Below are 51,208 nucleotides of genomic sequence, written 5' to 3'. Positions count from 1 at the left end.
GTCGCATCCCTCACCCTGTCCCTCTCCCGCACGGGAGAGGGGACCTGCGCCTCATTCGGTGCCGGGTGAAGACCGGAGCCCACGGAGGGGGGCGGAAGAGGCGTCGAGGGCCAGATCAACGCCGTGGTCTCGGCCAGATCGTCGACGTAGTTGTGCGACAGGCGGAACAGCACGGGGTCGATGCGCGCTTCCACCAGGCCGCGGATGAACGCCGGCTTGGCTTCGCGAAAATTCAGCGTGCCGGTCATGGCTGAATAAGAAAGATCAGCGAGCTCGTCCCATCAAGGGAAGGGGCTCTATAGGACTTCGGGTGGTCTCACCCTCGACCTCATCCTGAGGTGCCCGCGTCAGCGGGCCTCGAAGGAGCCCTCCAGGGATCGCTGAGATGTCTGAGGGCTCCTTCGAGGCCGAACGATCTGCGATCGCCCGGCACCTCAGGATGAGGGGGAGATCTGGATCCTTGTAGCCTCAGGCTTTCTTGTTCTTCGCCCGCTCAATCGCTTCCTCGATCAGCCGGTGGGCCTCTTCCTTGTCGCCCCAGCGGACGAACTTGACCCACTTTCCGGGCTCCAGATCCTTGTAGTGCTCGAAGAAGTGCTGGATCTGCTGGATCGTGATGTCGGGCAGGTCGGTGTAGTTCTCGACCCGGTCGTAGCGCTTGGTCAGGTGGCGGGAGGGAACCGCGATGACCTTCTCGTCCTCGCCGCCCTCGTCCTGCATCACCATCACGCCGACGGGGCGCGCGCTGATGATCGCGCCGGGCAGCACCGCGCGGGTGTTGGCCACCAGCACGTCGCAGGGATCGCCGTCGCCCGACAGGGTGTGCGGGATGAAGCCGTAATTCCCGGGGTAGAACATCGGCGTATAGAGGAACCGGTCGACGACCAGCGCGCCCGATTCCTTGTCCATCTCGTACTTGATTGGTTCGCCACCGAGCGGCACCTCGATGATGACGTTGACGTCGTGCGGGGGCTTCTTGCCGAGCGGGATGGCGTCGATGTTCATGGCGTATCGCTTCCGGGATGCGGCTTGCACCGCTTCCCCGACCTCTTAGATGCCTGGCTCCACGATGCAAATCAGTATCGGCGCGAGGCCGGCAACGAGTCCCAAGAAACGTTAGCTGAACAGGTAACCGACCTTGGGCAGCGCGACCCCCGCCACCCGGTCCAGCACCCGCGGCCCGGCCTGGCCGCCCAGCCCCTCGTAGAACGCGCCGGCCCGGGCATTGTCCTCCAGGCTCCAGACGCCGAGCTGGGTGAGGCCATGATCGGCGAGATCGTTGCGGACCGCCTTGAACAGGCGGCGTCCGAGGCCGACCCCCTGGTATTCCGGCAGCAGGTAGAGCTCGTCGATCTCCGCCTCGGTGCCGAGCGCCCGGCTGCGGGTGCGCCCGTAGGCGGCGTAGCCGACCACCCGCTCGCCGGTCTCGACCAGGGCGATCGGCCGGCCCCGGCGCAGGGCGCTGCGCCACCAGGCACGGTCGCGCCCGGCGATCAGCCGCTCCAGAGCCACCCCGGGGATGATGCCGCGATAGGCCTCGCGCCACGAGGCATCGAACACCGTCGACAGGCTGCCGAGATCGGCCTCGCGAGCCCGGCGGATGCTCGTGGTGCGCGTGCTCATGGGTTTCCGGCCTTCCCCCGTCGACCGTCGGATAACCCGCGCGGCCCGCCCAGGTTCGATCCCGATCCAGGCAGAGTGAAGGCAAGATCGGCGCCGGTTTTTTTGGAACGTTTTCGTGGTCCGTGGGAAAAGGGCGTGACCGGCCGGTCCGACAGGCGAATTGCCGGGCTTCCGGGGGGCTGTTAGAGCCGGCTCCCGATTCCTCGGCAGCCCCCATCGTGTTCAACCGCTTCCTCAAGCCCGAGACGCGCTACGCGCGCCGCATGGCCCGGATCGCCCGCTTCGAGCGGCCGATCGCCGGGCCCGGCGACCGGCTGAAGGCCTGGGCGAACATGCTGCTGATCGATCACGGCGTGTTCCGGCTGGCCTATCTCAACCGTCACCGGGTCGGCACCGGCCGGCTCTGGCGCTCGGCCCAGCCCGGGCCGCACCAGCTCGCGCGCTTCCGCGCCGAGGGCGTCCGCACGGTCATCTCCCTGCGCGGCGGGCGCGAGCACGGCTCCTGGCCGCTGCAGCGGGAGGCGTGCGAGCGGCACGGGCTCACCCTGGTCGAGTTCGTGCTGCGTTCCCGCGAGGCTCCCGACCGCGCCACCCTGCTCGCCGCGAAGGATTTCTTCGCCGGCATCCAGTACCCGGCGGTGATGCACTGCAAGTCGGGCGCCGACCGGGCCGGGCTCGCCTCGGCCCTCTACCTGATCCTGCACGAGAACCGCCCGGTGGCCGAGGCCGCCCGCCAGCTCTCGGCCCGCTACGGCCATCTCCGCTTCGCCAAGACCGGCATCCTCGACGCGTTCTTCGCGCGCTACCGCGTGGAGGGCGAGGCCAAGGGGATCGATTTCCTGACCTGGGTCGAGACCATCTATGACCCGGAGGCGCTCAAGCGGGATTTTCGGCCGGGGTTCTGGTCGGATCTAGCTGTGGACCGGGTGCTGCGGCGGGAGTGATCGGAGGCGTCGTTCCTGGCCGACCTCAACGTTGCCGAGCCAAACTGACGGCACAGCCTCGTTCAATCCGTCACGGCGTCATTCCGGGGCCGCGCTGCGGAGCCTGGAATCCATAACCACAGGCAGGAGCAGGTTTTGCACCGTCGGCGGCTCTGGATTCCGGGTTCGCCTACGGCGCCCCGGAATGACAGCGTGGTCAACACGTCCGCCGTCCGTACCCCGCCGGTCCTGGCCCTACTCCGCCGCCGGCCGCGCTGCCTCGCGAAACGGGTGCGCCGGGTAGGTGCCGACCACCCTGAGCTCGCGCGAAAAATAGCCGAGCTCGTCGAGCGCCCGGGCGAGGCCCGGGTCGTCGGGATGGCCGTCCACCTCGGCGTAGAACTGCGTGGCGGTGAACTCGCCGTCCATCATGTAGCTCTCGAGCTTCGACATGTTGACGCCGTTGGTCGCGAAGCCGCCGAGCGCCTTGTAGAGGGCAGCCGGGATGTTGCGCACGCGGAACACGAAGCTGGTCACGCACGGGCCGGTCCCGGCCGCCACCGGTTCGGGATCGGGGGAGAACACCACGAACCGGGTGGTGTTGTGCGCCTCGTCCTCGACGTCGCGCTCCAGGATGTCGAGGCCGTAGACCTCGGCGGCCAGCGCCGGCGCCAGGGCGGCCCGGCTCGGATCGCCGATCTCCGCGACCTCGCGAGCGGCGCCTGCGGTGTCGCCGGCGACCACGGCCTTCAGGCCGAGCCGGCGGACGATCCGCCGGCACTGGCCCAGCGCGTGGACGTGGCTGTGCACGGTCCGCACGGTCTCCAATGCGGTGCCCGGCAGGACCATCAGCTGAAAATGGATCGGTAGAAAATGTTCGGCCACGATGTGCAGCGGCGAGGTCGGGATCAGGTGGTGGATGTCGGCCACCCGGCCGGCGATCGAGTTCTCGATCGGGATCATCGCCCGCTGCGCCCGGCCCTCCGTGACCGCCGCGAAGGCGTCCTCGAAGGTGGCGCAGGGCAGCGGAACCCAGTCCGGAAACGCCTCGGCGCAGATGATGTGCGAGTTGGCCCCGGGCTCACCCTGGTAGGCGATGGTGCGGTCGGTCATCGGGAATGCGGTTCAGTTCAGGCGGCGGGCCTGGAGCAGGGCGCGGGCGCGCTCCAGGTCAGCGGGGGTGTCGACGCCCAGCGGCAGGTCGTCGACGATGACGGCATCGATGCGCATGCCGGCCTCCAGCGCCCGCAGCTGCTCCAGCTTCTCCCGGGTCTCCAGCTCCCCGGGGGGCAGGGCGACGAAGCGGGTCAGCGCGGTGCGGCGATAGGCGTAGAGGCCGATATGGTGCCAGAGCGGACCCTCGCCCCAGGGGGCGCGGGCGCGGGTGAAGTAGAGCGCCCGCAGGCGGCCCGGGCCGACCTGATGGCCGACCAGCTTGACCACGTTGGGATTGTCGGCCTCGTGCGGGTCGGTGATCGGCGCGCAGAGCGTGACGATGTCCACGGTCCGGTCCGAGAGCGGGCCGATCGAGGCGCCGATGATCGCGGGATCGATGGTCGGCAGGTCGCCCTGGACGTTGACCACCACGTCGTGGCGCCCCTCCGGGTCGACGCTCTCCAGCGCCTCGGCGAGGCGGTCCGAGCCGGACGGGTGGTCGGCCCGGGTCATCACGGCGATGCCACCGGCCGCCTCGACGACGCGGACGATCTCCGCGGTGTCGGTGGCCACCACCACGGGGCCGATCCCGGCCTCCATGGCCCGGCGCCAGACATGGACGATCATCGCCTCGCCGGCGATCTCGGCCAGCGGCTTGTTCGGCAGGCGCGTCGCGGCGAGGCGGGCCGGAATCAGGACGAGGGGATCGGACATGAAAGATCGGGGATCAGGGGCTCGCAGCGGAGCGCGGCTGCTTAACAGGCCTGTTCCCGGTTGTCGTCCCTGGCGCCGACGTGGGTCTCCCTCTCGCGATCCGGCAAAATGATGCCGCCGGGTGACAAGCTCGGCGATTTGGCACGGGGGTTTTGGCCCGCGACGGCACGGATCCCTCGACCACCATTGTCAAGATCGTGCCGGAACGGCTAAGCACCCTTGAAATCTTCCAAGGTCCTGTGTCCCGGCGTGCCTGCCTGTGACGGCATGGGCAGATCGAGAGAAGAGCATGAACTCATTCGAGGTGAACAAAGTGCTCGGTGCCGTGCTCGGCGCCCTGTTGTTCGCGGCCGGATCGGGGTTCGTCGCCGAGCTGATCTACCATCCGAGACCTGCCGGAAAAGCCGGTTACGACTTGCCCGAGCCGGAGCCGCAGGCCGCCGCCGCGGCCCCGGAGGCCAAGGTCGAGCCGATCGCGGTGCGGCTCGCCAGCGCCAACGCCGAGAAGGGCGAGGCCGGCACCAAGGCCTGCCGGGCCTGCCACAATTTCGAGAAGGGCGGCCCGAACAAGGTCGGCCCGGACCTGTACGAGGTGGTCGAGCGGCCGAAGGGCGGCCATGCCGGCTTCGAATACTCGGCGGCCCTGAAGGGCAAGGGCGGGGCCTGGACCTACGACGACCTGGACGCCTTCCTGACCAGCCCGAAGGGCTACGCGCCGGGCACCAAGATGGCGTTTGCCGGAATCGCCTCGCCACAGGAGCGCGCCAACGTCATCGCCTACCTGCGCGCCAACGCCGACAGCCCCAAGCCGCTGCCGGCCGTCGAGAAGAGCGACGCCAAGCCGGAGGCAGCCCCCGCCGCCGCCAAGTCCGAGGACAAGCCCGCGCCCGCGCCTGAAAAGCCGTCTGCCGACAAGCCGGCCGCCGGCAAGGCCTCCGAGGGCAAGGACAGCCCGGCCAAGCCCGCCGATACCAGCACGGCCAAGCCGGTCGAGGAGAAATCCGCGGGCAGCCCGCGCGCGCCGAGCGAATCGAGCGACCGCAATGCCCCGGCTCCGCCGGCCGGCGCCCATGACGGCGACCAGCAGGGCACGCCGTCGAGCCTGATCCCCGCCGAGCCGACCGCGCCATCCGCCCCGGCCGCCAAGGAGCCCCCGGCCCAGGCCAATCCCGAGGCGGTGGACCGGGCCAAGAACCTCGAGGTCGACGGCCCGACCAAGGACCTCAACGCGCCGCTGCCAACGCCGAAGGAGTAGGGACGAGGGAGCCGGTCGGGCTCAGGCCCGGCCTTTGCCTTGAGGCGGCCGCGACCCGATGTCAGTTCGGGTCAGACACCGCGAAGGAATTCTCTTGCCCGATCGAAGCGCCGATCCGGCGGGGCGCCGGGCGCCCCTGCCGTTGCTGGTCGCCGTGACCATGACCGGCACGGTGGCGCTGCACATCTTCGTGCCCGCGCTCGCCACCGCCGCCGCCGACCTCGGCACCACCACGGCCGCCGCGCAGCTCACCATCACGGTCTACCTGATCGGGCTTGCGGGCGGCCAACTCCTGTACGGCCCGCTCTCCGACCGGTACGGCCGTCGGCCGATCCTGATCGGCGGGCTGGGCCTCTACCTGGCCGGATTGCTGCTCGCGATCCCGGCCCAGAACATCGGCACTCTGCTGGTGGCGCGGGTGCTGCAATCGCTCGGGGCCTGCGGCTCCCTGGTGATCGGCCGGGCGATGGTGCGGGACGTCTCGACCCGCGAGGACGCGGCCAAAAAGCTCGCGATCCTGACCACCGCCATGACCCTCACCCCCGCCCTGGCCCCGGCGATCGGCGGAGTGGTGAACGAGGCGTTCGGCTGGCGCGCCGTGTTCGTGGTGCTCGCCGGGATCGTGGCTCTGCTCGGCGCCCTGGTGGTGTTCACCCTGCCGGAAACCAACCGGCACAAGGTGGCGCTGCCCGGTTTCGTCGCGGTCCTGGCGGGCTATCTGCGGCTCGTGAAGATCCCAGTGTTCCGCGCCTACCTGGTGGCGGGGGCCTGCGGCGGAACCAGCCTCTACGCCTTCCTGGCGGTGGCGCCGTTCCTACTCGTCGACCGGCTCGGGCGCTCATCGCAGGAGGTGGGGTTCGATTGCCTGATCGTGGTGTTCGGCATGGTCGGGGGCGCCGTAATGGCGAGCCGGCTCGCGACCCGGGTGCCGATCCGCAAGGCGGCGCGCAGCGGCAACCTCCTGTGCATCGCGTCGGCCCTGGCGCTGCTGCTGGTCGACCGGACGGGAATGCTCGGCGTCGTCAGCCTGATCGTGCCGCTGTTTGCTTACGCGGTCGGGGTCGGCCTGCTCAGCCCCAATGCGGTGGCCGGCCTGATGAACGTCGATCCGCATGCGGCGGGCTCCGCCTCCAGTCTCTACGGCTTCACGCAGATGACCTTCGGGGCTCTGTTCACGGCCGCGGCCTCGGCTTGGCCCGCGACGTCGGCGACCCCCGTGGCCCTGGCGCTGCTCACGGCCGGCCTGGTCGCAGCCCTGGCGCTGCGACGCGCGTGATCTCCCCATGCAGCGCCTGATCGTCCTCATGCTGCGAGGATGACAGGTTCCGCGCGATCTCCTTGCCGACAATGTGCAGCAGAACCCGGCTCAGCATCTTCATCTGCGGCGTGCCGTGTTCCGCGATGACGGCATGGGCGGCGATACACGCATCTGCTATGGCATCAAGGTCAGAGGCCCGCTTCATTGCATATCCAATTTGTAAGATGCTCGAATTTGGCTTTCGGAATGTAAGAATTTTACATTCAGATCTCCGCATTCTGAAGTATTGTATTTTAATTACCGTTTTGCAACTCGATTTACAGTGATAAGACGCTTTCGTCGCCATTGCGACGTGATTTATCGATCGAGATCCCGAAATGGATATGAAAACCCCGAACGCCTTGAATGCGCTGGCCCCCGCTCGGACGTCGGGGAGGCTCGATGATCTGGCGGCGGTGCTCGGCTGTTCGACGGATCTGTTCTTCGAGGCACCCGATGGCCCTTCGGTCGGCCACACGGCTCAGCTTCTGCAGATGTGGCTCGCGATCCGAGCCCCCGAGGATCGACGGGCTGTCTTCGCGTGTGTCCAAGAAATCCTGAAGGCACAATCCGATAATTTCGGCCGAAAATAGATAAAAAATATCCGACGGGCGTTATCGATCGGCTCGAATGTGGGAAATATTCTCGGATGGGTCCTGTAAAACTCACACGCCATTTCGGCAACACTTGCGGTAACGAGGGAAAAAACCATATCGAGACGATCGCCGGCCATGATTCGGGCGCTGGTGATTGAGGGACGCTGTGTGCTCTTGCCCGTAGCAGGCGAGCAATATGGCTTCCCCTCACCAATCGGACGTGCGCAACCGCCTCCTCCGGGTGCTTCTCCCGGAGGATTTCGCGGCGCTGCAGCCGGCGCTGCATCTCCAGGAGATGCGTCTGCGCCACGTGCTGATCTCCTCTCATACGACGATTGAGGCGGTCCACTTCCCGGAGGTGGGCTTCGTCTCGATCACCAACGACGAGCCCAGCGGCCGGGTCGAGATCGGTCTGATTGGCCGGGAGGGTCTGGTTGGCGCCGCCCCGATCCTGCTCGACGACGACCGCAGCCCGCATACCCACTTCGTGCAGATGGCCGGGCACATGCTGAGCCTCGACGTGGCGGTGCTGCGGACCGAGGTGGCCCTGCGCCCGGCCCTGCGCCGGCTGCTGCATCGCTTCATCCAAGCGCAGTTCGTCCAGACGGCCCAGACAGCCTTCGCTAACGCGCGCGGCAACACGGCGACCCGCCTCGCCCGGTGGTTGCTGATGTGCCACGACCGGGTCGACGGCGACCAGATCACGGTCACGCAGGATTTCATGTCGTTCATGCTGGGCGTCGAGCGCCCGGGCGTGACGGCGGCCCTGCGGACGCTGGAGAAGGACGGTTTCGTGCGGAAGCGCCGCGGCAGCGTCGAAGTCACCGATCGCGACGGGCTGCTCGACTGCGCCGGGGACGGCTACGGCACGGCGGAAACCGAGTACGCGCGCCTGATCGAAGGACGCGTCGAGCCGCAGGTCTAGAACGGGGACGAAGCCGGGGATTCCAAAGGGCTCAGCCCATTGGCGAGGTTTGGGGCGGAGCCCCGATGAACCAGGGAACCGCCCTGGACCCGCAAAAGGGCCTGCCCTTTTGAAACCATGACGTTCTGTGAGTCGCGCGTCGCGCGAGAGTTCAGGTTCGTACCGCCTTGACCAAGCCAGACACGCCCGCGCCGAAGCCGCTCGTCAGTTCCAGCCACAGGAGCCGGGTCGGGTCCACCGGTCCCGGCAGGGTCAGGCGGCCCGGCGGGACCGGGGTGAAGCCGAAGCGGCTGTAATAGGGCGCATCCCCCACCAGGATTACCAAGCCTTCGCCAGCCTGCCGGGCGGCCTCGACGCCCGCGCGGGTCAGGGTGCCGCCGATGCCGCGGCCGGCGAAGCTCGGATCCACGGCCAGGGGGCCGAGCATGACGAAGGGCACAGCCCCAGTCCGCACCGGCCCCATCCGCACCGAGCCCACCAGAAAACTGCCGACCGAGGCGGTGACGCCGAGATCGATCCGCTCGGCCGCACCTTCGCGCAACCGGTAGGCGGTGCGCGCGAACCGTCCGGGACCAAAGGCCCGGGCCTGGAGCCGCTCGATCGCGGGGGCGTCCTCCGGCCGCTCGGGCCGGATCACGAGGGAGAGTGTGGTCAAGGGCGGGCTCGCGGCTCGGAACCATCGCCGCGTAGCAGCGCCGGCCCGGGGCGGCAAACCGCGCCGCGGGAGGTGACGATGGTGCGGATCCCCGATCCACGACGGGCCGAGATGCGATGTGGGCAGCCGACGGAGCGAGGCTTCCCAATGGTCCGAAAAGCATTCCATCTTCGGGAAAAATGACAACACGCTGTCAATTTGACAGCTCGTTGCGATTGTCTATGGTCGCGAGCATGACGCAAGCGGATCCCTCGTCAGCCAAGCCGGCTGTCCGGCGCCGAGATGCGCTGACGGACCTCGTCATCGACGTGTTCCGGCTCAACGGCGCCCTGCTCGCCTCCGGCGACGCTTTGGTTGCGGATCTTGGATTGACCAGTGCCCGCTGGCAGGTGCTGGGCGCCATCGCGTTCGCGTCGGTCCCGCTCCCGGTGGCGCACATCGCCCGCAACATGGGCCTGACCCGCCAGGCGGTTCAGCGCTCCGTCGACGACATGCGCGCGGACGGTCTCGTCCGCCTGGATCCGAACCCGCACCATCGGCGCGCCATGCTGGTCAGCATGACCGAGCAGGGCGAGGCCGCCTATCAAGCCGCGAGCCGGCGCCAGGAATCCTGGGCCGAGGCTCTGGCCGCCGACCTTCCGCTCGAGCGCATCGAGGCCGCCCGTGATCTGCTGCGCCTGTTGCAGCGTCGCCTCGACAATCCCCCCGCCTCAACCCCCACCGCGCAGAGATCGAAGGAGACTTGCTGAGATGCCGAACCTTATCGAGATGGACCGCACCGTCACGCTGGCCGAGCAGCTCAAGGATGCGGATGCCGGCGGGCCGGTGGTCCTCGTCAACACGTTCGTCGTGCCCCCCGCGGATGCCGAGCGCCTGCTCGCCGCCTGGAGCGCCGACGCCGCGATCATGAAGCGCCAGCCGGGCTTCATCTCGACCCAGCTGCATCGCGGCATCGCCGGCAGCGGTGCGTTCCTGAACTACGCCGTCTGGGAGTCGGTCGCGCAGTTCCGGGCGGCGTTCGCCGACCCGGAATTTCAGGCCCGCCTCGCCGATTACCCGGACAGCGCGACGGCCAGTCCGCATCTGTTCCGGCCGGTCGCCGTCCCGGGCATCTGCGTCGCGTAAATCCGGCTGGCGGCCTATTCCGCCGCCGCCAGGGCGGGGCGCGGGCCTCCTTGAGTCACCCGCAAAAAGCCGATCGCCGAGAGCCAGATCACCGCGCCGCAGGCGGCTGCGATGCCGAGCACCAGCGCGAAGCCGCCGCGGTCGTGCAGGACCGCGATCGCCGGGACCACGAAGCCGCTGGCGGTGAAGCCGACGAAGTAGCGCACGCTGTAGGCCCGGGCCCGGTAGGCCGGCGGCACGTAGCGGGCGATCATCGCGTCGTTGATCACCACCTGCCCGTAGATCGCCGTCATGGCGAGCATCAGCCCGGCGAGCAGCGGCAGGCCGGTGGAGAGGGCCGCGATCCCGAGGCCCAGGGGCTGCAGCACCGAGAGGGTCACGAAGAGGGACGGCAGGCTGAACCGGTCGATCAGCCGGCCCATGGCGAGCTGCATCAGCGCGCCGAACAGGAAGACCACGGTGGCGAGCGAGCCGATCAGCGCCAGCGGCAGGGCGTGGCCGACGCCCTCGTCGATCACCTTGGGCAGGCTGATCGTCGTCAGGTTGAAGGTGACGCCGCCGGCAAAGATCGCCAGGGCGTACAGGGCCATCAGCGCGAAGGGCCGGCTCACCGCGATTGCGGCCGCGCCCCCGGCCTTCTTGCCCCCGGCCTCGCCGTCGCCCGGGACCAGCGCCAGGAAGGCGGCGCCGCAGGCGAGGCAGACGAGGCCCGGCACCACGAAGGCCGCCCGCCAGCCGGCGGTGGTGGCGAGCAGCGCGGTCACCCCCGAAGCCGAGGCGGCGCCGAGATTGCCCCAGACGCCGTTGACGCCGAGGTCGCGCCCGAGCCGGCGCGCATGGGTCACCAGCATGGTCGAGCCGACCGGGTGGTAGATCGCCGAGGCAAGGCCGAGCACGCACAGCCAGAGCGCGAAGCTCAGGGGCGTCGTTGCACTCGCCACCCCCAGGCAGGACAGGCCGTAGCCGAAGAAGAACACCGCCAGCATGGTGCGCCGGCCGAACCGATCCGCCAGCCAACCCATCGGCAGCGAGCACAGGCCGAAGGCGACGAAGGCACCGGTGGCGAGCCCGATCAGTTCGCCGTAGCCGAGCCCGGTCTGGGCCGCGATGGCGATGACCGCGGTCGGGTAGATCAGCAGCACGAAGTGATCGAGGGCATGCGCGACGTTGACGAAGCGCAGCGTGCGGCGGGACAGGGTTTCGGCATCCATCGCGGCGTATCCTCCGGGATCGTCCCCTGATACCCTGGCCCGATGGAGGTGTCGGGCCGGATATGAATGCGAACGGGCCACTTTTTTCGAGCGGGCAGCTGCGTCTCGGACGCTCGACGGATGCCGCCGACTATCAGGACGTGCCCCGCACCGTCGCGGTGATGCCCAAGACCTACCCAGCCGGGATGCGGCTGGACCAGCATTTCCACCCGCGCGCGCAACTCCTCTACGCCACGGAGGGCCTGATGACGGCCTCGGCCGAGGACGGCACCTGGGTGGTGCCGGAGGGGCACGCGCTCTGGATCCCGCCGCGCCTGCCGCACGCTGTGGCGACCCACGGTGCGGTGGCGATGTGCTCGGCCTATCTCGACCCGGCCGCGGTGTCGGCCTTCCCGGATCGCTGCCGGGTGATCCTGGTCTCGCCCCTGCTCGCCGCGGCGCTCGCGGCGCTGGGGGCGGAGCTGGTTCTGTACGACGAGGCCGGCCGCGGCGGCCACCTCGCCGCCCTGGTGCTCGACGAGATCGGCCGCGCCCCCGAGACGCCGCTCACCTTGCCGCTGCCCCGGGATGCCCGGCTGCGCCGGGTCTGCCTCGCCCTGATCGAGGATCCCGCGGCGGCGGAGGACCTCGACGCCTGGGCCGACCGCGCCGGGGCAAGCCGGCGCACCCTGACCCGGCGGTTCCGCACCGAGACCGGGCTCAGCTTTGGTGACTGGCGGGCGCGGGCCCGGGTGATCCGGGCGCTCGCGCTGACTGCCGAGGGCCGTCCGCCGGGGATGGTCGCCGCGGCGGTGGGTTACCGGAGCGCTCAGGCCCTGCGGAGCACCGTGGCGCGGGTCTTGGGGGGGCAGTGAGGGTTCGGCGTGATCACAGCGTCCGGGTAAAAGAGGGTCGATTATCGATCGACTGGAATGACACCGTAGGTATCGAAGGCTTGCTGCATTCGCTGCGCCTCGGTTTGATCCGGAAGCAATTTGTAGCTCGGCGCCCATATCGGTGAAACACGATCGATCGCGATCAGGATGATGTTGCGTATCGGATAAATGTCTCCAGTCATTCGGAGAAGTTCAGCGCCAACGACCGGGAAATCATTCTTGTCCGGCGTCACCAGGCTCGCGGTGCCGTCGATCTTGAAGCCACACTGCCGGAATACGTCGATAAAGCTGACACAGACTGACGGATGGTTTGAGATATTGCGGGTTGAATTCGAGGATGCAATGTCAGCAATAACAATGTGATTGTCACCGTAATCTTTAAAAATCTCTTTGGGAGTGACGTTCGGTAACCCTGCCGAGTCGACCGTGGCCAGCCAGCAGAGAACCGAATTCCCGATGCTCGATCTAATCGCCTCATTAAGCATAAAAATAGCCCGTATATTATAGTTCGCCACTTAAAATGATTGTGTATATTTAGGATAATTTATAGAAATCTCGCTCGTCTGCGATCAATCACCGATTCGGCGTCGTGAAGCAAGATATGTGGTGCGGAAAAGACGTTCGAGATCAGCTGGTATCCCGAGCGTCATTGGGTTCGAGCTGGCGAAGGCCGGTGCGTTCCTAAATGAAACCGCCTTACTTCGGCTTCGCTTGGCCGCCCGGACCCCAGCCATGGGCCTGGACCGCCTTGACGATCTTGGCCTGCATCTCGGGCGCCACCGCCTGCATCCATTGCTGCATGCCCGCCAGCTGGATCTGGGCGAGTTGCGGCTGGGCAGCCGCGAGGCGCTTGCCGGTGGGCGTGGCGTAGAACGCCGCGATCGCCTGCAGGTCGTCCTTGCTCAGGATCGTGGCAAAGCCCCGGGCCTGGATGTCGAGAAGTTCGTCGTAATGCGCGGACAGGGTCGGCATCACGACCTCCTGGACCAGCACCTGCGCCTTGTCGGGCTCCTTGATGCCGATCTGCTGCATCATGCCGACCATTGGGGCCGCCATCGAGCCGAGCGTGGCGGCGCGATCCCCCTGCATCTGTGCCACCGTCTCCCGGGCAACCTTCAGCAGCGCCGGATCCGGTGCCGCCGCCGGCGCGGGTTTCGGGGCCAGCTGCGCCAGCACCGCGCCGGGCAGCGCGGTTCCGAGACAAAGGCCGACGAGGAGGGTCGAGAGGCGCATGGGTGCTCCGATCACGATCGCCGTACGATCCTGCGTTGCACGGCCCGTGCAGTGCTACCGCAATCGTGGTCGGGATCAATGAGGCTGAAGCTTTGATCGTGACAGGCTGCCTTGAAGCGAGCGCGCATGGCCCCGGCGTTTCGCGTTTTGGTGGCGCGGAGGTCGAGCGTCGTCGGAGCATTGCGCCGGCCACCGCACCTGCGTCCCGGGATCGAAGCCATGTTGGTTGGGGCGGGAGGCGCGGCTGGCATCGACGAGCCTCCAAGCCTGCTCTGTGAGCGCGCGAGGCTATCGTGCCCATTGCTTGCGGTCGGCCAGGTCTCCGAGCGGGCGCGGGCCTGGGCCGCCGAGGCGGAGGCCGGGACGCTGCTCGGCTTCGAGGCCCCCGAGGCGATGACGGCGGAGCGCCCTGATGAACGCCCTGCCGTTCCACGCGGGCGATCACATCACGGCCTTGACCATGGACAGCGACGCACCGTTCCTGTTCCTGCCGCCGGTGCGGATCGGCTCGCGCGACGGCATGTACGAGATCCGCACCTATCGGCTCAGGCCCGGCGGCCTCGCGCCGACGCTGGCAGCCTGGGAGGCGGCGATCGCGCCGGCCCGGGCCTACACCGCGCATCTCGTGACCAACCTGTACGCCCTCGACGGCGCCCCGCGGATCACGCACATCTGAGCCTTCGCCAGCCTGGAGCTTTGAGTGACTTGGTTTCGATCCGTGAACGCCCATCCGGGCTGCAGCCAACAGCCGTATCGAGAGGCCGAGCAGATGGCAGCATCCGACACTGTGCTATCCGCTGGAAATCGCTTCCACCCGAGGGGGGGTCCACAGAGGTTTTGCTATCACCTGCCTCTGATGGGTGAGCGTTGAAGCAGACGTCGCCATCGTGCCGGCTGACGACTTGAGATGTCGAAATTCAAGTGGGCTGATATCATACCGTTCTTTAAAACGATGAGAGAAATGTGATTGATTTGAGAATCCGCAGGAATAGGAAATATCTCCAATAGACAGATGTGCGATACTAAGATCGGTCAGCCGTTCTGCTGCAATTTCAAGCCTTCTACGCCATATCCACGCCGACAATTGCTGGCCACGATCGCTAAACAAGGTTTGCAATTGACGTAAGGAAACACCTACGGCAGCAGCTACTTGTGATGGGGCAAGATTTTGATCGGATATATTGCTTTCAATGTATGCCTTGGCATTTTGCACGGCAACCGTGCCCCGCAGAGATTTGGGCGTTTCCATGGCCATGCGTTCCGCTACACTGGCCACGATGAGATCGGAGCCGATGGATGCCAATCGGCTAGCCGCATCGGTCGTCAGTTCGTGATTGATCTGAAGCAAATTCCGAAAAAATGATGCAACAAGGGTAGACGTCGGCGCATCTTTCATGCTGAGTGCCACAAAATTACGAGCAGATCCTAATTGATACTCAATCTTGCTTCGAGGTATTTGAACAATTAGATGTTCAGATTTTTCAAAGTGCGTAAATCTGAAGGGCGCGTTTGCATCCACGATTGATATATCGCCGCGCTTCTGAATAAATGTCCGATCATATTGAGTTACTGCGCACCCACCATCTATCTTTATGCTGAAGCCAAGCACGTCAGGTTTATTAAGATGATGCCGAACGGTTTGAGCGGTGGCATCCAGCGTTACTGCACTTAATGAAACCCGAGTGATATCCAAAAAACTTAAGGCCGTTCCTTTGGCGGAGGCGTCGAAAACATCGTCATTGGTTCGGGTGTGAACCATCGGCATGAAACGCTCATCAGAGAATTCTCGCCAATCTTTATATCGATCTTGTGGTTTTGCGGCCTTTGTTAGGAATAAATCACGCATTTCCTTTCACTCCATCTCAGTAAATCGGATTTTTACATCGACGTAAATTGATATACATAGTCGTTGTTAAATTGGTACGCATATATACAATCCAAAATTAGTTTGATTTCTCGATTATCAAACAATGACAATTATTTATATTGATCAAGTCGAGCCCGCAGTGCGATTATAATAGGTTCTACCGGTGTGATTTATTTGCGGAAATTGTGGTGTGCTGCCTTCGTCTCTGAATTCAGAACCTCGCGCGCGAAAGCGAACACCGCATCTCGACCTTCGGGGCTTCTGATCGCGAGCCATACGTGAATCAGTTCCGAGGTGTCCTTCGCCTTGCCCGTGCGAGCTACGTCGAAGAAGCGGTCCGGCTTGCAGCCGAGCGTTCGCGCTAACCGGGCGAGCGTCGCGTCGTTGTTGGTATCCGGTTCCGTGTCGAGGCCCTTGGGCGTCGGCATGTCCATGGAGATCCTCAAAAATGGGATGCTGGTTGTCTGTTATAGCAATACATCCTAGCATTGCATTTCGGATTGCGGAAATGTAAGAAAATTACAAAAATAGGAAGCAAGTCAGTAGATGTAGTAACGTTGCGTATTATCTATATCTTCCGCCAGATGCAGAATATATAAATATCATTGCCACATAGATGCCGCATCGAGTGTGTTCATATCTGCCAATGCTGCAAAAAATGTGTATAACACGCGATTTATCGATGTATTGATAGAAATTCTTCCACTCAGAACATGCATTGAGATCGTTTGCCGCAGATTTTAATTAGTATGTGATGATAAATAAGACATATATAATATTTTTACCGTAGGTAATGATTTGATAATTTCCACTCGCTCGAAAATAATACTTCTTCGGCGAAGGACGAAGTTAATTGATTGCAATTTAGGTTTGGTGGGAGACGAAACGTCTACTTTGAAACGAAAGACCAAGGTCCAGTTGCTATCCCTAGCCGAAGCCGGTGGTCGGCTGACGAAGGGCCGTTTTCGGGAAGCGCCGAAGGCGATGCAGGTGGCCGAGTTGGGTCGAAACCAGCCCGCACCCAGCACCCGATATCGCCCGTTCAGCTCTTCACGTCGCCCGCGCGGAAAAATCGATCCGCGGGTCGATCCAGACGTAGATCAGGTCTGAGAGCAGGTTCACCGCCAGCCCGAGCAGGGAGAAGATGTAGAGGGTCGCGAACACCACCGGATAGTCGCGCCCCACGATCGACCGGAACGACAATTCGCCGAGGCCGTCGAGGGAGAAGATCGTCTCGATCAGCAGCGAGCCGGTGAAGAAGGCCGAGATGAACGCGCCCGGGAAGCCGGCGATCACGATCAGCATGGCGTTGCGGAAGACGTGGCCGTAGAGCACCCGGCGCTCGGACAGGCCCTTCATCCGGGCGGTGAGGACGTATTGCTTGCGGATCTCGTCGAGAAAGGAATTCTTGGTGAGCAGCGTCGAAGTGGCGAAGGCGCCGATTACCAGGGCAGTGAGCGGCAGCACCATGTGCCAGGCATAGTCGGTGAGCTTGTGCCAGGTGGAAAAACTCTCCCAGCCCTCGCTGGTCAGGCCGCGCAGCGGGAACCACTGGTAGAACGAGCCGCCCGCGAACAGGATGATCAGCATCAGCCCGAACATGAAGCCCGGGATCGCGTAGCCGATGATCACCACAAAGGAGGTCCAGCGGTCGAACCGCTCGCCGTCCTTCACGGCCTTGCGGATGCCCAGCGGGATCGAGATCGCGTAGGACAGCAGCGTCATCCACAGGCCGAGGGAGATCGAGACCGGCAGGCGCTCCTTGATCAGCTGGATGACGGTGACGTCGCGAAAATAGCTGCGGCCGAAATCGAACCTTGCGTAGTCCCAGAGCATCTTGGCGAAGCGCTCCGGGGCCGGCTTGTCGAAGCCGAACTGCTTCTCCAGCTTGGCGATGAAGTCCGGGCTCAACCCTTGGGCGCCGCGGTAGCGGGAATTGCCCTCGCCGCCCCCTGCCGACCGGCCGCCGCCGCCGAGATCGCCGGTCCCGCCGGTGACTCGCGACAGGGCGCCGTCGCCCTGGCCCTTCATCTGCGAGAGCACTCGCTCCACCGGGCCGCCGGGGGCGAATTGCACGATGGTGAAGGTGATCAGCATGATCCCGAACAGGGTCGGGATCATCAGGCCGATGCGGCGCAGGATGTAGCCGAGCATACTGGTTCTAGTCCCGCCCGATCCGCTTGGCTTTGTCGGCCTCGTACCACCAGGTGCCGGGGGCGCCGAGATCGTATGTCGGCGGGTTCGCGGGGCGGCCGTAGAGGTCCCACAGGGCCAGGCGATGCGCGCCGGAATACCACATCGGCACCCAGAGGCGCCGGGCCCGCAGCACCCGGTCGAGCGCTTGACATGCGGTCGTCAGCGCGGCGCGGGACTTGGCATCCGCGATGGCCGTGAGCAGCGCGTCGATGGCCGGGTCGGCCACGCCCGAGAGGTTGTTGGAGCCCGGGGTGGCGGCCGCCCGGGAGCCGTAGAGCTCGCGCAGCTCCGAGCCCGGGGTGACGCCGCCGGCGAAGCGGCGGGACGTGACGTCGAAGTCGAAGTCGTTGACCCTGGCCTGGTACTGCGACGGGTCGACGGTGCGGTGGGTCGCCTTGATCCCGAGCAGCCCAAGATTGCGGATGAACGGCTGGGTCACCGCCTGGAAGACGGGATCGTCGTCCAGGAATTCGATGGCCAGGGGCTGGCCGCCCGGCAGCAGGAGGCCGCCGCCCTGGCGGGTGCAGCCGGCCTCGCGCAGCAGCGCGTCGGCGCGCTTGAGCAGCGCCCGGTCCTGGCCGGACCCGTCCGAGACGGGCGGCGTCCAGGCTTCGGCGAACACCTCCGGGGGGAGGTCCTTGAACGGCTCCAGCAGGGCCAGCTCCTCGGCCGAGGGCTTGCCGGTGGCCTTGAGGTCGGAATTCTCGAAGAACGAAGCGGTGCGCGTGTAGGCGCCGTACATCAGGTTGCGATTCGACCATTCGAAGTCGAAGCACAAGCCGATCGCCTCGCGGATGCGCGGATCGCGGAACGGCGCGCGGCGGGTGTTGATCCACCAGCCCTGCGTGCCGCTGGGCCGCGCATCCGGCACGGTCTGGCGGATCACGCGGCCCTCGGTGGCGGCGGGAAAGTCGTAGCCGGTGGCCCAGACCCGGGCGGTGAACTCCTCGCGAAACGTGAAGGCGCCGCTCTTGAACGCCTCGAAGGCCACGGTGCGATCGCGGAAATACTCGTAGCGGATCGCGTCGAAATTGTTCTGCCCGGCCGTCACGGCGAGGTCCGCCGCCCAGTAATCCGGGACCCGGTCCAGACCGATCGAGCGGCCGGGATCGACCGCGCCGACTCGGTAGGGGCCGGAGCCCAGCGGCGCCTCGAGGCTCGACGCCTCGAAGTCGCGGGCGCCGTAATAGGCAGCGGAAAAGATCGGCAGCTGGGCCACGAACAGCGGCAGGTCCCGGGCGCGGCCCTCCGCGAAGGTGACGACGAGGGTGTCGTCGCCCTCGGCCCGGGCGTCGGTCATCGGCCGGATCACCTCGGCGATCGACGGATGGCCCTTGTCGCGCAGGAGCTTGAGGCTGAAGGCGGCATCCCGGGCGGTGAGCCGCGAGCCGTCGTGGAAATGGGCCTGGGGCCGCAATGCGAAGGTGTAGGTCAGGCCGTCGGGGCTCACCGTGACGGCCCGCGCCACCAGCCCGTAGACCGCATCCGGCTCGTCGAGCGCGCGGACCATCAGGCTGTCGAAGGTCTGGTCCAGCCCGGCCGCGCCGTCACCGCGCAGCACGTAGATGTTGAGCGTGTTGAAGGTGTTGAGCGACTGGTTGCCGATCGTCCCGGCGAGCTGGGTCGAGAAGCGGCCGCCTTTCGGGGCGATCGGGTTCACGTAGTCGAACCGCTCGAAGCCGGGGCCGTATTTCAGCTCGCCGAAGCTCGACAGGCCGTGGCGTTCCTCGCCGGCTGCCCAGGCGGGACGGATCGCCGCGAGGGCGCCGGCACCGAGCACAAGGCCGCGCCGGCTCGGCCGCCAGGGGCGGCGAGAGCCGCTCTCGATCGCGTTGCAATCGAGAGCGGCTCTCGATCCTTGGTCTGACGCACGCACTTGCGCCGAACCGGTATCCACTTCGGCGGTGAGCGCTTTCGTCAACGCGGGGCTCCGGTCTTGGCGGCCAGTTTTTCGTCGTACCACCACGTCGTCGGGAATCCGGAGCCGGCGTAGCGCGGCAGGATCGCCGGATGGCCGAACCGGTTCCAGCGCAGGGTCCGCTGCTCGCTGGCCGACCATTGCGGCACGACGTAATCGTGCGCGAGCAGCACCCGGTCCAGCGCCCGGGTGGCGGCGACCAGACCAGCCCGGTCGGGGGCGTAGATCACCTTCTCGATCAGCGCATCGATGCCGGGATCCTTGATCCCGATCAGGTTGCGCGAGCCCGGCTTGTCGGCCGCCGCCGAGCCCCAGAACTCGCGCTGCTCATTGCCCGGCGAGAGCGACTCGCCCCACACGTTGCCGACGATATCGAAATCGAAATCGCGAATCCGGTTCTGGTATTGGGCCGCATCGATCACCCGCAGGGTGGCGTCGATGCCGATCAGCTTGAGCTGCGCCGAGAAGGGCAGGATCACCCGCTCGAATGCATTCTGGAACTCCAGGAACTCGACCGTCAGCGGTTCACCGGTGGCCTTGTTGACCATCTTTCCGCCGCGCAATTCGTAGCCGGCTTCGCGCAGCAGTCCGACAGCTTCGCGCAGGTTTTTCCGCACGGCGTCCTGGGTCTCGTTCACCGGGTTGGCGTAGGGCGTGGTGAAGACCGAAGCTGGGATCTTGTCCTTGACGCTCTCCAGGATCGCCTTCTCCTCGCCCTCCGGCAGGCCCGCGGAGGCGAGCTCTGAGCCGAAGAAGTAGGAGTTGATCCGCTTGTACAGGCCGTAGAACAGGGCCTTGTTCATCTCCTCGAAGTTCAGGGCCAGGTTGAAGGCCCGGCGCACCCGCGGATCCTTGAACTTGTCCCTGCGGGTGTTGAACGCGAAGGCCTGCATGATGCCCGTGCCGCGCTCCGGGAACGCCTCCTTGATCAGGCGCCCCTCCTTCACGGCCGGGAAGTCGTCGTAGGCGGTGGCCCAGTTGCGGGCGATGTTCTCGGCCCTGAAGTCGTAGAGGTCGCCCTTCAGGGCCTCGACCAGCACGGTGCCGTCGCGAAAATACTCGAAGCGCTCGGTGTCGAAGTTGTAGCGCCCGGCATTCACCGGCAGGTCCTTGCCCCAATAGTCCGGCACGCGGGTGTAGGTGACGCTGCGGCCGGGCTCGAACTTGGCGAGCCGGTAGGGGCCGGAGCCGAGCGGCGGCTCCAGGGTGGTCTCGGTGGGGCTGCGCGGCTTGCCGTTGGCGTCCTTGGCCTCCCACCAGTGCTTGGGCAGGACGCGCAGCTGGCCGATCACCTGCGGCAGCTCGCGGTTGCCCTTCTCGGTGAAGGTGAAGGTCACCTCGTGCGGGCCGGTCGCCTCGGCCTTGGCGACCGTCTGGTAGTAGGCGGCGTAGAACGGGCTGTTGGCCTTCAGCACGCCGTAGGACCAGACCACGTCCTCGGGGGTGATCGGCTTCCCGTCATGCCAGCGCGCGTTCTCGCGCAGGCGATAGGAGACCGAGCCGAGATCGGGAGCGATCCGCACCGCCTCGGCCAGAAGGCCATAGGAGGTAAACGGCTCGTCCGAGGATTCGGTCATCAGCGTATCGTAGATCTGCTGGACCCCGTTCTCGAGGTCGCCCTTCAGGCCGGCGACCACGATGTTGAAGTTGTCGAAGCCACCTTGCGCGCCCATCCGCACGAGGCCGCCCTTCGGTGCGTTGGGGTCGGCATAGTCGAAATGCTTGAAGTCGGAGCCGTATTTGGGCTCGCCCATCAACGTGATGGCGTGGGTCCACTGGCCGGTGGCGGCCGGCATCGCGGCCGGTTCCTGCGCCCGGGCCGGGGCGAACTGGAGGCAGGCGACGACGAGCGTCGCGGCGAGGAGGCGTCCACTCACGGGCAGGCTGTCTCCATGTCGGCGCACCAGGCGGTGCGGGGGCATTCGGGATCGACCAAGCTCGGTCTTAGGCCGGGTCCGGGCCGGGCGTCGAGGTTGCATGTTTGCGGGTCGCCTCGATGTCAGGCCTCGCGACAGGGGCCGGACAGGGCGCGGGTCCCCTCTCCCGTGCGGGAGAGGGACAGGGTGAGGGGACAGGTTCCTCCTGATAAGGCGTATCCCTCACCCCAACCCTCTCCCGCACGGGAGAGGGGGCTCGTCGCGGATGTAGGGACAGGCTGATCCCAGGATAGTACCCTGCCGAGCTACATTCGCTTCCAAAAGAATTAAACCGCCCGCCCGCGGCGTCCCTCGACCAGCCACATGGCGAGCACGGCCGCCGCCAGGGCGGCCAGGGCGGCGAGGCCGAGGGCCAGGGGATAGACCTCGACGCCGCGGATATTGGCGCTGTCGCTCGGGCGGAAGCCGATCCAGTCGCCGCCGGCCAGGCGGCCGCTGCGCACGGTGGCGAGCCGTGGCACCTGGGTGGTGCCGCCGGCATCCGCGACCCGCCGGATCGAGCCGCCAGAACCCTCCGTCACCGCCTTCAGGCGCTCGGTGTCGCTGAACACGTCGGCGAGCTCGCGCGGGTTGGCCGGGCCGACGCTGACGAAGGCCACGAGGTTGCCTGAGCGCAGGGTGTGCAATCCCAGGGTCTCGGCGTCGAAGGTGGCGGTGAACAGGCCGGGCTCGCCGGGCTTGAGGGTGAGCGTCGTGACCTTGCCGGTCGGCCCGGTGACGGTGACCGGTTCGACCTGCTCGGCCATGGTCTGGCGCTCGACCCGCACCTCGCGGCCGCGGCCGGTGGTCTGCGCCCGCAGGGCCTCCTCTTCGAGGGCCGGCTCCTTCATCAGCCAATGGGCCAAGCGGCGCAGCAGGTCGAGATAGGGGCCGCCCTCCTGGTAGCCCCGGGCCCAGAGCCAGGCATGGTCGGACAGGAGCAGAGCGACCCGGCCCTTGTCCTCCCGGGACAGGGCGAGCAGCGGCAGCCCGTCGGCCCCCGACAGGATCGGCTGGATGCCGGGCCGGGTACGAGCCTGGACGATGCGCAACCAGTCACCCCAGGCGGGCGGGTTGGCGTCCGAGCCCGGCAGGTCGCGGGTGACCGGGTGGCGCTGGCCGACCTGGGTCGGCGTCGCCTTGTAGGGGCGCTCGACCACCCGCCCGTCCGGGTCGCCCGGCAGGATGCCGGCGAGCCGCGTGCGGGCGAGGCTCGCCGGACCGGCATATTCGGGGCCGGCGGCGACGAGCAGCGCGCCGCCCTCGCGGACGTAACGGACGATGTTGTCGAAATAAGCCTGCGGCAGCACGCTCTGGTTGGCGTAGCGGTCGAAGATGATCAGGTCGAAATCCTTGATCTTCTGAACGAACAGCTCGCGGGTCGGGAACGCGATCAACGACAATTCGGAGATCGGCGTGCCGTCCTGCTTCTCCGGCGGGCGCAGGATGGTGAAGTGCACGAGGTCGACGTTGGCGTCGGACTTCAAGAGGTTGCGCCAAGTCCGCTCGCCCTGATGCGGCTCGCCGGAGACCAGGAGCACCCGGAGCTTCTCGCGGATGCCCTCGATCGGCAGGACCGCGCGGTTGTTGACCGTGGTCAGTTCCCCCGGCAGCGGCTCGACCTCGATCTCGACGACGTTCGGGCCGCCATGCTCGATCCGAGTGGTCAGCGCGAACGGCTTGTCGGTGGCGACATCCCGCCGGTCGATCTCCTCGCCGTCGCGGCGGACCGTGACGACCGCGTGGCCGGTGCCACCGCGCTCCATCACCTCGGCGCGGATCGTGAGATCCTTGCCGACGATGCCGAAGCGGGGTGCCTCCAGGAGCTTGATCTGCCGGTCGCGCTCGTCCGGATGGCCAGTGACCAAGACGTGGAGCGGCGCCTTGATGCCGAGCTGGGCCATCGCCGTGGGGATGTCGTGGACCACGCCGTCGGTGAGCATCACGATCCCGGCGAGCCGCTCGGGCGGGACGTCGGCGAGCGCCTGGCCCAGCGCCGTGAACAGCTTGGTACCGTCGTCGCCGTCCTTGGCGTCGGGCACGTCGATGAAGCGCGGCTCGATGTTGGTGAGCGCGCCGAAGCGGCGCTGCAACTCGGCCCGGACCGCGTCGGTCATCTGCGGCCGGTCGCCCAGCGCCTGCGAGCCGGAGCGGTCGACCACGATGGCCGCGATGTCCTTCACCGGCTCGCGGTCCTCCCGCACCAGAGCGGGGTTGGCGAGGGCCGCCAGCACCAGGGCGAGCACTACGGCGCGCAGCAGCGCCGTCCGGCCCCGCGCCACGAAGGCGAGCACGGCCAGGACGACGACGATGAGCCCGAGGGTTGCCAGGACCGGCCACGGGAGGAGAGGGGTGAAGCTGAGGCTCAGCATGGCGTGCAAGCCTCCGAGATGCATGTGAGGGATGTGGCCGCCGGCCCATCAAACCCCCCCATGCTGAGGTGCCGCGTCAGCGGCCTCGCAGGAGGGCTCCAGGGATCGCCGAGACCGCTGGAGGGCCCCTTCGAGGCGCCCGCTTCGCGGCCGCACCTCAGGATGAGGGGGGTTGGTGGGAGCAGGCGCTGCCCGGGGACTGTGTCCAAAGAAATCACTGCCCCAGCCGCTCCAGCAGCGCGGGCACGTGGACCTGGTCCGCCTTGTAGTTTCCGGTGAGCGTGTAGATCACGATGTTCACGCCGCCGCGGAAGGCCATCTCGCGCTGGCGCTGGTCGCCGCCGACCACCGGGTAGAGCGGCTCGCCGCGGCGGCCCACCGCCCAGGCGGCGGCGAGGTCGTTGCCGGTGATGATGATTGGGCTGACGCCGTCGCCGGCCCGGGCCGGGCGGCGCTCGGCGCCCTCCGCGGCGGGTGGCAGCGCCTCGACCCAGGTCTGGCCCGTGGCGTAGCGGCCCGGGAAGCTGTCGACGAGATAGAACGCTTTGGTCAGGACGTGGTCGAGGGGCACCGGCTCCAGCTCCGGCACTTCGAGGGTCGCCAGCATCTTGCGCAGGTAAGCCGCCTCCGGGGAGGGCGGGCCGCCCGGTCGGGCGGTGAGGGCGTCGCGGGTGTCGAACAGGACCGTGCCGCCGTTGCGCATGAATGCATCGATCTTGCGGATCGCCGCCTCGGAGGGCTGGGGCCGGGACGGTGCGATCGGCCAGTAGATCAGCGGATAGAAGGCCAGCTCGTCCTTGGCCGGGTCGATGCCGGCAGGCTCGCCCGGTTCGAGGGCGGTGCGCGAGGCGAGCATCTGGGTCAGACCGGTCAGACCGGTCCGGCTGGCCTCGTCGAGGGCGGCGTCGCCGGTGATCACGTAGGCGAGCCGCGTAACCAAGGACGATTCGATGCCGTTCGGCCGGTTGGCCGCGGGCTCCTCGGCGCGCAGCGGCTGTGCCGGCAGGGCGGCAAACAGCAGCAGACCGGCGAAGGCCAGCACCGCCGGGCGCCCGCGCAGGCGGCTCGCCCAGGCCGAGCGGCGCAGGAAGCCGCCGAGCCACAGGCCCGCCAGGGTGTCGAGGGCGAGCAGCAGCAGCGCCAGGGTGAACAACGTGGGACGCAGATCCAGGGTCTCGGCTCCGGCGAGGGTTCCGATCCGGGCACCGTCCAGTGCCGCGGTGTCGAGGGGCTTCAGGCGGTCGTCGGGCTTGAGGGCGTTGACGCTGATGCCGCCATCGGCCGGTCCGTAGAAGCCCGGCGGGTGCTCGGCGTTCCCCCGGTCGGCATAGTCGGCCGCCACCGCGGTGGCCGAGGCGGGGGGCGAGCCGAGGACTCCGAACCCGTCCAGCGTCGCCCGGGGGGCGAGCACCACAGCGGACGCGCGGTTCGCCTCGCCCGCCGGGGGCGCCGAGGTGCCGGCCAGGCCGACCACGCGCCGGAGCATGTCGATGAACAGCCCCGACAGCGGCAGGTTCGACCAAGTCGTGTCCGCGGTGACGTGGAACAGCACCAGCGTGCCCTGGCCGCGCTTCTGCGCGGTGACGATCGGCGTTCCGTCCTGCAGGGAGGCCCAGGTCCGGTTCGGCAGGTCGCCGTCCGGCTCGGCGAGGATCTGGCGGCGCACGCCGATATCGGCCGGCGGGGTCAGGCCGGCGAAGGGGCTCTCGGGCGGGAACGGCGCCAGGGTCTTGGGGCTGTCCCAGGACAGGGTGCCGCCGAGCGTCCGGTTGCCCCGGCGCAGGCGGACCGGCACGAGCGGGTCGTTGCCGGCGGCGAGGCGCGGGCCGGCGAAGCGCAGCAGCATGCCGCCGGCCTTCACGAAGCTCTCGACCCGGGCGGTGGTCCGCTCGTCCAGCGCACCGACATCGGCGAGCACCAGCACCGAGACCTGGTTGTCGAGGAGCTGATTGATCGAGTCCGCCGTGCCCTTGGCGCCGCGCGCCTCCTGCACGTCGGCGAAGGGCTGGAGCGCCCGGGCGAGGTAATAGGTCGGCGCCAGCAGGGGCTGGGCCTGATCGAGGGTGCCGCCGAAGACGAGCCCGACCCGGCGGCGCTTGCCGCGTTCGTCCTGAAGCACGACGGCCCCGGCCGAGCGCTCCCCGGCGATCTCCAGGCGGCTGATGCTGTTGCGCAGCTCTACGGGCATCTCGAAGGTCGCCGTCGCCTCGGTGGCGTCGCCCCCGAAGGCGATGTCGCGCTCGGCCAGCGGCAGGCCCTTCTGGTCGAGGGCCCGGATCACGCCGGTATCGCGCCCGTTCGGGGCCGCCCGCAGGGCCCGGGCCGTGAGGGTGCCGCCGGTCTCGGAGGCGGTGAGCGCCAGGGCCGGCGGTTTTTCCGCCCGCAGCACGGTCAGGGCGGCGCCGCTGTTGCCGACGAGATCGGCCAGACCTTTGGCGAAGCGCTCGTCGCTGGCCCCGGCGACGCCGTCGCTGATCCAGACGAGGCCGGCGCCCCGGTTCTTCTCCAGGAACGTCCCGATGCTGGCGAGATGCGCGTCGCGGATCGGCAGGATCGGGCGCGGGGCCAGGGCGCGCAGGCGCTCCAGGGCGGCGGCCGGGGTCTTGGCCTCGAAGGCGGCGGGCGGCTCGGCCAGGCCGATCACCGCCACCGGCCGTCCGTCCCGGGCCGCGCCCTCGATCGCGTCGGTGGCGACGCGCAGCCGGTCGCGCCAGTCGTGGGCGGCGGCGAAGCCGTTGTCGAGGAGCACGAGGAGCGCGCTGCGGCCGCCGCCCGCCCCGACACCGCCGGGATTCCAGACCGGGCCGGCCACCGCCAGGATCAGCGCGGCGGCGATCAGCAGGCGCAGGAGCAGCAGCCAGGGCGGGGTGCGCGCCGGCGTCTGCCGCTGCGGGATCAGGTCGGCGACGAGCTTGAGCGGCGGGAACTCGATCCGGCGCGGGCGCGGCGGCGTCACCCGCAGCAGGAACCACAGGGCCGGCAGGCCGATCAGGGCGGCGAGCGCCAGGGGCGCCGCGAAGGTCAGACCCAGCATGGCGGCCTCACTCCGGGCCGCGCGCGGCGATCAGCGTGGCGAGCCGCAGGGCCGCCTCGCTCGCCGGGCGGTCGGTGCGGTGAATGGTGAGCGTCCAGCCCTGCTGGCGGGCAATCGCCTGGAGGGCGGCGCGGTGCTCGGCGATGCGAGCACGGTAGCGGGCGCCCCAGGCATCGGCGTCGCCGATATCGAGGCTGAGGCCGCCTTCGAGATCGTGCAGCACGGCCTGGCCGGTGAACGGGAAGGTCTCTTCGATCGGATCCACCACCATCAGCAGATGGCCGCGGCTGCCCCGCCCGGCGAGGCTTTGCACAGCGGTCGCGATCCGGCCGGGATCGGTGAGGAAGTCGCCGATCAGCACCACCTCGTCGAACCGGGCCGGGCTTGCCCGCGGCGGCAGGTCCTGCTCCAGCCCGGCCTTGTCGGCGACCAGCGCCTGGATCATCCGCTCGACGATCCCCCGCGAGGCGGTGGCCCGCGTCAGCCCGAGAAGCCCAACCCGCTCGCCGCCCTCCACGAAGGCGTCGGCTAGGGCTAACCCCAGGACCAGAGCCCGTTCGACTTTGGAGGCCGACGCCAAGTCCGAAGAAAAGCCCATGGAGGCGGAGCGGTCGATCCACAGCCAGATGTTGTGGGCCGCCTCCCATTCGCGCTCGCGCACGTAGAGCCGGTCGTCCCGGGCCGAGCGGCGCCAATCGACCCGCGCGGCGGCCTCGCCGGTGACGAAGGGGCGGAACTGCCAGAAACTCTCGCCCGGCCCGGCCCGGCGACGACCGTGCAGGCCGTGGGCCAGCAGGCTCGACACCCGCCGTGCCTCCAGCACGAGGCGGGGCATCTTTTCGGAGAGGGCGGTCGCGCCCTCGCTCTCGCGCCTGCCGGGGGTGCGCCGTTCGGAGTCGAGGGCGTGTGTCCCGACCAAGGCTAAAGCTTCTCGGCGAGCTTGCCGATCAGGCCCTCGATGGTCTCGCCGTCGGCGCGGGCGGTGTAGCTGAGCGCCATCCGGTGCTTGAGCACCGGCTCGGCCAGGGCCTTCACATCGGCCACGGAGGGCGCGACCCGGCCCTCGATCAGCGCCCGGGCGCGGGCGGCGAGCGTCAGCGCCTGGCTGGCGCGGGGGCCGGGGCCCCAGAGCAGCTTGTCCTTGACCAGCGCGTCGCCGCCATCGGGGCGGGCGGCGCGCACGAGGTCGAGGATCGCCTCGACCACGGCCTCACCCACCGGCAGCCGGCGCACGAGGCGCTGGGCGGTGATCAGCTGCTCGGTGGACATCACGGCGTGCGGCCGCACCTCGTCGATGCCGGTGGTCTCGATCAGGATCCGGCGCTCGGCGGCGCGGTCGGGATAGCCGACGTCGATCTCCAGCAGGAAGCGGTCGAGCTGGGCCTCGGGCAGCGGGTAGGTGCCCTCCTGCTCGATCGGGTTCTGGGTGGCGAGCACGTGGAACGGCCGCGGAAGGTCATGGCGGGCGCCGGCCACCGAAACGTGGCCCTCCTGCATCGCCTGGAGCAGGGCCGACTGCGTGCGCGGGCTCGCCCGGTTGATCTCGTCGGCCATCAGCAGCTGTGTGAAGACCGGCCCCTGCACGAACCGGAACGCCCGGCGGCGCTCGGCATCCTCCTCCAGAATTTCGGTGCCGAGGATGTCGGACGGCATCAGGTCCGGGGTGAACTGCACGCGCCGCGCGTCGAGGCCGAGCACGGTGCCCAGGGTCTCCACGAGCTTGGTCTTGGCGAGCCCCGGCAAGCCGACGAGCAGGCCATGGCCGCCCGCCAGGATCGTCACCAGGGCGAGATCGACGACCTTCTCCTGGCCGAAGATCACCCCGTGGATCGCGTCGCGGGCCTGACCCACGGCGGCGAGGCAGCTCTCCGCGGTCGCCACGATGCCGTCGTCGAGGTTGGTGGCCGGGCTGATCGCCTGCGTCATGCGGTTGTCCGTCTCCTGTCCGGGGCCCCGGGGAACCCCGTCGGTCATTCGGTCAATGTGGGGCCGTTCGCACCGGGCTGGCAAGGTCGGGATCGCCGCACGCGGATTGGGCGGGATTATCCGAGGGTTCTGCGCCGCTGCGCGGCACGGCCCTTGGCGCGGGCCGGCCGGACCATTAGGAAGGCGCGCGAGCCGGGGCGGCCGGCTGAACCTCCTGATGTCTCTCGCGGATTGCGGCGTGGGCAGCAAAGCGGGCCTCCCGCGTATCCGGTACTCACCATGCGCCTTCGAGATGTGTTCGTCGCCGGCCCCGCGCGGTCCCTCACGCGCCCGCTGGCCCGGCGCCTGAAGCGGCGGCGGACGAACGAGCCCCGGCAGGCGGATCTCGTGGCGGCCGTGAAGGCCTCGGGCCTGTTCGATCCGGCCTGGTATGCGCGGCGCTATCCCGACGTGGTCGGCGAGGGGATCGACCCCGCCGTGCACTACGCGGTCCATGGCGGGCGCGAGGGCCGCTGGCCGTCGCCGCTGTTCCACGGCGACCGCTATCTCGACGCCGTCCCGGGCCTGCGCGCCGAGGGCGTGAACCCCCTGATCCACTATGTCGAGCGCGGCGCCGATGCCGGCATCGCCCCCAACCCGCTGTTCGATCCGGACTGGTACGCCGCGCGCTATCTCGGCGGCGCCGACGCCCGCGCCCGGGCGTTCTTCCACTTCGTGAAGAGCCCCGACACCGACCCGTCGCCGCTGTTCGAGTCCGCCTGGTACCGGTCGCGCTACCCGGACGCCCGGGAGGCCGGCGGTATCGCGCTGGCGCATTACTACGAGACTGGCCGGAAGCAGGGCTACCTGCGCAATCCGGAGGAATTCGCCGGGCTGTCGCGGCATGTCGACCTGATCCGCCGGTCGGGCATCTTCGACGCCGAGTTCTATCGCGGGCGCTGCCCCGAGGCGGAGACCAGCGGGCTCGAGCCGCTGGAGCATTACGTGATGGCCGGCGGCTATCGCCGCTACGCCCCGCATCCCCTGTTCGACCCGGACTGGTATGCGGCGCAATCGGCGGCGGTGCGCGCCGACAGCCTCAATCCGCTGGTACATTTCCTCGAACACGGCGCCCGGGAGGGGCTCGATCCCGGCCCCTGGTTCGACACGCGCTGGTACACGAAAACCTACCTCGCCGACGACGAGACGGACGCGAACCCGCTCGCGCATTTCCTGGCCGATAACGGTCGGCGCACGAGCCCGTCCCCGCGCTTCGACGCGCCCTGGTACCTCGCCCGCTACCCCAGGGTCGCGGCGCTGGGGCTCAATCCCCTGGTCGACTACGTCACCACCGGGCTGGAGGCGGGGCGCCTCACCCGCCGGGTCGCCGGTGCCGCGGTGCCCGAAGCCGCCGACGCCCGCCTGTCCTGCCTGAAGCGGGAGCCGCGCCGGCACGGCCGCACCGCCCTGTTCATCACCCACGCGCCGGAGGGGCGCATCCGCGGCCATGTCGAGCCCTACCTGCGGGCCTTTGCCGAGAACGGCATCGACATCGTGCTCATCATCGCGGCCGACCAGCACAAGACCGCGGTGCCGGAGGCGATCCTGACGCTGTGCGCCTCGGCCTACCTGCGCGAGAACACGGGCTTCGATTTCGCCGCCTGGGCGCATGTCCTTCTGGAGGACGACGACCTGCTCGATTCCGAGACCCTGTACCTGGCCAACGACAGCCTGGTCGGGCCCCTCGACAGCGGCGACTTCGCCGGGCTGCTGGCGAAGATCGATGCCTATCCGGAGGCGGTGATCGGGCTCGCCGACAACTTCTATTACAGTCACCATCTCCAGAGCTTCTTCCTGGCCCTGAAGAAGCGCTGCCTGTCCTCCTACGCGTTCAACCACTTCATCCAGTCGGTGGCGAACTGGCCGGACAAGAACATTGTCATCACCGAGTACGAGCTGACCTTCTCCGGGCGGATGCGAGCCGCGGGGCTCGGGATGCGCAGCCTGTTCTCGGCCCAGAACAAGCACATGACGCTGGTCAACGACCCGCGCAACAACCGCACCCTGTTCGACTGGGAGAACATGCTCGGCCAGGGCTTCCCGTTCGTGAAGCGCTCGCTCTTGGGCGAGCACGCCGCGATCGGCGGCGAGGCGGTGCGCGCGGCGATCGAGGAGCGCGGCTTCGACCTCGACCGGCTCGACCAGACCTTCACCTATCCCGGCCCCAGGATCTGGGCCGACCTGCGCAGGCCCCAGGCGCCGGAGCGGCCGCTGCGCGTCTCCTACGTCTCGCCGATGAACTACGCCAACGGGCTCGGCGTCGCGGCGCGCAGCTACGTGCGAGCGCTGCACCGGGCGCCGTTCGCCCTGAACGTCCATCCGATGGAGCGCTCGTTCCACGTCCATGCCCGGGTCGGGCCGGGCTGGCAGGCCCGGACCTTCTCGGGGGCGCCGGACGTCGCGCTGGTGCATTTCAACGGCGACAGCTGGCACTCCCTGATGAGCGCGCGGCAGCTCGACATCGCCGCGAGCGCCCGGCTCAAGATCGGGCTGTTCGTCTGGGAGACCTCGCACGTGCCCGGCGGCTGGCTGCCCACCGTGGACGGCCTCGACGCGATCTGGGCGCCCACGGAGTTCTGCGCCGCGATCTTCCGCCAGATCACCGACATCCCGGTCGATGTCGTGCCCTACGTGGTCGAGAACGAGCCCGGCGAGCCGGCGAGCGGCGCCGCCAAGGCCAACCTGCGCAAGGCGTTTTCCATCGACCCCGCCAGACGCGTGATCCTCTACGCCTTCGACGGGTCGAGCTACCTCGCCCGCAAGAACCCGCACGCGCTGATCCGCGCTTTCCGGGCGGCGGGGCTGGCGCAAGCCGGCTGGCAGCTCGTGCTCAAGACCAAGCACGTGTTCGACCTGCCGGACGAGGGCAAGAAGCTGCTCGACCTCGTCGGCAAGACCGGCGACGTGGTGGTGATCGACCAGCCGCTCTCTCAGAACGAGCTCGGCGCCCTGTTCGAGCTCTGCGCGGTCTATGCCTCGTCGCATTCCTCCGAAGGTTTCGGGCTGACGATCGCCGAGGCGATGGAGATGGGCAAGGTCGTGGTCGCCACCGATTACGGCGGCAGCCGCGACTTCCTCGACGCGACCTGCGGCTTCCCGGTGAAGGCCGAGATCGCCGCCCTGGACCAGACCTACGGGCCGTATCTGCGCGGCGCCGAATGGGGGCAGGTGGACGAGGCCGACCTCGCCCGCGCGCTCACCGACGCCGCCCGGGCGGTGACTAGCGGCGACGCCGCGCGGATCGGCGCCGCCGCCCGCGCCCGGATCCGCGAGCGCCTGTCGATCGGCGCGGTGGCCGCCGCCATGGAGGCGAGCGTCAGCCGCCTCCTCGATCATCATCCCGAAAGGTGGTCACCGGCTTTCGGAAAAAGATGATGTCCAATCGATCCGAACGTATTTGAGGTCCGGGAGACGCGATCCGTGTTGAACAAAAAACCGGTCCCGGCCCCGTCGGCCTCCTGGAGCGCGCGCGCCTGGCCGGACGCGATCCTGCCGCTGCCCCTCGACGAACGCTTCCACCCGGTCGAGGAGCGCAAGCTCGGACAGATCGCCGCCGGCCAGCTTCCCGCCTGCCGGGCCGTGTTCGTGGCCCCGGCCGCGTCCGAGCTGCACCCGGACCTGTTCGCGCCGATCCTCGCCGCGATGGCCGAGCGGCCGGATATCGGCATCTTCTACGGCGACGACGCCGTGGTGGACGGCGCGGGCCAGGTCCGCAGCGTCCATTGCAAGCCGGCCTTCAACCCGGCCCTGCTCATGGCCGACGACTATATCGGCTTCCCGCTGGTGATCCGGGTCTCGGCCCTGGCGAGCCTCACCCCGGATTTCGGCCGGCGCACCGGCAACGCCGCCTGGTTCCGGCTTCTGCTCGACGCGCTCTCGGCGGGCATCGGCATCGACCGGATCCCGCAGACGCTGATCGCCTCGCCTCTGGCCCGCCCGAAGGCGAAGCGCGCCGCCCGCGCCGACGTGCTCGACCGCTGGTTCCAGGGCTCGGGCGCGCCCCTGCGCACGGCACCGGGCCTGACCCCGGACACGCTGGAGATCCGCCGGAGCCTCGATACGCGCCCGCCCGTGACCCTGGTGGTCCCGACCGCGCAGAGCCGGCCCCGGGACGAAGAGGGCCGCCCGATCGAGGGCGCCAAGCCCCACGTGATCAACCTCCTCGACAGCCTCGCCCGCAGCAGCTACCCGGCCGATCGGATCCGGGTGCTGATCGGCGACGACAAGGCCGACGACGCGATCTACCGGGGCCGCTCCGACCGGTTCGCGGTGACCCGCCTGCTCACCACGCGGCCCGAGGGCGCGCCGTTCAACTACGCGGCCAAGATGAACACCCTCTGGCGCGCCGCTGAGACCGACCTCGTCATCCTGATGAATGACGACCTCGTGGTGCGCCGCCCCGGCTGGATCGAGGCGCTCCTGACCTTCGCGCTCGACCGCGGCGTCGGCGGCGTCGGCGGGCGGCTGCTGTTCCCGAACGGCAAGATCCAGCATGCCGGCATGTTCGGCGGCATCTTCGATGTCTGCGCCCATCCCTGGTACAATCGGGACGCGGCCGAGCCGACCTACGGCGACTGGGCGCTGGCGCAGCGGGACTGTTCGTCGGTCACGGGCGCCTTGTTCGCCACCCGCAAGGCGGTGCTGGAGGCGGTGAACGGCTTCGACGAGCGTTTTGCCCTCGACTTCAACGACGTCGACCTGTGCTTCAAGCTGCGGATGCTCGGCTACCGCATCGTCTACACGCCGTTCGCCGAGATGGCGCATCACGAGAGCGCCTCCCGGCAGACCAGCTTCGCTCCGGGGTCGCAGATCTCGCGCTTCCTGCGGCGCTGGCACGACGTACTGACCGACGACCCCGCCTACAGCCCGCAGCTGCGCACCGACACCGACGTGGTCGCCCCCCGGGCCGATGCGACGCGGTGGGTGGCCGAGCGCCGGTCCGCCTGACTTTACAGCGCCTCCCCCCGCATCAGCCGGGGCCGCGACCCGCGCGAGGCCGCGGCCTCACCGATGAAGAACCGCTTGAGGCCGGGCAGACGGTCGACGATCCCGAGGCCGAGGTCGCGGGCGAGCCGCAGCGGCAGGGCGTCGTTGGAGAACAGCCGGTTCAGCCCGTCGGTGGCCGCCGCCATGGCGAAGCTGTCGAACCGGCGGGCGCGCTCGTAGGCCCGCAGCACGTCCGGGCTGCCGGGGTCGAGGCCGAGGCGGAGCGCCCCGGTCACAGCCTCGGCGAGCGCGGCGGCATCTGCCAGCCCGAGATTGAGACCCTGGCCGGCGATCGGGTGGATGACGTGGGCGGAATCCCCCAGCAGGGCCAGCCGCTCCGCCCGGAACGCCCGGGCGATGCCGACGGCCAGCGGATGCCGGCTCGGGCCGTGCTCCAGGGCCAGCTTGCCCAAATCCAACGTGAACCGCCGCTCGATCTCGGCCAGCACCTCATCGGGCTCGCCCGAGAGCAGCGCGTCGGCCTCGTCGGCCCGCTCGGTCCAGACGATCGAGGAACGGTGGCCGAGCGATCCGCCGTCCCGCAGGGGAAGGATCGCGAAGGGGCCGGCGGGCAAGAAGTGCTCGAAGGCGCGCCCGTTATGGGGTCGGGCATGCCCGATCGTGGCGACGATCCCGACCTGCGGATAGGACCAGCCGACCCAACCGATCCGCGCCGCTTCGCGCAGGCGCGAGCGCGCCCCATCGGCGGCCACCAGCAGGTCGGCCTTGAGGGGGGCACCCGTGGTCAGCTCCGCCCGGATCGCAACGCCCTCCGGCACCGCTCGCACGACCCCCCCGCTGACGATGGCGACGCCCGTCGCCCGGCAGGCTTCGGCCAGCGCCTCGGCGAGGGGCTCGGCCTCGACCATATGGGCGAAAGGCTCGCCGACCGCGCGGTCGGCCTGATCCTCCTCCTCCCGTCCGAAGGTCAGGAAGACCGGCCGAACCGGGTCGGCGATTCGGCTGTCGGAGATCACCATCTCGGCGATCGGCTCGGCCGCGGCCGAAATTGCGTCCCACAGCCCGAGCTGCGCCAGCATCCGCCGGCCGCCCGCCGCCAGCGCGTAGGCGCGGCCGCGATGTCGGGCGGGATCGGCGCCGTGGGGGTCGATCACGGTCACGGCCAGCGCCGGGCCATGGGCCTGCTTGAGTGCGAGCGCCAAGGCGAGGCTGGCGAGGCCGCCCCCGGCGATCAGGAGGCTGCGGCTGCCGGGGCGGGGCGTCTGGGCCGTCATCGTCACGGATCTCCGATCTGGGGGCCGAGCGCGTGGATCGCTCCGCCCGAAAGGCCTATGTCGCGTTTGGACGACGAACGGAAACCCCGCGACTCATGACCGACGCCACCACCGACGCGATGACCGACGCGGTCGCCGAGCTCATCGCCATCCTCGACCTGGAGCGACTCGAGGTCGACCTGTTCCGCGGCCAGAACCCCAAGACCGGCTGGCGCCGCGTTTTCGGCGGCCAAGTGGTGGCCCAGGCCCTGGTGGCCGCCACCCGCACGGTGCCGGACGACCGGCCGGCCCATTCGCTCCACGCCTATTTCATGCTCCCGGGCGATCCCCGGGCGCCGATCGTCTACGAGGTCGAGCGCATCCGCGACGGGCGCAGCTTCACCACGCGGCGGGTCAAGGCGATCCAGCACGGGCGCGCGATCTTCGCCACCACGATCTCCTATCAGGTGTCCGAGGGCGGGTTCGAGCACCAGCCGGCGATGCCCGATGTCGCGGGGCCGGACGGCCTCCTCGACGGCAAGGCGCTGGCGGCCTCCGGCGCCACCGGCATGCCCGAGGCGGTCGCCGCCTATTTCGGCCGGGAGCGCCCGATCGAGCTGCGGCCGGTCGATCTCGACCGCTACACCGCCCGCCGCAAGGGCGGCGCGCGCCCAGAGCCGGTATTCAACGTCTGGCTGCGGGCGGCCTCGGCGCTGCCGGATGATCCGGCCCTGCACCGGGCGGTGCTGGCCTACGCCTCCGACATGACCCTCCTCGACGTGTCGCTGATTCCGCATGCCAGCTCGGTGTTCGATCCGAACATCCAGGCAGCGAGCCTCGATCATGCCCTGTGGTTTCACCGCCCGGTCCGAATCGACGACTGGCTGCTCTACGCGCAGGACAGCCCGGCGGCCGGCGGCGCCCGCGGCTTCGCCCGCGGCCAGATCTTCGATCGCGCCGGCAACCTCGTCGCCTCGGTGGCGCAAGAGGGCTTGATTCGTCCGCACGGGGATTAAAAGTCCTTCGCCAACGTGCGTTGCAGAATTGCACCTGCTAAAAATGCGTATTTTCTAATCATTTGATCACATTGCAGGCATGTCAGCCGACGTGTCTGCCTCGGGCTTCGCCTGATCCGGCTATTTGCTGGGCATAACGGCCTCCGGTCGAAAAGTTCCCCGCCCAGCTTGAGTGGCATAGTCCTTGAATAGTCCCGCTCAACCGCGGGCCAGCCCGGCTCAGCGGGCGACCCGGGCCGGGTCGCCGCGCAACTCGTGCGACGGCATCGGTTTCCAAGGACTCTGTAAGGGGGCGCCGCCCATGAAGATCGTGATGGCCATCATCAAGCCGTTCAAGCTGGAGGAGGTGCGCGACGCGCTCACCGGAATCGGCGTCCACGGACTGACGGTGACGGAAGTGAAGGGTTACGGCCGCCAGAAGGGCCACACCGAGATCTACCGCGGCGCGGAATACGCGGTGAGCTTCCTGCCCAAGCTCAAGATCGAGGTCGCGGTCGCCTCCGACCTGACCTCCAGCGTCATCGACGCCATCGCGGGTGCGGCGCGCACCGGCCAGATCGGCGACGGCAAGATCTTCGTGCTGCCCCTCGAGAAGGCGGTGCGCATCCGGACCGGTGAGACCGACGCCGACGCCCTCTGATCCGCGGCCCGGCACGTCCGGGCCCGCCGATAGCCTCCACCCTTACGCAACGCTCAACGAATCGCGACCGGGAGCCACCTGTCCATGAAAGTTCGTAATGCCCTCATGCTCGGCTTGGGAGGCGCGGCGCTTGCCGCCCTCCTGATCGAGCCATCCCTCGCGCAGACCCCGGTGCCGGAAGCCGCCTCCGCGGCGCCGGCTGCCGCCGCGGCCGCGCCGCTGCCCAACAAGGGCGACACCGCCTGGATGCTGATCTCCTCGGCCCTCGTGCTCATGATGAGCGTGCCGGGCCTGGCCCTGTTCTACGGTGGCCTGGTGCGCACCAAGAACATGCTCTCGGTGCTGACCCAGGTGTTCGCGATCGTGTCGATCGTCGGCCTGCTGTGGGTGTTCTACGGCTACAGCCTCGCCTTCACCAACGGCGGCGGCATCAACGACTTCGTCGGCGGCCTGTCCAAGGCGTTCCTGAAGGGCATCGACGCCAACTCGACGGTGGCGACCTTCTCCAACGGCGTCGTGATCCCCGAATACGTCTATCTGTGCTTCCAGATGACGTTCGCCATGATCACGCCGGCGCTGATCGTCGGTGCCTTCGCCGAGCGGATGAAGTTCTCGGCGCTCGTGGTGTTCACGATCCTCTGGGTCACGGTCATCTACTTCCCGATGGCCCACATGGTCTGGTACTGGGCCGGCCCGGACGCGGTCGGCAACGCCGCCAAGGCGCTGGCTGCCGCCACCGACGACGCCTCGAAGGCCACCGCCCAGGCGGCGCTCGACGCGGTCAACAAGGATGCGGGCTTCCTCTTCCAGAAGGGCGCCCTCGACTTCGCCGGCGGCACCGTGGTGCACATCAACGCGGGCATCGCCGGCTTCGTCGGCTGCCTGATCATGGGCAAGCGCATCGGCTACGGCCGCGACCTGCTCGCCCCGCACTCGCTGACCATGACCATGATCGGCGCCTCGCTGCTGTGGGTCGGTTGGTTCGGCTTCAACGCCGGCTCGAACCTCGAGTCCAACGGCACCGCCGCGCTGGCGATGCTCAACACCTTCGTGGCGACCTGCGGCGCCGCGGTGGCGTGGCTGTTCGCCGAGTGGGCGCTCAAGGGCAAGCCGTCGCTGCTCGGCATGCTCTCGGGCGCGGTGGCCGGCCTCGTGGCCGTCACCCCGGCCTCCGGCTTCGCCGGCCCGATGGGCTCGATCGTGCTCGGCCTCGTGGCCGGCGTGGTCTGCTTCGTGATGTGCTCCACCGTGAAGAACGCGCTCGGCTACGACGACTCGCTCGACGTGTTCGGCGTGCACTGCATCGGCGGCATCCTGGGCGCCCTGGCGACCGGCATCCTGGTCGATCCCAACCTCGGCGGCGTCGGCATCCCCGACTACACCTCGAAGCCGGGCGAGCTGGCGGTGGGCGCCTACGACATGGTGAGCCAGCTAATCATCCAGGCGGAGGCGGTCGGCCTGACCCTGCTGTGGTCGGGCATCGGCTCGGCGATCCTCTACAAGCTCGTCGACCTGACGATCGGCCTGCGGGTGACCCAGGAAGAGGAGCGCGAGGGCCTCGACATCGCCGATCACGGCGAGCGCGCCTACAACTACTAAGAGCGACGGGCGCGGCCCTGCGGGGCCGCGCTGCAGACATGAGAAACCCCGGCTCCGTATGGGCCGGGGTTTTTCGTTGTTCGTCGCACGCCGTCATTGCGAGCGGAGCGAAGCAACCCAGGGAAACGCTACATCCGGAGATCGCGCGCTGCACTGGGTTGCTTCGCTGCGTTCGCAAAGACGGGAAAGCTGCGGGAACGCCTTGGCGCGGATCCCAATCCCTTACCTCAGCCAAAGGCACCGCAGCGCGGTGGAGGTCTCGAAAAGGAGGTCTCCCGAGATCCCAGGGGCCTCTAAAGCGCTCTTGCATGCTCGCTAACGCGGGCGGTTCAGGATGCGGGGGAAGGGCGGTGCGGGCCGGACCGGTCGAACAGCCCCTCAGAATGCCTTCGGAAGCCCAGCCTGCTTCAAAACCCCATTCGCCGTATGGCGGGATTTGATGCTGGCATCGACGACGACCTTCCGGCCGGTCTCCGCATGCCGCCAGATTTCATGATCGCCGCGTCCGCTTCGAAAGAAGCGGTAGCCGTTGTCATGCAGAAGCTTCTTGAGGGGCGGCGTAAAGTCGGTCACGCCGCGCCGACGCGCACCCGATCATGCGCGTAGGCGATCAGGTCGACCTCGACATCGCCGCCCTGTCCGTCCTGCAGAAGATCCTGGATCATGCCGGGGAGCTTGCGCCGCAGGACATCGAGCGATTCGGCTTCCGTGGCGAGACCCGGAACATCGCTCTCCGACACGTACCAGACGGTCGCTTCTTCATCCCATGCGCAACGAACGACGGCGTGGCGGGTCACGGCGAGTCTCCTGACACAATGATAGGCATCGCGCGAACCGGCCGGCGCGACAAGGCCTTCGCAGAGGAGGAAACCGCTTCCCTCCGATCCACGTCCGCGTCCTGGGGGGCCGCAGCGCAGCGGAAACCCCAGGATGCGGGAGAGAGCGGAGGAGACCTCGTCAATTCCGCTATGCAGCCCGGCTCAGCGCCGCCTTCTCCTCGGCAAACGCCCAGTCCAGCCACGGCGTCAGCGCCTCGAGATCCGCCGTCTCGATGGTGGCGCCGCACCAGATCCGCAGGCCGGCCGGGGCGTCGCGGTAGGCGCCGATGTCGAGGGCGACGCCCTCGCGGTCGAGGCGCTCGACGATGCCCGAGGCCAGGGCCGCCACGGCCGCGTCGCCGCGGGCCAGCACGTCCGGGTCGGCGATCACCAGGCAGACGCCGGTGTTCGAGTAGGTCGCGGGATCGACCGCCAGCGGCGCGATCCACGGCGTCCGGGCGACCCAGTCGTAGATCGCCTTAGCGTTGGCGTCGGCCCGGGCGTGGAGCGCCGGCAGGCCGCCGATCCGCACCGCCCAGTCCAGGGTGTCGAGGTAATCCTCCACCGCCAGCATCGAGGGGGTGTTGATCGTGTCGCCCTTGAAGATGCCCTCGATCAGCTTGCCGTCCTTGACGAGCCGGAACACCTTCGGCAGCGGCCAAGCCGGGACATAACTTTCCAGCCGCGCCACCGCCCGGGGCGAGAGGATCAGCATGCCGTGCGCGGCCTCGCCGCCCATCACCTTCTGCCAGGAGAAGGTGACGACATCGAGCTTGTCCCAGGCGAGCGGCTGCGCGAAGGCCGCCGAGGTGGCGTCGCAGATCGTCAGGCCCTCGCGGTCGGCGGCGATCCAGTCGCCGTCGGGGACCTTCACGCCGGCCGCGGTGCCGTTCCAGGTGAAGACCACGTCGCTGTGCTGGGTGTCGATCGCGGCGAGGTCCGGCAGCACGCCGTAGGGCGTCTGATGGATCTTGGGCGCGATCTTGAGCTGCTTGAGCGCGTCGGTGACCCACTCCTTGCCGAACGCTTCCCAGGCGGCGATCTCCACGGGCTTCGGCCCGAGCAGGGTCCACATCGCCATCTCGACGGCGCCGGTGTCGGAGGCCGGCACGATGCCGATCCGGTAATCGTCGGGCACCTGCAGGATCGAGCGGGTCAGGTCGATGGCCCGGCCGAGCTTGACCTTGCCGAGCGGAGAGCGGTGCGAGCGGCCGAGCGCGGCGTCGGCCAGGGCGGCGGGCGTCCAACCCGGACGCTTGGCACAGGGGCCGGATGAGAAATGGGGAACGCGCGGGCGCCTGTCGGGTCGGCTCATCGTCGGATCCATCCTTGCAGATGGGCGCTCCTCGGCGGGGAGGAGTGTCCCGGCCCGGGGATGCGCCCAATCCAGGCCTCTGGCAAGCGCTTGTCCGGTCAGCAGTCTTCGGCGCGTGCCCCCGGCCGGGACGGGCTGTTCGACGCCGGGGAACCGTCGATTAATCTTGGGGCGTTAGCCTTAATGCCGTGCCGTGTTGCGTTCGAGGTACGCTGATGTCTTTCCACAGCGCTGCGATAGTGTCGGTCTGGTCAGTTTTACTTATGGTTATCGGTGCGTTAGCGACCCGCCTGGCCCTGGTGGGCCGTCTTCGGCGTCCGGCCGCGCAGCCGCTCCAGCTCGATCCGCTGGATTACGACCTCGACGGGCCGGTGATCGACCTGGAACCCGCCTGAAGGTCCGGCCGCCGCTCGGCGGTGATTCGCTCGGCCTGTTCCCGTCGCCAGCGGGCGATGGCCCCGTGATTGCCGCCCGACAGCACCTCCGGGATCGGCCGTCCCTCCCAGTCCCGGGGCCTGGTGTAGTGCGGATATTCGAGGAGCCCGCCCTCGAAGCTCTCCTCGATTCCCGATGCCGCCTTGCCCATCACCCCGGGCAGGAGCCGCACACAGGCGTCGAGCACCACAAGGGCGGCGATCTCGCCCCCGGAGAGCACGTAATCGCCGATCGAGACCTCCTCCAGGCCGCGGCCGGCGATGACGCGCTCGTCGACGCCCTCGAACCGGCCGCAGACGATCAGCGCCCCCGGGCCGGCGGCGAGCTCCCGCACCCGGGCCTGGCTCAGGGGCCGGCCGCGGGGGGACATCAGCAGCCGGGGGCGGGGGTCGTCATCCGGGGTCGCGGCGTCGATGGCGGCGGCGAGGACGTCGCAGCGCAGCACCATCCCGGCGCCGCCGCCGGCCGGCGTGTCGTCCACCGCGCGGTGGCGGCCGAGCCCGTGCGCGCGGATGTTGCGGGCCTCCAGGCTCCAGTCGCCCCGGGCGAGCGCGTCGCCGGACAGCGACACGCCCAAAGGCCCCGGGAACATCTCCGGGTAGAGGGTGAGGATCGTGGCCCGCCAGGGCGTTTCCGCGCGCGTCATGGCGCTTGATCGCGTGCGGGGTGCGGCACGGTCAACGGGCCGGGCACCGTTCGCCCCCGCGGCGGGTTGTCGGCGATGATCTGGATCATGCTCCTCCTCTCCGTCGCGCTGGCGGGACCGGCCCTCGCGACAGGTCCGCTGGCGCCTTCCGGCGCCCCCGCTGGGGCATTCCCGAAGCCCGACCGGCCGGTAGCCGAGATCGTGGCGCCGCAATGGTCCTCGGAGGCCGAGCGCGACAGAGCCGGCGAGTTCGATCAGGTCGCCCGCGGGATGGGCATCGCCTCCGGCGAGACGGTGGCCGATATCGGCGCCGGCAGCGGCTATTACGTGGTGCGGCTCAGTCCCCGGGTCGGGCCGGGCGGCAAGGTCCTGGCCGAGGATGTGACTCCGGCCTACCTGGCGAGCCTTGAGCGTCGGGTGAAGGGGCTCGGCAACGTCACGGTGGTGCGGGGCGAGGCCCATGATCCGCGTCTGCCCCCGGCCTCCGTCGATGCCGCGATCCTCGTGCACATGTACCATGAGATCGCGCAGCCCTTCGGCTTGCTGCACAACCTCGCCCCGGCGATGCGCCCGGGCGGCCGGGTCGGCATCGTCGATGCCGACGACATCCCCTCGCGCCACGGCACCCCGCCGGCGCTGCTGCGCTGCGAACTCGCCGCCGCCGGCTACCGCGAGACCGGGTTCCAAACCTTGAGCGGCGGCGCCTATCTGGCGGTGTTCGCGGCGCCCGCGCCGGAGGACCGACCGCGCCCGGAGACGATCCGCTCGTGCCGGGATGCCGCGACGCCGCGCTGACCGGTTCGGAGCGCGCTTTCAGGGTGTCGGGCCGATACCCTGTTGCGCCGTGTCCAGATGGACCGCGAAACTGGTGAGATGCGGAGCGAGATCGGGCCGTAACTCCATGGAGGGGATCGCGTAATCGCCGCCATTCTGCCGCCGGAACGGGAGGGGGGCCGTGCTGAACAGGGTCCGCATCCGAGCCCTTAGGCTCTCCGCTTCGGCCGCGAAGCTGCTCTCGCCCATGCTGTCGGCCCGATACACGACGAAGGGCGGGAGCACGGCGTAGCCCGGGTAGAACAGCACGCCGTGCTGGATCGGGAACAGCAGGTCGTCGATCGCCCCGTTGATCCCCCGGGGGCCGTAATGCGCCTCCCAGCCGCCGGCCGTCACCACGAGCATCGCGCGCTTGCCGGCGAGCGTCCCCTCGCCGTAGCGGTCACCCCAGCGGGTCTCGCTGTGCTCGCCGACGCCGTAGGCGAACCCGTAGGCGTAGACCCGGTCGATCCAGCCTTTCAGGATCGCCGGCATCGAGAACCACCAGAGCGGGAAGACCAGGATCAGGGCATCCGCCCAGACGAGCTTGGCCTGCTCGGCGATCACGTCGTCGGTCAGGGTTCCGGTGGCGAACGCCTCGCTGGAAGCGGCCGGCACGCGCAGGCGCGCAGCGTCCGGCAGGGCCGGGAAGTCGGCCCGATCGACATGACTCTTCCAGCCCTCAACGTAGAGGTCGGTGATACGAACTTCGTGCCCGTCCGCCTGCAACTGGCCCAACGCCACGTCACGCAGTGCGTTCGTCAGCGATGCCGGATCGGGATGGGCTGAGACGACGAGGATCTTCATGGTGCGGGCTCGCTGGGCAAGAGGCGCCGCGAAGCTAGGCGGCCGCTCTCCCATCCGGTAGATGGCAGGGCGGGATAGGATTGTTCCGCTGGATGGATAGATCGGGCGTCACGCTGGAGCGGATGCGCAGCTTCGTCCGCGTGGTCGAGCGCGGCAGCCTGTCCGCGGTGGCGCGGGAGGAGGGCGTCGGGCAATCGACCGTCAGCCGGCACGTGGCCGAGCTGGAAACCGCCCTCGGCGCGAGCCTGCTGAACCGGACCACGCGGCGCGTGACCCTGACCGACGAGGGACGGCGCTTCCACGCGGAGGCCCACACCATCCTGCGGCTGGTGGACGAGGCGACCGATGGCGTCCGGAACGCGGGCGGCGGCTTGACCGGCACGGTGCGTGTGTCCTGCACCGCGGCCCTCGGCGTGCGCCATGTCTGCCGGGCGCTTTTCGCCTTCCAGGACGGCTATCCGGGGATCAGCGTCGATCTCAGCCTGACCGATGAGCGGATCGATCTCGTGCGCGAGGCGACGGATGTCGCGATCCGGCTCGGTCCGCTGGCGGAGAGCAGCCTGCAGCGCAAAGCGGTCGGTCGGTCGCGCCGGATCCTGGTGGCATCGCGCGGCTATCTCGCGGAGCATGGCCGGCCGCAGAATCTCGACGACCTGTCGCGGCATCTGACGATCCGCATGAGCAACATCGCCGGCAGCGAGACGCTGATCCTTCAGGGACCGGACGGCGCGACATCCCGCGTCCCGTTCGGCGGTCGCCTGCTGATCGATCACGGTCTGGCCGCGCGTGAGGCAATGGCTCAGGGCCGGGGGATCGCGGCCGCCCATGTCTGGCTCGTCGACGATCTGCTAGAATCGGGCGCGATCGAACACATTCTGCCAGACTACGCGCCCGAGCCCGTCCCGCTCTCGATCCTGGTCGTGCCCGGCCGTATTCGCATCCGGCGCGTCCGACTGGTGGTCGACGCGCTGGCGGCCGCGCTGGCAAAGCTTCCGGGCATCGACAGGCCCTGACCGAGCCGTCGATCACGGGTCGGGCCGTTTTCCGAGCAGCCCCGAAAAACTTCAGCCCGGATCGTCGGCGGGCTTCTCGCCCACCGGCGCGAAGAAATCCTCCGGCAGCACCACGGTCACACGCCGCTGCGGGAGATCCAGGACCGGCACGAACGCCTTGGTGAAGGGCAGCAGCGCCGTCGCGCCGCCCGCGGCGGGGCGGAGTTCGAGGAGGTCGCCGCCGCCGAAATTCGGCACCGCGACGACCGTGCCGATCACGGTGCCGGCCTCGTCCACCGCGGTGGTGCCGATCAGGTCGGCGGCATAGACCTCGTCGTCATCCTCGGGATCCGCCAGGCGGTCGCGGGGGATGAACAATGCGACCCGGTTGAGCGCCTCCGCGGCGTTTCGGCCGCCGATATCCTTCACCCGCGCGATCAGCATGTCGGGGGACGAGCCGGGGGCGGTCCGCACCCCGGACAAGGTCAACGTGCGCCCGTCCGAAGTCAGGAGCGGGCCGTAGCCGGCGATCGCCAGGGGATCGCCGGTGTAGGATTTGAGCCGGATCTCGCCGTTGAGCCCGTGCGCGCGCCCGAACTCGCCCAGGAGGACGAGGTTCGGGTCGGGCGGCACGGGCGGCGCCGCCGGCTTCGGGGCCGGCGCCTTGGGCGATGTCGCGGCCTCGGGCGCGATGGCACCGATCGCCGTGCCGGCGCGGCCGCGGCGACCGCCGTCGCGGGAGAATGAACCTGCGGGGCGGCGCGCCATGGCGCAGGCGCCTTACGCGGCGGCGTCCTCGGCGGGCGCGGCGGCCTTCTCGGCGCGCTTGGTCGCGCGCTCCTTGGCCTTCTCGCCGGGCTCGGCCTTCTGCGGGTTGTTGCGGGTCGGGCGCTTGGCGAGGCCGGCCTGGTCGAGGAAGCGCAGGACCCGGTCGGTCGGCTGCGCGCCCTTGGCGAGCCAGCCCTGGATCTTCTCGGCGTCGAGTTGGATCCGGGCCGGATCGTCCTTGGGCTTCATCGGGTCGTAGGCGCCGACCTTGTCGATGAAGCGGCCGTCGCGGGGAGCGCGGGCGTCGGCGACGACGATGCGGTAGTACGGACGCTTCTTGGCGCCACCGCGCGTGAGACGGATCTTCAGGGCCATTGGTTTACGACTTTCTCTCGGTGTCGATCGCCGACTCGTGCGTCGCTGCGATCGTCTGGTGGTGCCGGATGACTTCCTTGACCACGAAGGCCAAAAACTTCTCGGCGAAATCGGGGTCGAGCTTGGCCTCGACCGCGAGCTTGCGGAGCCGGGCGACCTGACGCGCCTCCCGGTCCGGATCGGAAGGGGGGATCCCCTTTCGGGCCTTGAGCTCGCCGACCCGCTGCGTGCAGCGGAAGCGCTCGGCGAGCAGATGGATCAGCGCCGCATCGAAGTTGTCGATGCTGTCACGCAGGCGCGCGAGTTCGGGATCGACCGCCTGGGCCGCCAGCACGCTCATTTCTTCTTCCCCGGCATGAAGCCGCCGAGGCCGGGCAGCTTCGGACCGCCGAGGCCGGGAAGTCCCGGCATCTTGGGCATCCCGCCGCCGCCCAGGCCCGGCGGCATCGGCGGCAGCTTGCCGCCGAACTGTTTTTCCATCGCGGCGATCTGCTCGGGCGTCGGCTCGGGCATGCCGGGGGGCAGGCCGGGCATGCCGCCGCCCATCCCGCCGCCACCGAGCCCGAACATCGAGCCGAGCGCCTGCCCGATGCCGCGCTTGCCCGAGCCCATCGCCTTCATCATGTCGGCCATGGTCCGGTGCATCTTCAGGAGCTTGTTGATCTCCGAGACGTCGACGCCCGAGCCCGCAGCGATGCGCTTCTTGCGGGAGTTCTTCAGCAGGTCCGGGTTCTTGCGCTCCTGCGCGGTCATCGACGAGATGATCGCGCGCTGGCGCTTGAACATCTTCTCGTCGAGGTTGGCGCCTTCGACCTGCTTCTTGATCGCGCCCATGCCGGGCAGCATGCCCATCAGGCCGCCGATGCCGCCCATCTTCTCCATCTGGGCGAGCTGCATGGACAAGTCTTCGAGATCGAACTTGCCCTTGCGCATCTTCTCCGCGGTGCGGAGCGCCTGCTCGTGGTCGATGGTCTCGGCGGCCTTCTCGACCAGCGAGACGATGTCGCCCATGCCGAGGATGCGGTTGGCGACGCGGGACGGATGGAACTCCTCCAGCGCGTCGACCTTCTCGCCGGTGCCGACGAGCTTGATCGGCTTGCCGGTGACGGCGCGCATCGACAGCGCCGCGCCGCCGCGGGAATCGCCGTCCATGCGGGTGAGCACGATGCCGGTGACGCCGAGCCGCTCGTCGAAGGCACGGGCGGTGTTGACCGCGTCCTGGCCGGTCAGCGCATCGGCGACCAGCAGCACCTCGTGGGGACGGGTCGCGGCCTTCACCTCGGCCGCCTCGACCATCAGGGCCTCGTCGACCGTGGTGCGGCCGGCGGTGTCGAGCATCACTACGTCGAAGCCGCCGAGCCGGGCGGCTTCCATGGCGCGCTTGGCGATCTGCACCGCCGACTGGCCGGCCACGATCGGCAGGCTCTCCACGCCGACCTGCTTGGCCAGCACCGCGAGCTGCTCCATGGCGGCCGGGCGGCGGGTGTCGAGGGAGGCGAGCAGCACCCGCCGCTTCTCGCGCTCCGACAAGCGCCGGGCGATCTTGGCGGTGGTGGTGGTCTTACCCGAGCCCTGGAGGCCGACCATCAGGATCGGCACCGGGGCGGGGGCGTTGAGGTCGATCACCTCGGCATCCGTGCCGAGCATCGCCACCAACTCGTCGTTGACAATCTTGACGACCATCTGGCCGGGGGTGACCGACTTGAGCACGACGGCGCCGACCGCCTTCTCCTTCACCCGGTCGGTGAAGCCGCGCACGACCTCCAGGGCCACGTCGGCTTCCAACAGGGCGCGGCGGACCTCGCGCATCGCCGCGGTGACGTCGGCTTCGGTCAGGGCGCCCCGACGGGTGAGCCCCGAGAGGATGCCGGAGAGGCGGTCGGACAGGCCTTCGAACATGGTTTTCGGACCCGCGCTTACTGTTCGAGCCCGGCGCGCTCGACGCGGCGCGCCTGGAGGGCGGCCTCGAAGCTGCGCACGGCGCTCGCGAACTTGTCCCGGCACTCCGGGTTGCAGAAGCCGACCACGGCGCCGTTATAGAGCGTCAGCGAGTCGGCCGAGATCGGCTTGCCCGACCAGGGGCAGGTCTCGTTGATCGCGTCCGCGATGTTCAACGCGGCTTGAGTCGCGGCGACTCGGGTCACGGCGTCTTGGGTCATGCGATAAGCCTCGACCGGCGGATCCCGGCGAAGCGGATCGGCCCAACACAGATCGCGCCCGAGGGCGCGGACGCGCTGTCGGGCGTTGACCTCCGGCCTCATGGGCCGGTCGGCTTCGTGTCGTGACGATCTGCTACGGATCGGAAGCGCGGGAGGTAGCGGCGGCGGCCGGAAAAGTCAATTTTCCGTCTTCTCGGCTGCGAACCACCTCAGGGTTGAAGCCGCCCATTAACTTTTACGGATCGTTAAGCATGTTGGGACTCTGATCGGGCAGCACCCGTTCAGGACGACCGCCGATGTCGGAACCCGCCCGCACCTTCCCGCCGCACGAGACCGGCAGCCGCATCGCCCCCGGTCCCCTGCGGGACTGGCTCGCGACGATGAAGACCCACAGCCCGGCCGAGCTGCGCGGCCACGATCGGCCGGACGAGGCTCCGGAGGAAACCAAGTCGGAGACCAAGGCGCCGCGCGGTGCCGAGGCGGCCTGGTCGCCCCGGCTGGTGGCTCAGCCCGACGGGGTCGGCGCGGCCGCGGAGGATGCGGACGTGTCCGAGCTGATGGCCGAGAACATGATGCTCAAGGCCAAGCTCCGGCTGGAGGCCGAGCGCCAGGACGAGCTGCAGGCGATCCTGGCCGAGGAGATGCGGGCGCTCCGCGAGCATATCCGCGAGGAGATCGGCTCGATCGAGGATCTGCGCGCCGAGCAGGAAGAGGTCCGCGCCGAGCGCGAGGAATTCCGGAGCGAGCGCGAGCGGTTCCGCCAGGAGCGCGAGCACATGCGCATCGAGCGCGACCGGGCCATCGCCGAGCGCGACGCGCTGCGGGTCGAGCGCCACGCCATCGCGGCCGAGCGCGATGCCCTGCACGAGGAGCGCGACCTGTGGCGGGCGCGGACCGAGGCCCTGGCCCAGCCGCTGTTCCAGGCTCCGAAGCGTTAGAGCCTCACCGCGAAGGCTGTGGCCTGCACAGGTCGAGCCGCAATCATTGTTGCAGACCGGGACGCGCCCCCTCTCCCGTGCGGGAGAGGGTCGGGGTGAGGGATCAGGTCTTTCCGGAGAGGTCGCACTCCTCACCCTGTCCCTCTCCCGCACGGGAGAGGGGACCTGCGCCTTTCACGGGCGACGGCATGGCCTGCTCGAAATTGAGACCTGTGTGACCCCTGAACCCGAGGTGGGGAGCAGCTTTCAAAAAGAGAGGCGGCGTACGAAACACATGTCCTGAAAAGCCGAAGGGCCACCCGTGAGGGTGGCCCTTCCATTGCCGAACCGTCATGTCCGGCGGAACTGTCCCGAAATCGGGGCTCAGACGCGTCTTAGATCGACGCGCCGGAGGCGACGGTCCAGGTCCGGTAAGCCGAGACTGACGGCTGATGACAATGAGACACTGGATCACCTCCTTTCGTTCGTTGCGGGTGAAGCGAAGGTAGGTGGCTCCTGGCCGCTTGTGAAGCCCCGCAGCTGCGCCCGTTTGTCCTCCCTGTGCCCGTGCCCGCACCCGTGCTTTCCCGCTCCGGCTGCCGGGCGTATGACGGGCGCACCGAGGTCAGCCCGAACCCCCTTTGAACGCGCCCGTCACGTCCCTGCCGCGTCCGCCCGAGGACGCTGCCCTCGATCCCGAGGCCATGCGTCAGCCGCTCGGCAATGCGTGGTACTGCGTCGGCCAGTCCCGCAGCCTCGGCCGCACCGGGCTTCGCGCCGTGGAGCTGAACGGCGAGCAGATCGTGCTGGGCCGCGCCCCGGACGGGACGCCGTTCGCGCTGCGCGACCGCTGTCCGCACCGCGGCATGGCCCTGTCGAAGGGGCGCTTCGACGGCGACACGCTGATGTGCCCGTTCCACGGCTGGCGCTTCGGCACGGACGGGCGCTGCCGCGACGTGCCGACGCTGTCCGAGCACGATGCCGCCGATTTCTCCCGCATCCAAGTCCAGCGCTTCCCCGTTCAGGAGAGCGCCGGGTTCCTGTGGGTGAACCCGCATCTCGGCCCCGCGGCCGGTGCGGTGCCCGAAGTGCCGAAGCTGGATTTCGAGCCGGCCGGGTCTCTCGTCGTCGAGCTCGTGGTCGAGGCCTCCTACGATCTCACCACCCTGAGCCTGGTCGATCCCGGGCACGTCGCCTTCGTGCATGACAGCTGGTGGTTCCGCCCCTCGAAGCAGCTGCGCGAGAAGGTGAAGACGTTTCAGCCGGTGCCGCACGGCTTCGTCATGACCAGCCACGCCACCACGACGAGTTCGCCGGTCTACCGCCTGCTCGGCGGCGTGCCCGAGGTCGAGATCGAGTTCCGCCTGCCCGGCGTGCGCCTGGAGCGCATCCGTGCCGGCGAGAAGCGCGTGGCCAACTACACCTTCGCGACGCCGCTGACGCCGGACCGCACGCTGCTCACCAATGCCCTCTACTGGAGCATGCCGGCGCTGAACCTGCTCAAGCCCATCGCCCGGCCGCTGATGCGGCAGTTCCTGACCCAGGACCAGCAGGTGCTCCAGCACGCACAGGACGGCCTCGACCGCAAGCCGACCATGGTGCTGTTCGGCCAGGGCGATCTGCCCTCGCAATGGTATTTCCGGCTCAAGCGCGAGGCCCTGGAATCGGCCCGGGCCGCTCGCGCGTTCGTGAACCCTCTGGAACAGCGCGAACTGCGCTGGCGCTCCTGATTTGTAGGACAGTTATAGACGACTATTCGAGACGATTAACGCATCATTAACCACAATTTGCGCACTCCTATTGGAGAATTACCTCCCTCGAGACGCTGCGCGCCGATGCCTCGCTACTTCATCGATCTCCATGACGGTTCCCAGCCGGTCCGCGACGAGGTCGGCTTCGACCTGCCGGACCTGCCGGCCGCGCGCGCCAAGGTGACCCGGATCATGTCGGCGATCGCCCGCGACATGCTGCCCGATGTCGAGCGCCAGGATTACGTCGCCTGCGTGCGCGACGCGGTCGGCAAGGTGGTGTTTCGCGCGCGCCTGTCGCTCGCCGCCGAGGCCGTGGAGTGAGGCGAGGACAGCCCTGAGGCTCCCCGTCGCGGCCGGGGGAGCTTGACCACGGCCCCTTGCCGGCCATCTCCCAACCATGAAACGGCGCAGCCTGCTCACGGTCGCGAGTGCGGCCACGGTCATGACGCTCGGCGGCGTCGGCTATGCCGCCCACCGGCGGGGCAAGAACCCGTATTATCGCGGGCCGAAATCCGACCATTTCGACGGGCTGCGGTTCTTCTTGCCGGACCAAGCTACCGACAAGTCCCTGCCGGACGTGCTGCGCTGGCAGGCCAAGCGGCAGCGCGAGCCCTGGCCCAAGAGCTACCCGAGCCCCTTTCCCGCCGACCGGCCGCCCGAGCGCAGCGGATCGCTGCGCGTCGTGCTGATCGGGCATGCGAGCTATCTGGTGCAGGTCGCCGGCCGCAACATCCTGATCGATCCGGTCTTCGCCAAGCGGGCGAGCCCGGTCCGCTTCGCCGGCCCGAAGCGGGTCAATCCGCCGGGGATCGCGTTCGCTGACCTGCCGCCGATCGACGTCGTGCTGATCACCCACAACCACTACGACCATCTCGACGGGCCGAGCCTCGCCCGGATCTGGCAGGCGCATCAGCCGCTGATCGTGGCGCCGCTCGGCAACGATACGATCCTGCGCAACTACGACGACACGATGCATGTCGAGACCCGCGACTGGGGCGAGTCGGTCGATCTCGGCGACGGGCTGGCCGTCCACTTGGTGCCGGCCAACCACTGGTCCGCCCGCGGCGTTCAGGACCGGCGCATGGCGTTGTGGTGCGCCTTC

At 68.7% G+C, this 51,208-nt stretch carries 49 protein-coding genes and 1 pseudogene (1 of these 50 cut by a window edge); 20 read left to right on the top strand and 30 right to left on the bottom strand.

What is annotated here, in order from left to right; all coding sequences use genetic code 11:
* The 3 genes and pseudogenes from MKL20_RS32380 to MKL20_RS32370 form a co-directional block, all read right to left on the bottom strand.
* A pseudogene (locus MKL20_RS32380) lies at window positions 1-254 on the bottom strand (ATP-dependent DNA ligase); the annotation flags it as partial.
* A gap of 214 nt (window positions 255-468) precedes the next feature.
* Complete coding sequence (ppa, locus tag MKL20_RS32375) at window positions 469-1,005, bottom strand: inorganic diphosphatase (protein ID WP_243963530.1); 537 nt, start codon at window positions 1,003-1,005, stop codon at window positions 469-471.
* Window positions 1,006-1,116: 111 nt separating this feature from the next.
* Window positions 1,117-1,623 carry a GNAT family N-acetyltransferase gene (locus MKL20_RS32370; RefSeq protein ID WP_050734398.1) on the bottom strand — a complete coding sequence of 169 codons (507 nt, stop codon included), beginning with the start codon at window positions 1,621-1,623 and terminating at the stop codon, window positions 1,117-1,119.
* A gap of 218 nt (window positions 1,624-1,841) precedes the next feature.
* Here MKL20_RS32370 and MKL20_RS32365 point away from each other — a divergent pair, with 218 nt between their 5' ends.
* Window positions 1,842-2,567 carry a tyrosine-protein phosphatase gene (locus MKL20_RS32365; protein ID WP_244040119.1) on the top strand — a complete coding sequence of 242 codons (726 nt, stop codon included), beginning with the start codon at window positions 1,842-1,844 and terminating at the stop codon, window positions 2,565-2,567.
* Between the two features lie 234 nt (window positions 2,568-2,801).
* On the opposite strand, the gene MKL20_RS32360 is transcribed toward MKL20_RS32365, so the two are convergent.
* Both MKL20_RS32360 and MKL20_RS32355 read right to left on the bottom strand, forming a co-directional pair.
* Window positions 2,802-3,659 carry a prephenate dehydratase gene (locus tag MKL20_RS32360; protein WP_244040118.1) on the bottom strand — a complete coding sequence of 286 codons (858 nt, stop codon included), beginning with the start codon at window positions 3,657-3,659 and terminating at the stop codon, window positions 2,802-2,804.
* Window positions 3,660-3,671: 12 nt separating this feature from the next.
* Window positions 3,672-4,415, bottom strand: coding sequence for a 3-deoxy-manno-octulosonate cytidylyltransferase (locus MKL20_RS32355; RefSeq protein ID WP_244040117.1), 744 nt, complete (start codon window positions 4,413-4,415; stop codon window positions 3,672-3,674).
* Window positions 4,416-4,704: 289 nt separating this feature from the next.
* On the opposite strand from MKL20_RS32355, the gene MKL20_RS32350 reads away from it, so the two are divergent.
* Together MKL20_RS32350 and MKL20_RS32345 are read left to right on the top strand one after the other, a co-directional pair.
* Complete coding sequence (locus tag MKL20_RS32350) at window positions 4,705-5,670, top strand: c-type cytochrome (protein ID WP_244040116.1); 966 nt, start codon at window positions 4,705-4,707, stop codon at window positions 5,668-5,670.
* Between the two features lie 58 nt (window positions 5,671-5,728).
* Window positions 5,729-6,946, top strand: a complete 1,218-nt coding sequence (locus MKL20_RS32345) for a multidrug effflux MFS transporter (protein ID WP_409568223.1) — start codon at window positions 5,729-5,731, stop codon at window positions 6,944-6,946.
* Here MKL20_RS32345 and MKL20_RS32340 read toward each other — a convergent pair.
* Window positions 6,903-7,133 carry a hypothetical protein gene (locus MKL20_RS32340; protein ID WP_244040115.1) on the bottom strand — a complete coding sequence of 77 codons (231 nt, stop codon included), beginning with the start codon at window positions 7,131-7,133 and terminating at the stop codon, window positions 6,903-6,905. The two genes, MKL20_RS32345 and MKL20_RS32340, sit on opposite strands and share 44 nt — an antisense overlap.
* Window positions 7,134-7,305: 172 nt before the next feature.
* Between MKL20_RS32340 and MKL20_RS32335 the strand changes: the two genes are divergently transcribed.
* A complete protein-coding gene (locus MKL20_RS32335; RefSeq protein WP_244040114.1) occupies window positions 7,306-7,560 on the top strand; it encodes a hypothetical protein in 255 nt (84 codons plus the stop codon).
* Between the two features lie 199 nt (window positions 7,561-7,759).
* Complete coding sequence (locus MKL20_RS32330; protein WP_244040113.1) at window positions 7,760-8,488, top strand: Crp/Fnr family transcriptional regulator; 729 nt, start codon at window positions 7,760-7,762, stop codon at window positions 8,486-8,488.
* Window positions 8,489-8,639: 151 nt separating this feature from the next.
* Here MKL20_RS32330 and MKL20_RS32325 read toward each other — a convergent pair whose 3' ends face one another.
* On the bottom strand, window positions 8,640-9,143 hold the full coding sequence (locus tag MKL20_RS32325; protein ID WP_244040112.1) for a GNAT family N-acetyltransferase: 504 nt from the start codon (window positions 9,141-9,143) through the stop codon (window positions 8,640-8,642).
* Between the two features lie 233 nt (window positions 9,144-9,376).
* Here MKL20_RS32325 and MKL20_RS32320 point away from each other — a divergent pair, with 233 nt between their 5' ends.
* Complete coding sequence (locus MKL20_RS32320; RefSeq protein WP_244040111.1) at window positions 9,377-9,892, top strand: MarR family winged helix-turn-helix transcriptional regulator; 516 nt, start codon at window positions 9,377-9,379, stop codon at window positions 9,890-9,892.
* Between the two features lies 1 nt (window position 9,893).
* Window positions 9,894-10,268, top strand: coding sequence for an antibiotic biosynthesis monooxygenase family protein (locus tag MKL20_RS32315; protein ID WP_244040110.1), 375 nt, complete (start codon window positions 9,894-9,896; stop codon window positions 10,266-10,268).
* A gap of 14 nt (window positions 10,269-10,282) precedes the next feature.
* On the opposite strand, the gene MKL20_RS32310 is transcribed toward MKL20_RS32315, so the two are convergent.
* Complete coding sequence (locus MKL20_RS32310; RefSeq protein ID WP_244040109.1) at window positions 10,283-11,479, bottom strand: MFS transporter; 1,197 nt, start codon at window positions 11,477-11,479, stop codon at window positions 10,283-10,285.
* 62 nt (window positions 11,480-11,541) lie between these two features.
* On the opposite strand from MKL20_RS32310, the gene MKL20_RS32305 reads away from it, so the two are divergent.
* Window positions 11,542-12,333, top strand: a complete 792-nt coding sequence (locus MKL20_RS32305) for a helix-turn-helix domain-containing protein (RefSeq protein ID WP_244040108.1) — start codon at window positions 11,542-11,544, stop codon at window positions 12,331-12,333.
* A gap of 41 nt (window positions 12,334-12,374) precedes the next feature.
* Here MKL20_RS32305 and MKL20_RS32300 read toward each other — a convergent pair whose 3' ends face one another.
* A complete protein-coding gene (locus MKL20_RS32300; RefSeq protein WP_244040107.1) occupies window positions 12,375-12,869 on the bottom strand; it encodes a pyridoxamine 5'-phosphate oxidase family protein in 495 nt (164 codons plus the stop codon).
* Window positions 12,870-13,050: 181 nt separating this feature from the next.
* The gene (locus MKL20_RS32295; RefSeq protein WP_244040106.1) at window positions 13,051-13,587 is read right to left on the bottom strand and encodes a DUF2059 domain-containing protein; all 537 of its coding nucleotides are present in this window, start codon (window positions 13,585-13,587) and stop codon (window positions 13,051-13,053) included.
* A gap of 412 nt (window positions 13,588-13,999) precedes the next feature.
* Here MKL20_RS32295 and MKL20_RS32290 point away from each other — a divergent pair, with 412 nt between their 5' ends.
* On the top strand, window positions 14,000-14,263 hold the full coding sequence (locus MKL20_RS32290; protein WP_244040105.1) for an NIPSNAP family protein: 264 nt from the start codon (window positions 14,000-14,002) through the stop codon (window positions 14,261-14,263).
* 114 nt (window positions 14,264-14,377) lie between these two features.
* Here MKL20_RS32290 and MKL20_RS32285 read toward each other — a convergent pair whose 3' ends face one another.
* The 9 genes from MKL20_RS32285 to MKL20_RS32245 form a co-directional block, all read right to left on the bottom strand.
* Window positions 14,378-15,433, bottom strand: coding sequence for a helix-turn-helix domain-containing protein (locus tag MKL20_RS32285; protein ID WP_244040104.1), 1,056 nt, complete (start codon window positions 15,431-15,433; stop codon window positions 14,378-14,380).
* Window positions 15,434-15,624: 191 nt separating this feature from the next.
* Window positions 15,625-15,888 carry a hypothetical protein gene (locus tag MKL20_RS32280; RefSeq protein ID WP_244040103.1) on the bottom strand — a complete coding sequence of 88 codons (264 nt, stop codon included), beginning with the start codon at window positions 15,886-15,888 and terminating at the stop codon, window positions 15,625-15,627.
* A gap of 616 nt (window positions 15,889-16,504) precedes the next feature.
* Window positions 16,505-17,608: a microcin C ABC transporter permease YejB gene (locus MKL20_RS32275; RefSeq protein ID WP_244040102.1), complete on the bottom strand. Its 1,104-nt coding sequence runs from the start codon at window positions 17,606-17,608 to the stop codon at window positions 16,505-16,507.
* 7 nt (window positions 17,609-17,615) lie between these two features.
* Window positions 17,616-19,478, bottom strand: a complete 1,863-nt coding sequence (locus MKL20_RS32270; protein ID WP_409568224.1) for an extracellular solute-binding protein — start codon at window positions 19,476-19,478, stop codon at window positions 17,616-17,618.
* Between the two features lie 89 nt (window positions 19,479-19,567).
* On the bottom strand, window positions 19,568-21,490 hold the full coding sequence (locus tag MKL20_RS32265) for an extracellular solute-binding protein (RefSeq protein WP_244040101.1): 1,923 nt from the start codon (window positions 21,488-21,490) through the stop codon (window positions 19,568-19,570).
* Between the two features lie 281 nt (window positions 21,491-21,771).
* Window positions 21,772-23,856: a hypothetical protein gene (locus MKL20_RS32260; RefSeq protein ID WP_244040100.1), complete on the bottom strand. Its 2,085-nt coding sequence runs from the start codon at window positions 23,854-23,856 to the stop codon at window positions 21,772-21,774.
* 214 nt (window positions 23,857-24,070) lie between these two features.
* Window positions 24,071-26,890, bottom strand: a complete 2,820-nt coding sequence (locus MKL20_RS32255; RefSeq protein ID WP_244040099.1) for a DUF4159 domain-containing protein — start codon at window positions 26,888-26,890, stop codon at window positions 24,071-24,073.
* A 7-nt stretch (window positions 26,891-26,897) separates the two neighbouring features.
* On the bottom strand, window positions 26,898-27,809 hold the full coding sequence (locus MKL20_RS32250; protein ID WP_244040098.1) for a DUF58 domain-containing protein: 912 nt from the start codon (window positions 27,807-27,809) through the stop codon (window positions 26,898-26,900).
* Window positions 27,810-27,811: 2 nt separating this feature from the next.
* Window positions 27,812-28,816, bottom strand: coding sequence for an AAA family ATPase (locus tag MKL20_RS32245; RefSeq protein WP_244040097.1), 1,005 nt, complete (start codon window positions 28,814-28,816; stop codon window positions 27,812-27,814).
* A gap of 279 nt (window positions 28,817-29,095) precedes the next feature.
* On the opposite strand from MKL20_RS32245, the gene MKL20_RS32240 reads away from it, so the two are divergent.
* Window positions 29,096-32,230 carry a rhamnan synthesis F family protein gene (locus MKL20_RS32240; protein ID WP_244040096.1) on the top strand — a complete coding sequence of 1,045 codons (3,135 nt, stop codon included), beginning with the start codon at window positions 29,096-29,098 and terminating at the stop codon, window positions 32,228-32,230.
* Window positions 32,231-32,275: 45 nt separating this feature from the next.
* Window positions 32,276-33,802 carry a glycosyltransferase family 2 protein gene (locus MKL20_RS32235; RefSeq protein ID WP_244040095.1) on the top strand — a complete coding sequence of 509 codons (1,527 nt, stop codon included), beginning with the start codon at window positions 32,276-32,278 and terminating at the stop codon, window positions 33,800-33,802.
* A 2-nt stretch (window positions 33,803-33,804) separates the two neighbouring features.
* On the opposite strand, the gene MKL20_RS32230 is transcribed toward MKL20_RS32235, so the two are convergent.
* Complete coding sequence (locus MKL20_RS32230) at window positions 33,805-35,076, bottom strand: FAD-dependent monooxygenase (RefSeq protein ID WP_244040094.1); 1,272 nt, start codon at window positions 35,074-35,076, stop codon at window positions 33,805-33,807.
* A gap of 95 nt (window positions 35,077-35,171) precedes the next feature.
* On the opposite strand from MKL20_RS32230, the gene tesB reads away from it, so the two are divergent.
* From tesB to MKL20_RS32215, 3 genes are all read left to right on the top strand, one after another.
* On the top strand, window positions 35,172-36,071 hold the full coding sequence (gene tesB / locus MKL20_RS32225; RefSeq protein WP_244040093.1) for an acyl-CoA thioesterase II: 900 nt from the start codon (window positions 35,172-35,174) through the stop codon (window positions 36,069-36,071).
* Between the two features lie 301 nt (window positions 36,072-36,372).
* The gene (locus MKL20_RS32220; RefSeq protein WP_092036434.1) at window positions 36,373-36,711 is read left to right on the top strand and encodes a P-II family nitrogen regulator; all 339 of its coding nucleotides are present in this window, start codon (window positions 36,373-36,375) and stop codon (window positions 36,709-36,711) included.
* Window positions 36,712-36,795: 84 nt separating this feature from the next.
* Window positions 36,796-38,310, top strand: a complete 1,515-nt coding sequence (locus MKL20_RS32215; RefSeq protein ID WP_243969176.1) for an ammonium transporter — start codon at window positions 36,796-36,798, stop codon at window positions 38,308-38,310.
* A 378-nt stretch (window positions 38,311-38,688) separates the two neighbouring features.
* Here MKL20_RS32215 and MKL20_RS32210 read toward each other — a convergent pair whose 3' ends face one another.
* The 4 genes from MKL20_RS32210 to trmD form a co-directional block, all read right to left on the bottom strand.
* A complete protein-coding gene (locus MKL20_RS32210) occupies window positions 38,689-38,883 on the bottom strand; it encodes a type II toxin-antitoxin system HicA family toxin (protein ID WP_244040092.1) in 195 nt (64 codons plus the stop codon).
* Entirely contained in the window at window positions 38,880-39,107 is a 228-nt protein-coding gene (locus MKL20_RS32205) for a DUF1902 domain-containing protein (RefSeq protein ID WP_244040091.1), read from the bottom strand. Before MKL20_RS32205 ends, MKL20_RS32210 begins: the two co-directional genes overlap by 4 nt.
* Before the next feature lie 169 nt (window positions 39,108-39,276).
* Window positions 39,277-40,443 (bottom strand): phosphoserine transaminase, encoded by a 1,167-nt coding sequence (locus MKL20_RS32200; RefSeq protein WP_244040090.1) that lies wholly within the window; start codon window positions 40,441-40,443, stop codon window positions 39,277-39,279.
* A gap of 352 nt (window positions 40,444-40,795) precedes the next feature.
* Entirely contained in the window at window positions 40,796-41,524 is a 729-nt protein-coding gene (trmD, locus tag MKL20_RS32195) for a tRNA (guanosine(37)-N1)-methyltransferase TrmD (protein ID WP_244040089.1), read from the bottom strand.
* Window positions 41,525-41,611: 87 nt separating this feature from the next.
* Between trmD and MKL20_RS32190 the strand changes: the two genes are divergently transcribed.
* Window positions 41,612-42,319 carry a class I SAM-dependent methyltransferase gene (locus MKL20_RS32190; RefSeq protein WP_409568222.1) on the top strand — a complete coding sequence of 236 codons (708 nt, stop codon included), beginning with the start codon at window positions 41,612-41,614 and terminating at the stop codon, window positions 42,317-42,319.
* Between the two features lie 18 nt (window positions 42,320-42,337).
* On the opposite strand, the gene MKL20_RS32185 is transcribed toward MKL20_RS32190, so the two are convergent.
* Window positions 42,338-43,144 (bottom strand): NAD(P)H-dependent oxidoreductase, encoded by an 807-nt coding sequence (locus tag MKL20_RS32185; RefSeq protein WP_244040087.1) that lies wholly within the window; start codon window positions 43,142-43,144, stop codon window positions 42,338-42,340.
* A 92-nt stretch (window positions 43,145-43,236) separates the two neighbouring features.
* Between MKL20_RS32185 and MKL20_RS32180 the strand changes: the two genes are divergently transcribed.
* A complete protein-coding gene (locus tag MKL20_RS32180) occupies window positions 43,237-44,157 on the top strand; it encodes a LysR family transcriptional regulator (protein ID WP_244040086.1) in 921 nt (306 codons plus the stop codon).
* 51 nt (window positions 44,158-44,208) lie between these two features.
* On the opposite strand, the gene rimM is transcribed toward MKL20_RS32180, so the two are convergent.
* The 5 genes from rimM to MKL20_RS32155 are packed head-to-tail and all read right to left on the bottom strand — an operon-like array spanning window position 44,209 to window position 47,438.
* Entirely contained in the window at window positions 44,209-44,904 is a 696-nt protein-coding gene (rimM, locus tag MKL20_RS32175) for a ribosome maturation factor RimM (protein WP_244040085.1), read from the bottom strand.
* A 12-nt stretch (window positions 44,905-44,916) separates the two neighbouring features.
* On the bottom strand, window positions 44,917-45,279 hold the full coding sequence (gene rpsP / locus MKL20_RS32170; protein ID WP_147896965.1) for a 30S ribosomal protein S16: 363 nt from the start codon (window positions 45,277-45,279) through the stop codon (window positions 44,917-44,919).
* A gap of 4 nt (window positions 45,280-45,283) precedes the next feature.
* Entirely contained in the window at window positions 45,284-45,619 is a 336-nt protein-coding gene (locus MKL20_RS32165) for a chorismate mutase (RefSeq protein ID WP_092036445.1), read from the bottom strand.
* A complete protein-coding gene (gene ffh / locus MKL20_RS32160; protein WP_243969161.1) occupies window positions 45,616-47,178 on the bottom strand; it encodes a signal recognition particle protein in 1,563 nt (520 codons plus the stop codon). The genes MKL20_RS32165 and ffh overlap by 4 nt, the downstream gene beginning before the upstream one ends.
* Before the next feature lie 17 nt (window positions 47,179-47,195).
* Complete coding sequence (locus MKL20_RS32155) at window positions 47,196-47,438, bottom strand: glutathione S-transferase (protein ID WP_244040084.1); 243 nt, start codon at window positions 47,436-47,438, stop codon at window positions 47,196-47,198.
* 296 nt (window positions 47,439-47,734) lie between these two features.
* On the opposite strand from MKL20_RS32155, the gene MKL20_RS32150 reads away from it, so the two are divergent.
* The 4 genes from MKL20_RS32150 to MKL20_RS32135 all read left to right on the top strand — a co-directional run.
* Window positions 47,735-48,376 (top strand): ATPase, encoded by a 642-nt coding sequence (locus MKL20_RS32150; RefSeq protein WP_244040083.1) that lies wholly within the window; start codon window positions 47,735-47,737, stop codon window positions 48,374-48,376.
* Window positions 48,377-49,059: 683 nt separating this feature from the next.
* Complete coding sequence (locus MKL20_RS32145; RefSeq protein ID WP_244040125.1) at window positions 49,060-50,085, top strand: aromatic ring-hydroxylating oxygenase subunit alpha; 1,026 nt, start codon at window positions 49,060-49,062, stop codon at window positions 50,083-50,085.
* 105 nt (window positions 50,086-50,190) lie between these two features.
* Window positions 50,191-50,427 (top strand): DUF6894 family protein, encoded by a 237-nt coding sequence (locus MKL20_RS32140; RefSeq protein ID WP_243969154.1) that lies wholly within the window; start codon window positions 50,191-50,193, stop codon window positions 50,425-50,427.
* Between the two features lie 76 nt (window positions 50,428-50,503).
* Window positions 50,504-51,208, top strand: the 5' portion of a protein-coding gene (locus MKL20_RS32135; protein WP_244040082.1) for an MBL fold metallo-hydrolase. Its footprint extends 357 nt past the window's final position; only the first 705 of its 1,062 coding nucleotides appear in the window; its start codon is at window positions 50,504-50,506; the stop codon falls past the right edge of the window.

The organism is Methylobacterium sp. E-066 (assembly GCF_022829635.1).
GTDB lineage: Bacteria > Pseudomonadota > Alphaproteobacteria > Rhizobiales > Beijerinckiaceae > Methylobacterium.
This window is presented reverse-complemented; position numbering and strand designations above follow the sequence as displayed.

Coding starts and splice junctions, on each gene's coding strand:
- MKL20_RS32360 (WP_244040118.1), bottom strand. CDS start 3,659: ATGACCGACCGCACCATCGCCTACCAGGGTGAGCCCGGGGCCAACTCG.
- MKL20_RS32145 (WP_244040125.1), top strand. CDS start 49,060: ATGCGTCAGCCGCTCGGCAATGCGTGGTACTGCGTCGGCCAGTCCCGC.
- MKL20_RS32260 (WP_244040100.1), bottom strand. CDS start 23,856: ATGCTGAGCCTCAGCTTCACCCCTCTCCTCCCGTGGCCGGTCCTGGCA.
- MKL20_RS32180 (WP_244040086.1), top strand. CDS start 43,237: ATGGATAGATCGGGCGTCACGCTGGAGCGGATGCGCAGCTTCGTCCGC.
- MKL20_RS32290 (WP_244040105.1), top strand. CDS start 14,000: ATGAACGCCCTGCCGTTCCACGCGGGCGATCACATCACGGCCTTGACC.
- tesB (WP_244040093.1), top strand. CDS start 35,172: ATGACCGACGCCACCACCGACGCGATGACCGACGCGGTCGCCGAGCTC.
- MKL20_RS32140 (WP_243969154.1), top strand. CDS start 50,191: ATGCCTCGCTACTTCATCGATCTCCATGACGGTTCCCAGCCGGTCCGC.
- MKL20_RS32220 (WP_092036434.1), top strand. CDS start 36,373: ATGAAGATCGTGATGGCCATCATCAAGCCGTTCAAGCTGGAGGAGGTG.
- rimM (WP_244040085.1), bottom strand. CDS start 44,904: ATGGCGCGCCGCCCCGCAGGTTCATTCTCCCGCGACGGCGGTCGCCGC.
- MKL20_RS32370 (WP_050734398.1), bottom strand. CDS start 1,623: ATGAGCACGCGCACCACGAGCATCCGCCGGGCTCGCGAGGCCGATCTC.
- MKL20_RS32285 (WP_244040104.1), bottom strand. CDS start 15,433: ATGCGTGATTTATTCCTAACAAAGGCCGCAAAACCACAAGATCGATAT.
- rpsP (WP_147896965.1), bottom strand. CDS start 45,279: ATGGCCCTGAAGATCCGTCTCACGCGCGGTGGCGCCAAGAAGCGTCCG.
- ppa (WP_243963530.1), bottom strand. CDS start 1,005: ATGAACATCGACGCCATCCCGCTCGGCAAGAAGCCCCCGCACGACGTC.
- MKL20_RS32315 (WP_244040110.1), top strand. CDS start 9,894: ATGCCGAACCTTATCGAGATGGACCGCACCGTCACGCTGGCCGAGCAG.
- MKL20_RS32245 (WP_244040097.1), bottom strand. CDS start 28,816: ATGACGCAGGCGATCAGCCCGGCCACCAACCTCGACGACGGCATCGTG.
- MKL20_RS32150 (WP_244040083.1), top strand. CDS start 47,735: ATGTCGGAACCCGCCCGCACCTTCCCGCCGCACGAGACCGGCAGCCGC.
- MKL20_RS32255 (WP_244040099.1), bottom strand. CDS start 26,890: ATGCTGGGTCTGACCTTCGCGGCGCCCCTGGCGCTCGCCGCCCTGATC.
- MKL20_RS32355 (WP_244040117.1), bottom strand. CDS start 4,415: ATGTCCGATCCCCTCGTCCTGATTCCGGCCCGCCTCGCCGCGACGCGC.
- MKL20_RS32310 (WP_244040109.1), bottom strand. CDS start 11,479: ATGGATGCCGAAACCCTGTCCCGCCGCACGCTGCGCTTCGTCAACGTC.
- MKL20_RS32295 (WP_244040106.1), bottom strand. CDS start 13,587: ATGCGCCTCTCGACCCTCCTCGTCGGCCTTTGTCTCGGAACCGCGCTG.
- MKL20_RS32190 (WP_409568222.1), top strand. CDS start 41,612: ATGCTCCTCCTCTCCGTCGCGCTGGCGGGACCGGCCCTCGCGACAGGT.
- MKL20_RS32200 (WP_244040090.1), bottom strand. CDS start 40,443: ATGAGCCGACCCGACAGGCGCCCGCGCGTTCCCCATTTCTCATCCGGC.
- MKL20_RS32275 (WP_244040102.1), bottom strand. CDS start 17,608: ATGCTCGGCTACATCCTGCGCCGCATCGGCCTGATGATCCCGACCCTG.
- MKL20_RS32265 (WP_244040101.1), bottom strand. CDS start 21,490: ATGCCCCCGCACCGCCTGGTGCGCCGACATGGAGACAGCCTGCCCGTG.
- MKL20_RS32335 (WP_244040114.1), top strand. CDS start 7,306: ATGGATATGAAAACCCCGAACGCCTTGAATGCGCTGGCCCCCGCTCGG.
- MKL20_RS32280 (WP_244040103.1), bottom strand. CDS start 15,888: ATGGACATGCCGACGCCCAAGGGCCTCGACACGGAACCGGATACCAAC.
- MKL20_RS32320 (WP_244040111.1), top strand. CDS start 9,377: ATGACGCAAGCGGATCCCTCGTCAGCCAAGCCGGCTGTCCGGCGCCGA.
- ffh (WP_243969161.1), bottom strand. CDS start 47,178: ATGTTCGAAGGCCTGTCCGACCGCCTCTCCGGCATCCTCTCGGGGCTC.
- MKL20_RS32330 (WP_244040113.1), top strand. CDS start 7,760: ATGGCTTCCCCTCACCAATCGGACGTGCGCAACCGCCTCCTCCGGGTG.
- MKL20_RS32165 (WP_092036445.1), bottom strand. CDS start 45,619: ATGAGCGTGCTGGCGGCCCAGGCGGTCGATCCCGAACTCGCGCGCCTG.
- trmD (WP_244040089.1), bottom strand. CDS start 41,524: ATGACGCGCGCGGAAACGCCCTGGCGGGCCACGATCCTCACCCTCTAC.
- MKL20_RS32345 (WP_409568223.1), top strand. CDS start 5,729: ATGTCAGTTCGGGTCAGACACCGCGAAGGAATTCTCTTGCCCGATCGA.
- MKL20_RS32215 (WP_243969176.1), top strand. CDS start 36,796: ATGAAAGTTCGTAATGCCCTCATGCTCGGCTTGGGAGGCGCGGCGCTT.
- MKL20_RS32155 (WP_244040084.1), bottom strand. CDS start 47,438: ATGACCCAAGACGCCGTGACCCGAGTCGCCGCGACTCAAGCCGCGTTG.
- MKL20_RS32240 (WP_244040096.1), top strand. CDS start 29,096: ATGCGCCTTCGAGATGTGTTCGTCGCCGGCCCCGCGCGGTCCCTCACG.
- MKL20_RS32340 (WP_244040115.1), bottom strand. CDS start 7,133: ATGAAGCGGGCCTCTGACCTTGATGCCATAGCAGATGCGTGTATCGCC.
- MKL20_RS32350 (WP_244040116.1), top strand. CDS start 4,705: ATGAACTCATTCGAGGTGAACAAAGTGCTCGGTGCCGTGCTCGGCGCC.
- MKL20_RS32305 (WP_244040108.1), top strand. CDS start 11,542: ATGAATGCGAACGGGCCACTTTTTTCGAGCGGGCAGCTGCGTCTCGGA.
- MKL20_RS32185 (WP_244040087.1), bottom strand. CDS start 43,144: ATGAAGATCCTCGTCGTCTCAGCCCATCCCGATCCGGCATCGCTGACG.
- MKL20_RS32230 (WP_244040094.1), bottom strand. CDS start 35,076: ATGACGGCCCAGACGCCCCGCCCCGGCAGCCGCAGCCTCCTGATCGCC.